The sequence below is a fragment of the Streptomyces sp. NPDC092952 genome (genome assembly GCF_044754785.1).
Taxonomy (GTDB): domain Bacteria; phylum Actinomycetota; class Actinomycetes; order Streptomycetales; family Streptomycetaceae; genus Streptomyces.
On the sequence record NZ_JBIVPT010000028.1, the window covers coordinates 1 to 55,765 of the forward strand.

The following is a 55,765-nucleotide window of genomic DNA, read 5'->3' on the forward strand; positions in this document are numbered from 1 at the left end:
TCCGCCCGAGCCTTAGGCAACCGCAACCCGCGGGCCGCCCCGGCGCCCCCTCCAGCCGGGGGCCGTGTTCCCGCGCCCCCCCCGCCCCCCCCCCCGCCCCCCCGGGGGGGGGGGGGGGGGGCCCACCACCGGGCGGCCGGTGACTCCTCGGGGAGTCACCGGCCGCCCTTTCGCGTACCGCACGGATCCCTCTTCTCGTCCCCTTGACGATAAACAGCCCCTCCCATTATCGTCTTAATGACGAGAAAAGAGGGATCCCATGGCCGACATCACCAGGCGCCTGGGCTGGCGCCATCTGCGCTCCGCGCCCACCGCCCACATCCGCCACCACCGGCGCGGCCGGCTCGCCCACGACGGGCCGGGGCTGAGCTTCTGGTACCGCTCGCTGAGCGCCGCGCTGTCGGAGGTGCCGGTGAACGACCGGGAGCTGGCGATGGCGTTCCACGCCCGTACGTCCGACTTCCAGGACGTCACCGTCCAGGCCACCGTGACGTACCGGATCAGCGACCCGGCCGAGGCCGCCGCCCGGCTGGACTTCTCGATCGACCCGGACACCGGGGCCTGGCGCGGCGCGCCGCTGGAGCAGATCGCCACCCTGCTGACCGAGACCGCCCAGCAGCACACCCTCGACGTACTGGCCAGGACGGCGCTGGCCGAGGCGCTGGTCGACGGGGTCGCCGCGGTGCGCGACCGGGTCGCCTCGGGGCTCGCCGCCGAGCCCCGGCTGCCCGCCACCGGCATCGACGTGGTCGCGGTACGGGTGGTGGCGATCCGCCCCGAGGCGGAGGTCGAGCGCGCCCTGCGCACCCCCGCCCGCGAGCAGATCCAGCAGGAGGCCGACCGGGCCACCTACGAGCGCCGTGCCGTGGCCGTCGAGCGGGAGCGGGCCATCGCCGAGAACGAGCTCGCCAGCCAGATCGAGCTGGCCCGCCGGGAGGAGCAACTGGTCGAACAGCGCGGCACCAACACCCGCCGGGAGGCCGAGGAGCACGCGGCGGCCGACGGCGTACGCGCCGAGGCGGAGGCGGCCCGCACCGTGCGGCTGGCCCGCGCCGAGGCCGAGGCCGCCCGCGAGGTCGGCGCCGCGCGGGCCGAGTCCCAGGCGGCCTGGCTGCGGGTGCACGGCGAGGTGGACGCCGCGACCCTGCACGCCCTGGCGGCGACCCGGCTGGCGGAGAACCTGCCGCGCATCGACAGCCTCACCCTCTCCCCCGACGTACTCACCGGGCTGCTCAGCAAGCTCGGCGCGACCGGACCGGAGCACCGGGCGTGAGCCTCGCCCCGCGCGCCGTACTGGTCCACCGCACCACCGAGTACGAGGAGCTGCTGGCCCGGCACGGCACGCACGGGCAGGCCGCCTTCTTCCTCACCAGCCGGGGCCGGTCCATCGACGAGGTGGCGCTCCGGCACCGGCGGACCCGGCAGGCGCTCGACGACGTGGCGGCGGCCGTTCCGCTCCAGTGGCGCCGGTCGAGGGTGGAGCGCGCGGACCTCGACCGGTTCCTGTTCGGGCCGGAGGACGTGGTGGTCGTCGTCGGGCAGGACGGGCTGGTCGCCAACACCGCCAAGTACCTGGCGGGCCAGCCCGTCGTGGGCATCGACACCGACCCGGGGCGCAATCCGGGCGTGCTGGTCCGCCACCGGCCCGGGGACGCGGCCGCGCTGCTCCGGGCGGCCGTGACGCCCGGAGGCGCCGCGGAGGAACTCACCATGGTCGAGGCGGTGGCCGACGACACCCAGCGCCTGCTCGCGCTCAACGAGATCTACCTCGGCCCGCCCGGCCACCAGACCGCCCGCTACCGGATCGGCCCGGACGCCCCCGGCGCCGCCACCGAGGCGCAGGCGTCCTCCGGGGTCCTGGTCGGCACCGGAACCGGCGCCACCGGCTGGCTGCGCTCACTGTGGCAGGAGCGCCGCAGCGGGCTCCGCCTGCCGGCGCCCGCCGACGACCGGCTGCTCTGGTTCGTCCGCGAGGCCTGGCCGTCCCCGGCCACCGGCACCTCGCTGGTCGCGGGCGAACTGGGGCGCGGGCAGGGGCTGCGGCTCACCGTCGAGTCCGACCGGATGACGGTCTTCGGGGACGGGATGGAGACGGACGCGCTGGAACTGTCCTGGGGACAGACCGTGCGGCTCGGCATCTCGGCGACCTCGCTGCGACTGGCGGTCTGACCCGCCCCGCGAAAACCTTCATCGATTAATCATTTGCCTAGGGATCATAGGCACGGTTAATTTTCCTGTCATGAAAGCCGTGAGCGAGCAGGACATCCGTACATCGTTCATCAACTGCTCCAAGGGGGAGGCCAAGCGACTGCCGCTGCCCCGCGATCTCGACGAACTGCCCTGGGACGATCTCGACTTCCTGGGCTGGCGGGACCTCTCCGCCCCCGGGCGCAGCTACATCGTCACCGAGCGCGCGGGCGAGTGCATCGGTGTGACGCTCCGCTTCCCCTCTCAGCAGCGCGGATTCCTCCATCGGAGCATGTGCTCCCTGTGCCTCACCACCCATCCGGGCAACGGCGTCTCGCTGATGACCGCCCGCAAGACGGGCACCGCCGGGCGCGAGGGCAACTCCGTCGGCCTGTACATCTGCACCGACCTCGACTGCTCGCTGTACGTGCGGGGCCGGAAGGTCCCGGCGTCCGGGGGCCGTTTCAAGGAGTCCCTGACGGTGGAGGAGCAGGTGGAGCGTACGCGGTCCAACCTCGGCGCCTTCCTCGACAAGCTCTACGCCTGATCCCGCCCGCCCGCCGGGGCCGTGGCGGCGAAGGTGACCGGCAGCCGCCCGGGGCCGCGCAGCGTGCCCGGCCGCCGGCCCAGTTCCCCGGGCTCCACGGCGAGGGCGAGGCCGGGGAGCCGTCGCAGCGCCGTGCCGATGGCGACGCGCCCCTCCAGCCTGGCCAGCGGTGCCCCGAGGCAGTAGTGGATGCCGTGCCCGAACGCGAGGTGGGCGTTGTCCCGGCGGGTGATGTCGAGGCGGTCGGGGTCGGGGAACCGGTCCGGGTCGCGGTCGGCGACGGCGGAGCCGACGAGCACCGTCGCCCCGCGTGGCACGGAGACCCCGGCGATGACGAGGTCCTCGCGGGCGAACCGGGCGATCCCGGGGTCGACCGGGCCGTCGTGCCGCAGGAACTCCTCCACCGCCCCCGGCAGCAGCGCCGGATCGTCCCGCAGCCTTCGCAACTGGTCGGGGTGGGTGAGCAGCGCCGCGATCCCGCCGCCGATCAGGTTGACGGTGGTGATGTATCCGGCCACCAGCAGCAGGAAGGCCATCGCGGTCAGCTCGTCCTCGTCCAGACTGCCTTCCGTGTCCCGGGCGGTCACCAGGGCGCTGAGCAGATCGTCCCCGGGCCGGGCGCGTTTCGCCGCGACGAGTCCGGTCAGGTAGCCGCGCATGTGCCGCCACGCGGCGTCGGTGTGCGCCGGGTCCGGCTGCCCGGCTCCCCGGGGCATCAGGTCGTCGGTCCACCGCTGGAAGTCGTCGCGGTCGCCCACCGGTACGCCGAGCAGTTCGCGGATCACGGTGACCGGGAGCGGCAGCGCGTAGGCCGCGACCAGGTCGGCCCGGCCGTCCGGCGCGATCCTGTCGAGCAGCCCGTCGGCGATCTCCTGGACACGGGGCTCCAGACCGGCCACCCGGTGGGCGGTGAACTCCTTCGACACCAGGCGGCGCAACCGGGTGTGGTCGGGCGGATCGGCGCGGAGCATGTTGCGCAGGACGGACTCCCGCTCCGTGACGGGCAGCTGCTCCACGAGCCGGGGGTCGGAGGCGTCGCGCACATCGCTGCTCAGCCGGGGGTCGGACAGCGCGGCGAGGCCGTCCTCGTACCGGGTGACCAGCCACACCTCCAGGCCCCCGGCGATGACGGCACGCCGGACGGGCCCGCCCTCGCGCAGCTTCCGGTAGAAGGGGAAGGGGTCCGCGACGAAGGCGGGATCGTCGTAGGGCAGAGGAATCGGCTGCCGGTCCATCGCGCCTCCCGGGGCCACCGCTCCTCTCCACCCTAGGACTTTCCGGGCGTGCGGGTCAGACCGCCGGGAGGGCGTAGAGGTTCGCGGCGTGCAGTACGGCGAGCCGTTTGCCCGCGCCGGCCACGTACCAGCGCTGGATCTCTCCGGTCCTGTCGTTGTACGTCCAGCGCAGCTTGCCGGTCGCGGCGTCGAAGGCGTGGATGCCTCCCTTGTCGTCGAGGTCGCTCGCCCCGTACAGCGTGTTCCCGGCCTTCGTGAACTGCCAGGAGTAGGCGGCCTTCCCGAGCAGTTCCTGGTTGCGCCAGACGGTCTTGCCGGTTTCCGGTTCCACGGCCCACATGCCGTGCAGACGGTCGGAGACGTACAGGACGCCGTCGAGGACCTGCGGGCCGTTGAAGGAGGTGAAGTCGCCGGTGTCGAGCGTCCAGCGCTCCGCGCCGTCGGCGAGGGAGAGCGCGCGCAGCCGCCGCCCGTCCGCCACGATCACCAGGCCCTTGTGCACGGCGAACTGTTCCCAGTTGGCGTTCTTGATCTTCTTCGTCCATATCTGCCGCCCCGTGGCGGTGTCGCGGACGGTCACGTTCTTGCGGTAGTCCGTGTAGACGAGGCGTCCCTCGGCGACCTGGGCGGTGATGCCGTGCTCCTCGGTTCCCGCGTCGCGCCGTTCGCGCCAGACGACCTTGCCCGAGGTGGTGTCGATGGCCGCGATCACGTTGTCGGGCGTCGAGAAGTCCTTTTCGAGGATTCCGGCCAGGACGTAGACGTGCCGGTCGTCGGCCGCCATCGGGCGCGGCTGGGCGTACTCCTTGCCGATCCTGCTCCGCCAGGTCTCCTTGCCGGTCCGCGGGTCGAGACCGACCACGTCGCCGTCGTACTCCGCGCTGGCCAGGAACAGCGTGCCGCCGCCGATGAGGATGCGGGCACCGGGGGTGGTGACGCCCTTGCGGGACCATTTCTCCCGCCCGCTGACGATGTCGTACGCGACCAGGGGGTCGGCGGCCACCAGGGCGAGGCCGCCGCTGACCGCGAGAGCGCCCGTGCCGCTCAGGGAGTCGTTGGCGGTGGTGGCCTTCCACAGCGGCTTCGGCGCCCTGCCGGGCGGGGGCGTGGTGAAGGAGTCGCCGTCTCCCCCGGCGCCCGGCGTCGTGGCGGCGCCGCCCTGCTCCTCGTCCGGCGAGCACCCCCAGGCACCCGTGCCGAGCAGGGCCAGCCCCAGGCCGGTACCGGCCAGCCGGAGCGCCCCCCGGCGCGGGAGCGCCCGTGCGTCGTGTCCACCCATGTCCGTAACCCCGTTCCTTGTCCGCGCGAGAGTCCGCACGCCCCCGTGGGCGGCGTGGCCCGCTCACGTTAGCCAGTGCTTTTCAGCCAGCTACCTGGCGGTACGCAAACATGACAAAGCCGTGAAGGACCCGCGACAACGGCTTCCGGGAAGCGCTCATCGGGGTCGGGGCGGGAGTTCGTCGTCCTGCGCGGAGAGCGCGTCCTCGGCCCTTCGGCCGCTTCAGAAGGGCTCGGCGGCCTGCAGGATGTCCGCCGGCAGATAGCGGGACTCGACGCGGACGGCCCAGCCCCGGCGGCGGGCGTGGCAGGCGAGACCGAGGATGTCGAGGTCGACGGAGGCGTCCGGGTATTCGGCGCGGTCGGCGACCTGGTAATGGGCGCGGTGGGTCTCGAGCGCGTCGGCGAGGGCCAGGTTGAAGCTCTCCTCGTCGCCGTCCACGAGCTGGGACAGCAGTACCGTCGGCGGCATGGCGAACCCCCAGTCCTTCGCCTTCTCGGCCTGCTCCAGCGCCCGCTGCGCGGCCGGTTCGGCGTCGGTGCCCCTGAGGTAGGCGTAAAGGGCTTCCGGGTACGCGTCGAAGGCGGAGCCGTTCGGGCGGGCGAAGTCGGAGCCGGAGAGGACCAGCGGGGCGAGGTCCTCGCGTGCGCCGGTGATGAGGGCGAGGGAGACCGCCTGCTGCCAGGTGCCGGCGGACGCTTCTCTCCCCCGTTCGGCCGGGTAGCGCAGTGTGCGGCCCGCGATGGCCACCTCGGTCTCGGTGCCCGGCTCCGCGAGGGCGACGCGGAAGAGGGCCGCCCCCGCCCGGGACGCCAGCCTCAGGCCGGCGAGCTGGGCATCGGTCGTCCGGCCGGGGTCGTCCTCGCGCCATTGGAAGAGGCGTTCCTGGTCGCCCATGACATGGGCGAGCCACCAGGCCCTGAGCGGCTGCCCGTCGACAGGGGTGAACGCCTTCCGCATCGTTTCCCCATACATCTGCTCGATGTCCGAGACCTCTGTCTGGGGGCGGGCGGGCCGGTCGACCACCAGCGGACCCGCGGCGAGGGCGGCGACCGCGTCCGGCCGCCGGTCCCGGCCGAACCCCGCGACCCGGGGGCCCGGTGTCTCGAAGCCGGTGACCAGCACATGCGGGAGGTAGTCGGTGCGCACGGCCGGAGCCCAGCCCAGCGTCCGGTACGCGAACGCGGCCAGGGCTATGGGCAGGAGCGGGAGGAGGGACCGCGCGGGGGCCGAGGGGCCCTGCGTCGCGCCGTGACCGACGAGGAGTTCGACCAGCCCGGCGTCGAAGGCCTCCCGGTCCTCGGCGGCCAGGGCCCGCAGGGTGCGCAGCGCCACACTGTCCAGCCGTTCCCCCAGGGGTTCCCCGGTCTCCTGGGCGCGGACACGGACACGGTCCAGGGCCGCGTCGACGGCGGCGAGCCTGGCCCCGGCGCCCGGCGGGCGTTCCTCCTCGTCGTCGCCGGTGCCGCCGAGGACCACGGCCATCAGCCCGGTGGCGAGCTCGCCACCGGGCGTTCCCCGCTCCTTCACCGCGAACTTCTGCCGGGCGAAGTGGAAGGCCTCACCGTGCCACTCGGCCTTGTCCCTGAGGACCGCCAGGCACAGGGCGTCGGTCCACTCCCGGGGCGTGACGCTCTCCTCGGGGGCGTCGTCGCCCGGGTCGTAGCCCACGCCGAAGTTCACGTACTCCAGGAACACCCGGAAGCCGCAGTGCGGGTGGTAGGCGGCATACGCGACGGCGCCCGCCGCGGCCTCGGAGGCGTCCTTGAGGGCGGCCTCGGCCTCGGGGCCGGCGAGGCCGGGCGCCTCGGTGGAGAGGGCGCCGAGGTAGTCGAGGAAATCGTCGGCGATCATCTGCCAGTCGGAGGTGGTCATCCGGCCGGCCCTGGACATGGACCGCACCTGGCCCCCGATGCGGTTGGTGAAGTCCTCACGTGCCGCCGACACGACCGCTTCGGCCACCTGGTGACGCTCTATCAGCACTGCCCTGCTCCTTGATCGGTCTTTGCGGCAGCTTAGGCGCGGGGTCCGACAGGGGGCGGCGGCCGCCGCGGCTCACCGGCCGCCCAGCAGCCCGGCGTCGTGCGCCAGCACCGCCGCCTGGACGCGGTTGGCGCTGCCCGTGCGCGTCAGGATGCGGCTGATGTGCGCCTTGACCGTGCCGGTGCTGATGTACAGCTCGTCGGCGATCTCGGGGTTGGACAGTCCCTGGCCGAGCAGGCGCAGCACGTCGCTCTCGGCCGGGGTGAGTTCCTCGATCCGGCGCCGCGCGTTCTCGGCGTCGCGGCCGGACCTGACGTGGCGTTCGAGGAGTTGGCGGGTGATGCGGGGGGCCAGGACCGGCTCGCCCTTCGCCGCGAGGCGCACCGCGTGGATCAGGTCGTTGGGTCCGGTGTCCTTGAGGAGGTAGCCGCTCGCCCCGGCGCGCAGGGCGCGCGTGACGCTCGCCTCCTCGCCGAAGGCCGTCAGCATCACCACGTACGTACGTGGCGAGAGGCGGGTGATGTCCTGTGCGGCCGCGATCCCGTCCCTGCCCGGCATCCGGAGGTCGAGGAGGGCGACGTCGACCTCCTGGGACCGGCAGGCCGCCGCCGCTTCCCCGCCGTCGGCGGCCTCGGCCACGACGTCGATGTCCTCGGCGTTCTCCAGGATCAGCCGGATGCCCGTACGCATCAGCGCCTCGTCGTCGGCGACCAGAACTCGGATCACCCGGTCATCCTACGAGGTGCCCGGCGGGTGGGCGCGGGCGACCGCGCGGCCCCGTCCGTGAGCCCGTGTCAGACACCTCGCAGCACCGCCGTCACCAGCAGGACGACCAGGAAACCCGCCGTGGGCAGGACCACGGCCACCGCCGCGCAGCCGGCCCCCAGGATCCTCGGCCAGGTCAGCACCTCGGCCCGCACCGGGGCGTGCGCCCCTCCCCGGCTCCGTGACGCAGCCGGCGCCCCGGACACCGGGAGGCCGTACGCGTGGGCCCCCTCGGGGAGTCGGGCGTGTGCGGACGGGAGGGCGCCGTTCGCGTCGCGGAGGGGCAGCCGGGCCGTCAGCGCGAATCCCCCGTCCGGCCGGGGCCCAGCCGCGAAGGTGCCGCCCAGCATGGAGATCCGCTCGTGCAGACCGGCCAGGCCGCTGTGCGTGCCCCCGTACGAGCGGCCGCCCGTGCCCGGGGCCCCGTTCGCCACGCCGACCCGGAGCTCCGCGCCCACGGCCCGGACCTCCACCCGCACGGGCGCGCCGGACGCGTGCTTCAGCACGTTCGTCAAGCCCTCCCGGACCACCCGGTGGACCGCCTGCCGGGTACGGGGGTCGACCTCGGCCGCGGCGGGGAGCGTCCACTCCAGCTCGACCGGTCCGTCGCCCGCCTGCCGGGACTGCGTGACCAGGGCGGAGATGTCCTCGTACGTTCCCGGCGCACCGGTGTCCGGTTCCGGCCCCGCGTCAGCGAGGTCCGTGTGCCGCAGCACGCCGAGGATCTCGCGGAGCTCCTCCATCGCCGTACCGGCCGTCGTACGCAGCAGCTCCACCTGTCCCGCGAGGGCGGGGGCCTGCCGTCCGGCGGCCAGCTCCAGCGCCCCGGCGTGGACCGAGATCAGGCTCAGCCGGTGGCCCAGGAGGTCGTGCATCTCGCCGGCTATCCGGGTCCGTTCCTCCATCCGGGCCGCCGTGGCGGTCAGCGTGCGGGTCTGCTCCAGATAGGCGTTGCGTTCGCGGAGCAGGTCGACCAGGGGCCGGCGCGTGCCGAGCAGGGTCCCCGACAGGGCCGGGAGGACGAGCAGCAGCACCGCGGAGACCCCGTTGCCGACGAGCTCCGTCAGCAGCGGATCGCTGCCGGCCAGGGCGCGCACCACGGTCAGCGCCCCGGCCACCGCGCAGGCCGCCCCCACCACCCGCCACGCCCGCCGGGGCGGCGCGATCCGGCGGGTGGCGGACAGCACGATCAGCGGAATCGCCGCCAGCGTCCACACGTTGGCGCCCACCAGCAGCGGCGCGGTGCACACCACCGCCGCCACGGGCCTGCCGCGCCGCCCCACCACGAGCAGCGCCGCCCACACCGCCTCCAGCACCGCCGGTACCGGCCGCTCCGGATGCACCACCAGGAGCGGGATCAGGCCGAAGGCCAGCGCGAGGAGGCCCAGCACGGCATCGGCGGTGGCGCCACCACCTGCCGCCTCGGCACGTGCCCACCGGACCACGTCGCCCGGCCGGCGCCACACGGGCGGGCGGGCCCGGCCCGCGTCCTCGGGTACCTCGCTCATGGTCGTCTCCGCTTCCGGCGCGAGGAACGCGCCGGGGTGGACGGTAGCGCCGGACGGGGACGCCGTGTCCCGGCGGCCCCCGCTGTCACGCGCCCGGCCCGAGCGGCAGGTCGGCCCGGAGCGCGGCGACGTCCACGCCCTGGGCGGTCAGCAGTCCGGCGACCGTGGTGTCCGGGGCAGGGGCGTCGTCCGCGGACTCGTCGAGGAGGGCGGCCAGCAGGTGGACCGTTCCGACCGTGGCCGACCCGTGTTCGGCGGCCTTGAGCCGGGCGACGGCCGTGGCCCGCTCGGCGGTCCCGGAGCGCCGCACCTTCCCCCCGGCGGCGGCCTCCCCGGTGGTGCTCGCCGCCCGGCCCAGCCGGTCCGGCCGTACGCCGTGCCGACGCAGCAGCGCGGCGGCGGAGTTGGCGGCCGCCAGCTCCCCGGGCAGGGCCTTCCCGGCAACGGCCAGGGCCCGGTCCAGGGCGAGGATGCCCAGCAGGAGGTCCACGGGCTGGACCTCGCGGCGCCCGCCGCGTACCGCCTGCCGGTCCGTCTCGACCAGCACCGCGAACAGCACCGGGGACCCGTACTGGCCCGATCCGGAGAGCCACGACGTCAGGGCACGTGTCAGGGGGTTGCCGCTCCTGCCCAGCGTGCCGGCCCGGCGGAGCAGCAGGACACCGTGCGACTCGGGCCTCCCGGCCCCGTCCGGGTCGCCCGCGTCCCGGGCGTCCAGGGCGTCGAGCGCCCTCGTCGCGGCGGCCAGGTCCAGCCGCTCCACCGCCAGCGCCTCGCGGGCTCGGCTGTCCGGCAGTTCCAGGAGCGCGCGGGCCACATGCCGGCAGCGCACGGAGACGGACCCCTCGGCGCGGGCCGACTCCAGCGCCAGCAGCAGGCAGCGGCGCAGAGCCCCCGTCATGCCGGGCAGCGGCCGGTCGTCCTCGGCGGCCGGGCGGCGCGCGCCGAGCCCGAACCGCCAGTGCGCCTCGCGCCAGGCGGCGGTGACCTCGTGGGCGTCGGCCGCGTCCGCGCGGGACGCGGCCGTGTCCGCGTCGTCGGTACTCGCCCAGCCGCGTCCGCCCCGCCCCGCCACCAGTCCGCCGATCGCGCCGGGCTTCCGCATGCCCGGTGCGACCGCCGCGCCCGCGTCGCTGTCCCCCATCACCAGCGCGGCCAGCAGGTTCTCGGTCCCCACCGCCGTCGCCTCCAGCTTGACCGCGCCGCGCAGCGCCGCGACGAGCAGCGCCATGGCGTCGGTCTCGAACTCGGCCCCCGTACCGGCCCCGGCCGTGGCGTCCTCGTGCATGGTGGTCGTACCCCGCTGGTCTTCCGTGGTCCGTCGGTCCATCGGACGTCCCCTCCTCGTTCCGGTGTCCGTTCGGGCCCGACTCTAGGAAGGGCTGCCGCAACACCGCGTCGGCCGACCGGCCATACTCCCTGGCCGACCGGCCACCGGGTCCGGGCGGCCGCCTCACCGCAGCCCCGCCGTGCTCGCGGGGCGTACCGCGTCCGGACCGAAGCGGGCGCGGGCCCGGTCGGCCGCGGCCTCGATGCGGTGTGCCCTGTCGTCCTCGGGGCCGAAGGACAACTGCCGGGAGACCGAGCCCTCGTCGCACAGCCTCTCGGCCCGCAGGGTGAGGCAGCGGACCCGGGCCCGCTGGAGGCCGAGCGTCCCGTGCAGCGCGTGGGCGGCCTCGCGCAGCCGGGGGCTGTGGGCGGTGGCCTCGGGCAGGGTCCGGGTGCGGGTGGTCGTGGAACGGTCGGCGTACTGGACGGTCAGGGTCAGCGCGTGGCAGGCCCGCCGCTCGGTGCGGAGCCGGGAGCCGAGGCGTTCGGCGAGATGGGTCAGGGCGCCGCGCTGCCGGCCGGGGTCGAGTTCGTCGCGTACGAAACGGTGTTCGGCGCCGAACGTGGGGGGCGGGGAGCCCGGCACGACCCGGCTGTCGTCGAGGCCCGCTGCCCTCCGGTGGAGCTGGCGCCCGGCCGCCGTGCCCAGGATGCGCTGGAGCGTGAGCAGCGGGGTGGCGGCGATCCGGTCCGCGGTGACCAGGCCGTAGGAGGCCAGGGTGCGTGCCGTCGCCGGGCCGACCCCGGGCAGGGCGGCGGCGGGCAGGCCGGCCAGGAACGCGGCGATGGCCTCGGGGTCGTCGGGGACGGTACGGATCGTGCCGGGGGCGCCACGATGGGCGGCCAGTTGGGCGAGCAGGGGGTTGGGGCCGATGCCGACCGTCGTGTCGAGGTCGAACCGGGCGGCCACCCGCATCCGGATCAGTGCGGCGATCCCGGCGGCGTCGCGGTCGAAGTACCGCACGCTCCCGGACACGTCGGCGAGCGCCGCGTCCGGCGGGAGCGCCTGCCCGACTGGCGTGAACTCCCCTATTACATCGAGCAGTTGACGGTACGTCGGGTCGGGCTGCGGGTCCCCGAAGTGGAGGTAGAGAATCATCGCCGCTCACCCCGCGCTTCCGGGGCTCGCGTGATGGAAGACCCTTCCGTCGAGGGCGGTGTGGGCGGCCGGGGTGCCGGGCGGCTTGAGGTCGGCCCAGGGGTGCAGGGCGGAGCCGGTCGGCCGGGCGATGGTGCGGCGCGTTCCGGACCTGCGCCCGGCTGCGGCGGGGCGGGCGAGCCGGTCGGCGACGGCGGCCGGTCCTCCCTCGGCGTACAGCTCGATCAGCTCGGCCAGATCCCAGGCGGCCGTGCCGGTGATGCTGAAGGCGCGCGGCGGCCGTCGGGCCAGCGTCCCGCGTACGAGCAGCAGACCGCTGTGGAAGACCGTATGGGCGCAGCGCGCGTGGCTGTCCTCGAAGAACGCCAGGTCGGACAGGCCCGTCGGGTCGTCGAGGGTGGCGAAGACGACCCGTCTGCCCGACCGGATCGGCGGGGTCTGGGTGGCGACCTTGACACCCGCGACCAGCACGGTGGTGCCGGGCCGCAGTCCGGGCAGGGCGGCGGCGGGGGTCGCCCCGATGTCGGCGAGCAGGGACCGGTGCTCCTCCAGGACATGCCGCGAGATGTCCATGCCGAGTACGTCCAGTTCCGCGGCGAGCTGCTCGGAGCCGCTCATGACGGGGAGCCCGGTGGTCGAGGCGGTGTCGTGCGGTGCGGGCCCGGCATCGGCCTCCGCCATGGGGAGCTGCCCCGCGGAGGCGTCGTGGCCGCGTCCGGTCCGGTGCGACTCGGATATTTTCAGCAGGAGTTCGCGCCGGACGCCGAAGGCGTCCAGCGCACCGACCCGGGCCAGGCGTTCGGCCAGGGGGCGGCTGGGGCGGGCGCGCTGCCAGAAGTCCTCCAGCGAGGTGTACGGCTGCCCGTCCTCGATGCGCGCGTTCTCCGCCTCGGTGGCGCCGCGGACCTGCGACAACCCGATGCGCACCCCCCATTTACCAGACACCAGTTCGATTGTGTGTGCGGCATGGGAGCGGTTGATGTCCGGCAGCAGCAGCGGCACCCCGTGGCGCCGGGCGTCCGTGGCCAGGACGCGCTTGTGGTACATCCCGGGGTCGTGGGTGAGCAGCCCGGCGAGCAGGGCCGCCATCCGGTGCGCCTTCAGCCAGCTCGACTGGTACGCGGGCCGTGCGAAGGCCGCGGCGTGCGCCTTGGCGAATCCGAAGCTGCCGAAGCTCTCCAGGATGTCCCACACGTCCCGCACGGCCCGGACGGAATAGCCGCGGGCCCGTGACCGGTCGGCGAACCAGGCCCTGACCCGGCCCCGCCGCCCGGAGTCGGACAGGGCGCGGCGCGCCTCGTCGGCCATGCCCCGGTCGCAGCCGGTCATCGTCGCCACGATCGCGATGACCTGCTCGTGGAAGACGACCTGCCCCTCGGTCTCCCGCAGGATCGGCTCCAGGTCCGGGTGCGGGCAGCGGGTCCGCCGCCGGCCGTCCCGGGACTCGATCAGCGGTGTCACCATGTCGGCGGCGACCGGACCGGGCCGGAACAGGCTGATGTCCAGGGCCAGATCACCGAAGGAGCGGGGCCGCAGATTCCGTACGAGCTCGCGCTGGCCGGGACTCTCCAGCTGGAAGGTGCCCAGGGTGTCCCCGGACACGATCATGTCGTACGTGGCCGGGTCGTCCGGCGGCACCTGCGCCGGGTCGTCCAGGTCGAGGCGCTCGCCGGTGGCCCGCTCGATCTCGGCGACCGCGTGGGAGATCGCGGACAGCATGCGCACCCCGATGACGTCGATCTTCGGGTGCCCGGTGTCCTCGATGTCCTCCTTGTCGAACTGGGACATGGCGATGTCCTCGACGGTGGTCGGCGCCACCGGGGTGCGTTCGAGCAGCCCGGCGTTGGAGACGAGCAGGCCGCAGGGGTGCATCGCCGCCTCGTGCGGCAGCCCGTCGAGGGCCTCCACCAGCTCCCACAGCCGGCCGTGGTCCTCGGCCGCGACCCCGCGCAGCTCCGGCAGTTCGGCGAGCGCCGCCCGGACGTCCTTCGCCCGGATCTGCGGGAACTCCTTCGCGAGACGCGCCGCGTCCTCGGGGGCCATGCCCCGGGCACGCGCCACGTCCTCGATCGCGCCGCGCGCGCGGTACGTCTTGTACACCGCGAGCGTCGCCACCCGGCCGGCCCCGAACCGCTCCCGTACGGCCCGGTAGACCTCCAGGCGGCGCGCCGACTCCACGTCCAGGTCGATGTCGGGCAGCGCCGAGCGCCGCGGGGACAGGAACCGCTCCATCAGCAGCCCGTGCGCCACCGGGTCGACCGGGCTGATCCCCAGCAGGTGCGTGACCAGCGAACCCACGCCCGAACCGCGCGCCGCGACCCGGATGCCGAGCCGCCGGGCCTGCTCCGCCACCTCGGCGACGGTCAGGAAGTACCCCGCGAAACCGTGCCCGGCGATGATCCGCAGCTCGTCCTCGACCCGGTCCCACCGCCCCGCCTCACGGTGGTAGCCGCGGTTCATCATGCCCGCCGCGCACCGGTCGGCCAGCACCTTGTCCGCGGACCCGGCCGACGCGCCCACCAGCCCGGGTTCCGGAAGGTTCAGCCGTCCGAGCCCGAACGCCTCGCCCGGATCGACCACGCAGGCCGCCGCCGTCTCCTCGGTCGCCGCGAGCAGCCGCCGCGCGTCCGTTTCCCGGCCGCCCGCCGACTCGGCGATCCGCCCGGCGATCCGCTCCATCCCGCCCGCGTCCTTCAGCCACCGCTGCCCGCCGTCGAGCCGGGACGCGTCCCGGGTGTCGACGGGCACCAGGAGCCTCGCGGAGTCCAGGATGTCGGCGACCTCGCCCTGGTGCGGATCGGCGTAGCGCACGGCGTTGCCCACCACGGCTTCCACCCGCTGCTCGGCGGCGAAGCCCGCCATCCGCGCCGCGAGCCGCAGCGAACCGGGCCCGGTGCCGGACCGGCCGTGCCACGACACCTCCATGCGCAACGACCGGCCGAACCGCTCGCGCCACGGGCCGACCAGCACCGCGGCCCTGTCCGGCCGCCCCGCCGCCAGCGCCCGCCCGACCTCGGAGTCCGCACCGAGCAGCACGAACACGTCGTCCTCCGGGCAGGCCAGGTCCTCCCAGCCGATGCCCTGGTCCGACGCCGCCGACACGAGCCGGCACAGCGCGGCCCAGCCGCGCGGGTTCCGGGCGAGGAACACCGCGCGCAGCGGAGCCTCCGCCACGAACGCGCCGCCCCGGGCCGGGGTCCGCCGCTTGACCGGCGCCTCCCCCGACACCCCGGGGCTGCCGGGTACCGCCAGATCCACCCCGAACAGCGGCCTGACCCCGAACCGGGCACACGCCTTGGCGAAGCGCACCGAGCCCGCGAGCGAGTCCCGGTCGGTCAGCGCCAGGGCGTCCAGGCCCCGCTCGGCGGCCCGCTCCGCCAGGGTCTGCGGATGGCTGGCCCCGTACCGCAGCGAGTAACCGCTCGCCACATGGAGATGCGTGAACGACATACACACCTCCTGGTTCCCGATAGCCCCCTTCTTGTTCCTGTGTCTTGTGTCGTCCGCACCGTCTCGACCGCGCAAGCACCCCGACTCAATATTCGCACACTCATTCGAATACCGAGCGGGTGCCACCGTCCGCGTCAGAAAAGATCAAGGATTTCCGTGAGAGAGGTGAGGGAAGGCACCCCCGGGACGGCCGCGTCGCGGCAGAGCGCACGTCCCACGTAGCCGAGCCGGACAGCCGCGTCGACCAGGTCCGGGTCGTCGTCGACGAACAGGCACTGCCCGGGAGGAAGGCCCAGCGCGGCACTGGCGTGGTGGTACATGCGCGGGTCCGGCTTGTCGCAGCCGAGGACGGCGGAGATCGCGTACGCCTCGAAGAACCGGCCGATCCCGAGTCCGGCGTGGAGATCGGGCAGATTCGGCCAGGCGTCCGACACCACGGCCATCCGCACCCCTCGTCGGCTCAGCTCCTCCAGGACCTCCTCGACCTCCGGATACGTCTCCAGGAACATGCTCGGGGGCAGCTCGCGGCGGAGGTCGGCGAGAAGCCGCGAGGTCGGCTCCACGCCGAGGTGGTCGAGCATCACCCGGTGGTACTCGTCGTAGTCGGGCGTCGACGACGAGGCGTCGAAGAAGCGGTCGCCCGCTTCGATGGCCGCGGCGAACCGTTCCGGCGTGATCGACGGGGCGTGGGCGAGAACGGTCGGCTCGAAGTCCGCCCGCGGATTCCAGCGGCCGCCGATCGGCTGCATCAGCACGCCGCCCGAGTCGAAGAGAACGGCGCGGAGGGTGTCGGAAGGGGCTGGTGGTGTCGTCATCCGCCCAGCCTGGCGAAGGGACATCCGGCGGTCCACCCCGTTTCACGCCGGACAGCGGCACCGTTCCAGCCCCGGCCGGCGCCGACGAGGGCGCAGGTGGGCACGGTGTTCCGCCTCGTTCAGGCGGTGGCCGGGGCGGTGCGGTACTCCTCGTCGGTGACGGGGGCCAGCCAGTGCACGACGTCGTGGTCGTCGTCGCCCTCGTTGATGGCGAGGTGGACCATCAGCCGGTTCGGGGCGGCGCCGTGCCAGTGCTCCTCGTCGGCCTCGAACAGAACGCGGTCGCCGGGGCGGATGACCTCCACCGGTCCGCCCCGGCGCTGGCACAGGCCGATTCCCTCGGTGACGAAGACGGTCTGGCCCAGTGGGTGGCGGTGCCAGTGGGTGCGGGCGCCGGGCATGAAGTGGACCAGGTTCGCGGTGACGCGGGACGGGGCCGGGGCGGCGGCGACGGCGTCGATGTGGACGTCGCCGGTGAACCAGTCGGCCGGGCCCTTGACGGTGTCGATCGAGCTGCGGGTGATCTGCACGGTTGCTCCTTCGGGCGAGGGGGCGGGTCAGGGATTGAGGAGGGTCTTGACGGCCCGGCGCTCGTCCATCGCCCGGTAGCCCTCGGCGACCTGGTCCAGGGGCAGGGCGAGGTCGAAGACCTTGCCCGGGTCGATCCGGCGGGTGAGGACACGGTCGATCAGGTCGGGGAGGTAGCGGCGTACGGGGGCGGGGCCGCCGCGCAGGCCGACGTGGGAGAAGAACAGCTCCTGCCCGTCGATCGCGACCTCGTGCGGGACGCCGACGAAGCCGACGTTGCCACCGGGCCGCGCGGAGCGCAGGGCCTGCCGCATGGCCTGGGCGGTGCCGACGCACTCCAGCACGGAGTCGGCACCGATGCCACCGGTCAGTCCCATGATCCGCTCGACGCCCTCCTCGCCGCGCTCGGTGACGATGTCGGTGGCGCCGAATTCACGGGCGAGCTTCTGCCGGGGCGCGTGCCGGGACATGGCGATGATCCGCCCCGCCCCCATCTCCTTCGCGGCGATCACCCCGCACAGGCCGACCGCGCCGTCACCGACGACCACGACCGTCGAGCCGGGCTTCACCTCGGCGGCGTCGGCGGCCCACCAGCCGGTACCCATCACGTCGGACACGGCCAGCAGACCGGGCCAGAACTCCTCGTCCGGCACCTGGTCGGTGGCGACCAGAGTGCCCTGGGCGTTGGGGATGCGCACGTACTCGGCCTGGCAGGTCGACATGAACTCGCGGTGCAGGCAGTTCGACGGGAAGCCGTTGCGGCAGTTCGCGCAGGTGTTGTCCGAGGTCGCGAAGGAGCCGACGACGAACTGGCCCGGCTTGACCGAGGTGACCTCGGAGCCGGTCTCCTCCACGAAGCCGACGTACTCGTGGCCCATCGGGTGCGGATCGCCGATCGGCTCGGCGCCGCGGTAGGGCCACAGGTCCGAGCCGCACACACAGGTCACGGCCGTACGGATGACCGCGTCGGTCGGGTGAAGGATCTTCGGGTCGTCCAGGGTCTCGAAGCGAACGTCACCGGGGGCATGGATCACTGCGCCGCGCATGTCGGGTCTCCTTTTCGTACCGGGGCGTGCGGCACCGGGTGCGGGGCCGCCGCCAAGTGCAGGGCCGGGTGCCCGCCCGTCCTGAAAGCCGGGCGGAAAGCACCACACCATCCAGGTAACCCGCACTTCACGACCCCGGCGAGGCGCCAGCCATGGGTGTACTGCCAGTGCGCCCATGGGGCCCGGGCAGGACGTCCCGTCGAAGGCATGGACAACCAGGCAGAGGTCCGCGAATTCCTGACCTCGCGGCGCGCGAAGATCGACCCCTAGGGGGTGTCTGACAAATGCCTGCGGCGTCGCGGGGTCCGGCCTGCGCCGCAGCGAGGTCGCCGCGCTCGCCGACATGAGCGTGGAGTACTACGCCAGACTCGAACGCGGAAACCTCGCCGGGACCTCCCCGGCCGTGCTCGAAGCCGTCGCTTCCGCCATCCTGCCGTCGGCGATCTCACCCTCGCCTACGAGGGCCTGGAGATGACTGCCGCCCCCGGCCTCACCGTCACCGTCCACACCGCCGAACCCGGCTCGCCCTCCGACGAGGGCCTGCGCCTGCTCGCCTCCTGGGCCGCCACACACCGGGCCTCCGCACCCGCACCGCCCTCTCCCCGCGCCGGGCGCTCAGGAATCCGGCGGCCGTAGGGTGGCGGGACGAGGAGGGAGCGGGATGGTGCGTGGTGTGGGGCCGCTGGTGCATGTGTCCGACGGGCCGGGTGGGCTCGCGGTGTGGGGAGTGGCTGAGCCCGAGCGGTGGGCGGGGGTCGATGTGAACGTGATGGTGGAGGCGGGCGAGGACGTCGGGGCGGTGGATCTGCGACTGCTCGGGGAGGTGCTGGAGCACCTGGACGACGTGGTGGCGGAGGCACGGCGGTTCGTCTGTGCGCAGCTCGACGTGCCGGAGGAGCGGGCGGCGTTGGACGCTCCGGAGGTGAACGTCTACACCGACGGGTGGATGCTGCGGTTCGCGGAGGGGGATCCGCCGATCTGCGAGCCGTACGGGGTCGGGGTGGTGTTCGAGGGGCTGCGGCCGGTACGGCTGGAGGACCTGAGCGAGGCCGAACCGATCGAGGACTGACCGGCCGTCACCGCGAGTCGTCCCAACGCCGGAGCACCGACGGCACGGTCGTAAGGACGGCCGGGCCTGCCTCGCCGGACACACCGGGGAGCTGCCGTGGCCACGGCAGCTCCCCGGGTCCGTCTCAACTGCTGGCCGTTTCCGTCGGCTTCGCGTCGGCCACGGGCGGACTCGGGCACCCGGCATCCGCCTGCCGCGCCAGTCGGCCGGGCCACCAGACCACGGGGCCGATGTCCCTCACGAGCGCGGGCACCAGGAGCGAGCGCACGACGATGGTGTCCAGCAGCACGCCGAAGGCGACGATGAAGGCGATCTGCGCCAGAAAGGCGAGGGGGATGACGACGAGGGCCGCGAAGGTGGCGGCCAGGACCACCCCCGCGGATGTGATCACACCGCCGGTGGCGATGAGCCCGCGGAGCATTCCTTGCCTGGTTCCGAGCCGCAGCGTCTCCTCCCGGACGCGGGACATCAGGAAGATGTTGTAGTCGACGCCCAGGGCGACGAGGAAGACGAATCCGTACAGGGGCACGGAGGCGTCCGTGCCCGAGAAGCCGAATCCGTGCTCGAAGACCAGTCCGGCAACACCCAGCGTCGCCAGGTAGTTCAGGCCCACGGTGGCGACCAGCAGGACGGGCAGGAGCAACGAGCGGAGCAGAACGACGAGGATGGCGAGAATGATCGCGAGGACGACGGGGATGATGAGGTTCTTGTCGTGCTCGGCGGTGCGCTGCGTGTCGTACTGCTGAGCCGTGTAGCCGCCCACGAGAGAGTGCGCGTCCACGGCGTGGACCCGCTCGCGGAGATCGCGGACCGCTTCCTTGGCGGCGTCGCTGTCCGGGGCGTCGGTCAGCGTCGCGTTGATACGGACCAGGCCGTCGACGACCAGAGGGTTCCCGCCGGGTGCGCCGGTGACCACCTGCGCGTCGGCCACTCCCGGTGTCCGGCGGGCGGCTTCCCGCACCGCGGCCCGGTTGTCCGCGTCGGCGACGATGACCGCCGGCTGACCGGAACCGCCGGGGAAGTGCTTGCCCAGGGTCCGCTGCGCCGTGACGGACGGCGCGTCGTTGACGAACAGCTCGTCGAACGGGACCCCCTTCGACTGCAGCGCGGGGAAGAACGCGGCGCCGGCCAGCAGCAGTCCGGTGGTGATGATCCACAACTGCCGGGGACGGCGGTCCACCCGGCGGGCGACATGGCGCCAGATCCCGTGGCCCCCGGCCTCGGCGTCGGCCGGCTTCGGCCTGGTGGGCCAGAAGGCGGCCCTGCCCGTCAGCGCCAGGACCGCGGGAAGGAAGGTGAGGGTCGTGAGGACGGCGCAGACCACCCCGATCGCCCCGACCGGCCCGAGCGCCCTGTTGTTGGTCAGGTCGCTCAGGAGAAGGGCGAGCAGGCCGAGTGCGACGGTGGCGGCGCTGGCGGTGATGGCCCCGAACGAGCCACGGGTGGCGGCCAGGGCGGCTGCGACGCGGTCGCCGGTGGCGGCCAGTTCCTCGCGGAAGCGGGCCGTGAGCAGGAGGGCGTAATCGGTGGCCGCGCCGATCACGAGGATGGACAGGATGCCCTGCACCTGACCGTCGACGCGGACGACGCCGTTGTCGGCGAGCACATAGACGATCGCGCAGGCGACCCCGAGGGCGAAGACGGAGCTGATGATGATGAGGAACGGGAGGAGGACGCTGCGGTAGACGAACAGGAGAATGAGCAGGACAGCGGCGAGGGCCACCCCGAGCAGCACCCCGTCGATGCCGGCGAACGCCTCCTTCAGATCCCCCTGGGTCGCGGCGGGACCGGCGAGCTGGGCCCGGGTGTCCGGTACGGCGTCCGCCGCGGCCCGGATCACGTCCAGCGCCTCGCCGAGTCCGTCCCCGAGGTCCGGAGACAGCGGCACGACGCCCTGGAGGGCCTGGCCGTCCGCCGAAGGGAAGGCCGGGGAGGGAGTGCCCTCCACGCCCCGGGCGCCCTTCAGCGACTGCAGCGCGGCGGTCGCCGCCTTCTGCTGGGCCTGCGACATGTCGCCGCCCCCGGCGGATGTCCAGACGAGGATCGCGGGCAGGGCCTCCCGCTGGTCGAAGGCCTTCAGCCGCTCGATCACCTTCGTGGACTCGGCGTTCTGGGGCAGGAAGGCGGCCTGGTCGTTGGTGGACACCTCGCCGAGCTTGCCCGCGTAGGAGCCGAAAGCTCCCCCAAGGCCGATCCAGACCACGACGAGGACGAGGGGGACCAGCCAGCGGACTGGTCGGCGCACGCGGTTCATCGATTCCCCAGGGGACGAGTGAGTGAAGGTAACTCAAAGATAAACTATCTCAATGATTGAGTGAGACTATGATTGACGCATGCCGTCACGCTCACCGGACACGACCGACCAGGCCAGCGACCTGTCCGCCTACGCTGCCCTGCTGCGAACGCTGAACCGCGAGCTGAACCGGACCACCCTGGACTTCGCCCATCAGCACGGCCTGCACACGACGGACATCCACGCCCTCGCCGTGATCATGGATTCCTCGGCGTCCTCCGGCGGCCCGGTGACCCCCTCGCACCTCCGGGAGGAGCTGGGCCTGACCTCCGGAGCGATCACCGCCTGCCTCGACCGGCTGGAGCGCTCGGGGCACGTCAGCCGCGTCCGCGACACCGCGGACCGCAGGGTCGTCCACCTCGTCTACAACCCCGACGCCCGCGCGCTCGCGCGCGAGTACTTCAGCCCTCTCGCACGGGCCACCGAGACCGCGCGCAGCCGGTTCACCCCGGAACAGCTGACCACGATCGCGGACTTCCTCCGGGGGCTCAACGCCGAGCTGGCCGCGGCGCACGAACCGCAGGCGTGAGGGGTCCGCCTCCGCATCACACATGATCCGGATTCCGCGCCACGCACGAGGAGGGGGCGTCCGGCTCACTGCCGGACGCCCCCTCCTCAGGTGCTCTCGCCGCTACGGGTCACTTCTTGCCGCTGGTCAGCCACACTCCCAGCGCCGATCCGACCCAGACGACGCCGGTACCGACTCCGGCCAGGACCCTCGTGGTGCCGGTGTAGTGGGCGAAGGTGCTGACGTAGACCGCCGCCGCCGTGGAGACGATGAGCAGCAGCCAGAGCACGGGCTTCATCAGGGGTTCCTCCTGTTGTGCTCCCCCTACGGTCCGACGGGCGGCCGGGGGGTGGGATCTCTTACGTCGTCCACCTTCTCCCTCCGCCCCCGGTCGGCACATCGGACCGTTCCCCCGAACCGGAGGTGTAGCCCGCTACACCTCCGGGGTACGGGTCAGGCGTTCAGATAGGCGAGCACCGCGAGCACCCGGCGGTGGCCGCTGTCGCTCGGCGGCAGGTTCAGCTTGGCGAGGATGCTGCCGATGTGCTTGCTGACCGAGCGTTCGGTGATGAACAGGGTCGTGGCGATCGTGGGATTGTCCAGGCCCTGGGCCATCAGCCCGAGCACCTCTCGTTCCCGGGGGGACAGCGCGTCGAGCGGGTCCCGGCGGCTCATCAACTGGGAGACGACCTCGGGGTCCAGCGCCGTTCCGCCCGCGGCGACCCGTTCCAGCGCGTCCTGGAACTCCTCGATGTGTCCCACCCGGTCCTTGAGCAGGTAGCCGATCCCCGAGGCGCCCTGTCCGAGCAGTTCGGCGGCGTAGCTCTCCTCGACGTACTGGGAGAGCACCAGGAGCGGCAGGCCGGGAATGAGCTTCCGGGCCTCTATGGCGGCACGCAGCCCCTCGTCGCGGAACCCGGGCGGCAGCCGGACGTCCAGAACAGCCACGTCCGGCCGGTGTTCGAGCAGGGTGGGGACGATCTCGGGCCCGCTCCCCACGACGGCCACGATCTCGTGCCCGACATCCTCCAGGAGCAGAATCAGGCCTTCGCGGAGAAGGACGTTGTCCTCCGCGATCACAATCCGCACGGCAGCACCACCTCAATCGTCGTTCCGGAACCGACAGGGCTGTCGATCCTCGTCGTACCGTCCAGGGCGGCGACCCGTCGGCGTACCCCGGCGAGTCCGCTGCCCGAGGCGGAGCCGGACTCGGCCCCTCCGCGCCCGTCGTCCTGTACCAGGATGCGCAGCGTGGGGCCGTCGTACCGGAGCGACACCTGCGCACGGTCCGCACGGCTGTGCCGGGCGATGTTGGTCAGCGCCTCGGCGACGACGAAGTAGGCGGCCGCCTCGACGGCGGCCGGGGGGCGGCGGTCGGTCTCGGGCAGATCCAGGGTGGTGGGGATCGGCCGGCCCGCGGCCAGGGAGCGGATGGCCCCGTTCAGTCCCCGGTCGGAGAGGATCGGCGGGTGGATGCCGCGGATGACGGTGCGCAGCTGGACGAGTGCTTCGTCCACGGTGTCCCTGGCTTCGAGCACCATTCTCCGGGAGCTCTGGGGGTCCTTGTCGAACCGGCGGTCGGCCAGGGCCAGGCGCATGGCCACCGCCACGAGTTGGGCCTGGGTACCGTCGTGGAGGTCGCGTTCGATCCGCCGGAGTTCCGCCTCGTGGGCCTGGAGGGCTCCCGCGCGCGAGGTGGTCAGTTCCTCGATCCGCCGGCCGGCGCCGGTCCACGTGCCGAGCATGACCTCCGCGGTCCATGTCTCCAGCCTCATCGTGGCGGGGGCCAGCCAGAAGAAGAGGGCGGCGAAGAGCCAGACGCACACGGCGGACAGGACGATCGCCTGCATCCAGGTGGTGAGGGGGGCCGCGAGGAGGGTGAGGGTTCCGCCGGGGAGGGTCCACCACCACAGCGGGATGGAGATCGTCAGCAGCAGGCTGAGCAGCACGCCCAGGACGAGGACGGGAAGGACCAGCCCCACGATGCCGTGCACCAGCATCCACGCCACGTCCTTGCGGGTCCCCGGGGACCGCAGCAGTTGGAACGTCCGCTGGTAGGCGTTGCCCTCGGGCGTCGGGTAGGGCCGGCGCACGGGGCGGCCGAGAACGCGTTCGGCACGTCGGCGTTCGGCGTCGGCCAAGGCGCGCAACGGCCGCACCGCCCATGGCAGGACCGGCGCGAAGATCAGCGAGAAGCAGACGAGCGGCAACAGAACGTAGCCGGCCAGCGAAGGCAGAGCGGTAGCGAGCCCGCCCAGCAGATACCTCGTGGATCGTAGGCCGTGGAGTGCTCTTGCCTTCAGGTCCATGGAGCAAGACCGTACTTCACGGGCGTTCCCTTGTCATAAGTGCGCGCTCCACCTGGCAGGTGGAGCGCGCTACACCCCCGGTTCGGGAGCGGGACCGCTGCTGTCCGCCCGGCTCGCGCGATTACGTTCGGTACTCGTTCTGACCGATCGAGGAACCGAGGGACCCACCATGCAACCGATGACGACGACCCGGGCCACGCCGTTCGCCGTGTCCCTGGAGGAGGTCTCCCAGTCCTACGGCGAGGTGACCGCGCTGGACCGGGTCAACTGGGGGTTCCGCAAGGGCAGTCTCACCGCGATCATGGGCCCGTCCGGATCGGGCAAGAGCACCTTCCTGCACTGCGCCTCCGGCCTCGACCGGCCCAGCAGCGGAACGGTACGGCTCGGTGATCTGGACATGGGAGGGCTCAGTGAGACGGAGCTGACCCGGCTGCGCCGTGAACGGATCGGGTTCGTCTTCCAGGGCTACAACCTCATGCCCTCGATGGACGTCGAGCGCAACATCACCCTCCCGCTGTCCCTCGGCGGCCGCCGGGCGGACAGGCCCTGGCTGGACGAAGTGGTCCACCGCGTGGGGATGGCCGGCCACCTGGACCGGCTTCCGGCACGCCTGTCCGGCGGCCAGCAGCAGCGGGTGGCGGTCGCCCGGGCGCTCGTCACCCGCCCGGAGATCGTCTTCGCCGACGAGCCCACGGCCGCGCTCGATCCGAGGTCGGCCGAGCATGTCCTGAAACTGCTGCGCGACGCGGTCGACGAGATGGAGCAGACGGTCGTGCTGGTCACCCACGACCCGGTGGCGGCGGCCTGGGCCGACAGCGTCGTCTTCCTGAGCGAGGGCAGGATCGTCGACGAGCTCACGGCTCCCTCCGCCGCGACCGTCCTGGCCCACTGGGGGACGCTGTGAGGCGCGGGATCGCCGCCGGAGTGGCGGCGGCACTGTTGTGCGCGGCAGTGCTGACGGGCGCGTTCGGGGTCCTGCTGGAGTCCGCGCTGCGGGCGCACGGATCGGCCGACCGCTACGGGAACGCCGTGGCCGTCGTCGCCGCGAGCCAGCGCGTGGAGACCGTCCGGGACGACCAGACCGATGTCAGGCCGCTGGTGGAACGGGCCCGGGTACCGGTATCGGTGGCGGACCGGGTGCGCACGGTACCGGGGGTCACGGAGGTGGTCGCGGACGTCTCCCTGCCGGTGGTCACCGCCGACGGGACCGTGCGGACCGGCCGTGGCTGGGACGCGACCGCGCTCACCGCTGTCGAACTGCGCGCCGGCCGGGCTCCCCGGGCGGACCACGAAATCGCGGTGGACTCCCGCAGCGGCCGGGCCGTCGGGGACACCGTCCGCCTCCAGGCCGGCGGCGGGGCGCCGGAGCCCTACCGGGTCAGCGGCCTGGTGTCCGGCCGGGCCGCCGCGGGCGACGACGTCTGGTTCGGACAGCGCACGGCGCAGGCCCTCAGCGGCCGCCCCGGGCACGCGGACGCGCTGGTCGTGCTCGGTACGAAGGAGACGTCCGCCCCGTCGCTGCGGGCAGCCGCCCCCGGTCTCGTCGTCGCGACCGGTGCGGACCGCGGTGACGTCGAGAACCCGGAGGTGGCGGCGGCACGACTCGACCTGATCGGCGTGTGCGCGTCGATCGGCGGTGTCGCCCTCCTGGTGGTGCTGCTGGTCGTGACGGGTCTGCTGGACGTGTCCGTACGGGACCGGGCCCGCGAGCTCGCCGTCCTGCGCGCCATCGGCGCCACCCCCCGGCAGGTCCGCCGGGTGATCGTCCGCGAGACGCTCAAGGTCGCGGCACCGGCATCGCTCCTGGGCGGTCTGCTGTCGCTGGGGCTCGGCGCCCTTCTGCACCGCTTCATGGCCGAACAAGGTGTCCTGCCCCAGGGGCTGGGGCTCGTACTGGGGCCCTTCCCCGTCGTCGGTGCCCTGGCGCTCACGGTCCTCACCGCGGTCGGTTCCGCCTGGCTCGCGGCACGGCGCGTCTCCCTGATCCAGCCGGCCAAGGCCGTGAGCGAGACCTCCGCCGAGCCGACCCGGCTACCGCGCTGGCGCATGGTCACCGGCCTGGTGTTCCTGTTCATCGGTCTCGGTTCGGCCACCACCGCTTTCGCGTTCGGCGGGCAGGTGGCGAGCGCGGCCATGGGCGGACTCGTCCTCTCCCTCATCTGGGCCGCGGCGCTGCTGGGTCCCTCGATCGCCCGAGGGGGAATCACGGTCCTCAGTCCGGTCGCGCGTCTGCTGTTCCCGGTCCCGGGGCGGCTCGCCACCGATACGGCCACCGCCGCGGCCGTACGCCTCGCATCGGTCATCACACCGATCGCGCTCGCGCTCTCCTTCGGCGCCAGCCAGCTGTTCGTGCAGACCACCGCGGTCAACGCCACCCGGACGCAGGCGGTTGCCGGGCTGCGCGCGGACCACGTCCTCGTCTCGGACGGGCCGGGCGTGCCCCGGGCCATGCACCAGGCCGTGGAGAAGACGGCCGGGCCCGGGGCCGTGACCGCGGTGAAACGCACCACCGTGGTGATGAAGGTCGCCGACCAGCTCCAGTCCCTGCCCGCCCAAGGGCTGACGGGCGCGCTGTCGAACCTGGACCCGGGGGTGAAGGCGGGAGCGCTGAAGGACCTGCGCGGCAGGAACACGGTCGCGCTCAGTTCGAACGTGGGCAGCACGTCCGACGTCGGTTCGACCGTGTCTCTCTGGCTCGGCGACGGCACCGTGATCCGCCCCGAGGTGGTCGCCGTCTACGACCGGGGCCAGGGCTTCGGGGATGTCCTGCTGCCTCACGAGGTGGTCACCGCCCATGTCACCGACGCGGGCCACGACGACTACCTCCTGGTGAAGGGAGAGGCCGACCTGCGGCCGGTGCTCGACCGTTTCCCCGGGACCCGTGCCGCGTCCGCCGAGCAGTACAGTGCGGCTCTCACCGAGAAGGCCCGACAGGAAGCCCTGCCAGGGCTGTTCGCCGTCGCGGCGATCTCCCTGTTCACCCTGATCGGTGTGGTGACCACACTGGCCGTCGCCACCGCGTCCCGCCGTCGTGAGCTGGCTCTGCTCCGGCTCATCGGCGCGACCCGCGGCCAGGTCCTGGCGATGCTGCGGCTGGAGACCTGCCTCGTGCTCGGCACGGGGGCCGCCGTCGGCTCTCTGGTCGCGGCGGTGACGCTGCTGACCTTCGGCGGCGCGGTGACCGGTCTGTCCGCGCTGTCGGTCTCGCCCTCGGTCTGCGCGGCCGTACTCGGCACGGTGTTCCTGTCGGGCACGGCGGCTGTCATGCTGCCCGCCCGTCGACTGCTGCGCCGTGGGTCCCCCCGGGTCGCGTAACGGAACCGGGTCCGGCCTCTCTCGTGCTCCCCGTCCTCGGGCGGGGACACGGGAGGGGCCGTTGCTTCATGTGCCGTGCCCCGCACAGGACCAGCAGGCGCTCCCCGGTCGCTCCGACCGCGATGGCTCACTCGTAGAAGCAGGCAGCTCTCAGCATGTCGGCGATCACACTCCAGTCGGGCTGGTCGGGAACGGGCTTTCCCCGGTTGGCGAAGTAGCCGTCCACCCGCACACCGCGGGCGGGAGGGTGCCGTGGTCACCGGCGGACACGGCCGCCACATGTCGACCGGATGCCCGGATACCCGCTGGTCCGGGCAGCCGCAGCACGGGCGAAACAGGAGCCCGCCCTGCGCGAGGAACGCATGTGACACCGAATCAGCGGAAGGAAACCCTCCGTGGCAATCAGTGGTTACTGTCGGCAATATGACGCATATAAGGAAGATCCAGACGCGACGCATGGCAGTAACGCTGGCCGCTGTGGCAGCCGCGGTGGCACTCGGCGTGGGCGGGGCGATCGCAGCTGCCGGCCAGGACGGCGGTTCGCCCGGCCCGACTCCGGTGCCCGCGGAGACGTCCGACACGGGAAGCGGCGGGGACAGCGGCGGCGTCGACACCGGCGGCGGAGACAGCGGATCCGTCAGTGGTTCGGGCGGCACCGACGGCGGCGGCTCCAGTGGTACGAGTACGGGAGGCTCGGGTGGCACCGAGTCCCCGCCTCCCACGGCCGGTCCCACATCTCACCCCACGGATCCGGCAAGCCTGGACGACCTGGCAAAACGCATCGACGGCCTGGAGAAGAAGGTGGACGAGTTGCCCACCAAGAAGGAACTGGCCGATGCCCTCCGGGCCTTCGCGGACCGGTTGGAGCAGCAGGACTGAGACCAACGGATCCGCCGCGAGCTGCGGCTCTCGGGTCCGTGCGGGTCCGTGCGGGTCGTCCGTCCGCACGGACCCGTTCCCGTGAGCCGGAGGCCGCGGTCAACGGACAGCGGGTCCCGATCGCCGAGCTGCGCGAGAACGCTTCCACCGACGGCCGCGATGCCCACCCATTCGTTTGTGTCTGAAGGACTACGGGGCATTCGCGTGTGCCGAGTGCCCCACATAGCCGCATGCCGCTTGAAGCAGCGTTTTGCAGCAGGGGTGCTGTCTGAGGGGTGGATGGGACAGAGAGCCTGTCTGCTCCGGCCCCTGCGGCTGGAGGCCGGTGCTGTTTGATCCACGGGAGTTGTTGATGACTTCCGTCGGTTCGCACAGGCGGAGGCTCGGATGGCTGACTGTTGTTGCGAGTACCGCGGTACTCGCAACGGGCACGGGGGCGGCGGTCGCCTCGTCCGTCAGCGCGTCGCCGGTGTCGGCAGCGCCCGCCGCCGCGCCTCTCCAGGCCGCCTCCGCGGTCAGTGCCGTGACGGTGGTTGGACCGGTTGAGCGGCGCGTTGTGGCTGACGGCGAAGGGCCTGCACATCGGCGCCCCGGAGTCGTCGGAAGCTGACGGGCCGCATGTCACGCGGGTCGCGGACGTTCTTCCCTGGCAAGGTGTCCACGATCGCCCGTGGCGATGCCTCCGGTGCGCTCCGGGCGGGCATCTACCGTGGTCCGGTGACGGTGGCGACCACGGTAACCGTCAAGCTCGGAGACCGAACCCTCCAGGCCAAGGTCATCACCCTTGCCGACAAGCCCGGCTGGGCCGCCTACTACGTCTTCGACGCGAAGGACAGGGCGGACATGAAGCCGTCGATCACCGTCCAGGATGCCGACGGCACGGTCCTGGCGTCGCTGGCCAAGTCCGGCAGGGGCTGAACCGGCGCGCGATCGTCCGCGATGGCATGGGGCTCGGTCATCATCATGGTGGCTGCCGCGCCGAGCCCGAGCGGTTCGCGCCTGCCGTACCGGCCGTCGGCGCTACGACGGCCAGCCGACGACGCCATCACGCACAACCAGCGGCTCTGCCCGGCGCGACTCGTGGAACCGGGTCCACCCCAGATCCACACTGCCGTCGAGGCGTCGATGGCAGTCGCCGGCCTTGGCCGCAAGCCAACCGAGCAGCTCGCCCGTGAGATCGAACTGGTCGGGGTGAATCTCCTGCCGACTGGTCAGGGCCCATGCACCGCACCGGGTGTCTTTTCTGCGCAGAAGAACGGAGACGAGTGCGCCATCCACCTTGAACGCCTCGCCGTGGTGGGCCAGAAGAGGCTGGGGATGGTCCTCGCCGACGAGTACGCCGTCATCGTCCTCGTCCCAAAAAGGAAACTCGGTCACGATATGAAGGGTCTCCGGTTTGGGGCCGAGCCCGAGGTGCCATCGAAGCTCGACGAGCTCGTCCTCGGACAACTCGTCGCGCAGATCCAGCGTGAGCATGAGCTCAAAGATGTCAGCCATGCCCACACACGGTAGTGCCCACTTCTGACGGCCCCGCCCCTCGTCGCTGCGCTGAGTGTCTGCCGCTGCCACAAGGTCTGTCTCATCTGCGCCCAGGCCCCGAGGGCGAGGGACCCCGTGCTGAACGTCATGGGCCTGCCCGGCGACGGGCACGACTGCCCCGCCCGAACCAGTCGGCAAACGCTGTCGCTGAAGGCGAACGAAGCCAAGCCGCGGACGATGCGGACACTTCCCCGAGCCGGAGACGGCGGCCGACGGCCGGCGGGAGGAGGGAGGCGTTCGCCACCGATGGCGGGGAGCCGAAAAAGCAATAGGGCCGCGGCAGTCCGCGTGGCGCGGATAGCCTGCGCGGATGAACCGGATGCAGCGGGCCGCAGGCGTGATCGTCGGCTCGGCGGTGGGTGACGCGCTGGGCGGTCCCTTCGAGTTCGGCCCCCGGGGGGCCTTCTCCGCGCGGTTCCCCGCCCCCGGCTCGGGTGGCGAGATGTGCGGAGGCGGCGGCTGGGACCCCGGCGAGGCGACCGACGACACGCAGATGGCCGTTCTGGTCGCGGAGTCCCTGCTCGAACGGGGCGGGCTGGATCTGCCGGACGTCTTCGCCCGCTTCCAACGGTGGGCGGCTTCGGGCCCCAAGGACATCGGCCTGCAGACCGAGGACGTCCTGACCAGCGGCATGCCTTGGGACCTCGCCGCAGCGATCCATTTCCAGGTCAACCGGCGAGCAGCCGGAAACGGCTCCCTGATGCGGGCATCGACCGCCGCGGTCCGCTTCGCGACAGCCGGCCGGGAAGCCACCATCGACGCGGCCCGGCGCATCGCCGCCCTCACCCACGGCGACCGTGCGGCCTGGGAAGGCACCGCGATCTTCCACGAACTCATCCGCGTCACGCTCGAAGGCGCCGACCCCCTCGCCGCTCTCCCGGAGGTCCTGGCTCATGTCCACCCCGACCACCGCAGCCGTTACGCCACCGTCCTCGCGCCCGACTGGCACCCCGATCAGGCAACCGAGTTCAACGGCGCCGTCTGGCCCTGCCTGGGCTCCGCCGTCTGGGCACTACGGACCACCGCCGGCTTCGAGGACGCGATACGCGCGGCGATCGACCTCGGCGGCGACACGGACACCGTCGCCGCGGTGACCGGAGGGCTCGCGGGGGCGTACTACGGCCTGGACGCAGTCCCCGCCCGCTGGACCGATCCCCTCCACGTCCCCCTCCCCGGATTCGACGGACGGGTGCTACGCCTGGCAGATCTGCTCGACCTCGCGCACCGGCTCACCGTCGTCGTGTAGACAGAACTCAGGCTCTCCATGGGGCCAGGAGCGTGCGGATCCGGAGCTCGACCGGCGTCGCACGGTAGGGGTCAATGGAGTTGGCACTCCCAGGGCTCGATGTCCGGCTCCCCCGGGGGCAGTTTGCCCGTGCAGTACCGGTAGAGCCAGGCCGCGGCCCGGCGCTCCGCGTACTTCTCGTTGAGCGGTTCGCCCTGCTCGTCCAGTTCGAGGACGTTGGCGAAGATCGCGACGCAGATCTCCATCTGGGAGGGCGACTCGCGCAGTTCCTCCCAGTAATCGATCCCTTTCAGCATCGGATGGCCCACCGATCCCTGAGCGAGCCATCCGGCGAAGCGTCGCAGGGCTCCCGACGCGCCATGGCTGAGATGCGGAGACATGCGAAGAATCTAGCCCCGGCGTTCCCGGGCCGGTCCTTGGCCTCCCGCCTGCGTGACGGTCTCTACCCGACGTGAGCGGCCTGCGTGGCCTCGTTCTCGGCAACGGCCCGGCCGGGCCGGAGGTAGCGGGTCACCTCCTGACGGCTCGTGCGGTCGGGTCGTAGCCGGGACCGACGCCCTCGACCAGGACCACGTCACCGGCGACGTGGTCGGTGCGCAGCCGCAGGATGTCCTGGTAGGCGGGAGAGTCGTACCAGGCGCGGGCCTCGGCCAGGCCGGGGAACTCGATGAGCACCATCGCGCCGGGCCAGGTGCCCTCCAGTACCTCGGCCGGAGGGCCGTGGATGACGAAGCGGCCCGCGAACGGGTCGAGGGTGGCCTGGATGCGCTCCAGGTACGTACGGATGTCGGGGTGGGTGCTGGTGCTGTGGAGGTGGGCGAAACCGTAGGCGGCCATGGGCGGGTTCCTTCGCGACGAGGCGGGGGTGGGGTGCGTCATCAGGATGCGGGGCGGGGGTGGTGGCGGGCCATTACCTCTGAGGTAGTCGCCCTTCCCCGGACCGGACACCGGCCCGGCGGCGCCGTTCAGATATCCGGCCACCGACAGCGCCCCCGAGGCCCCGCTCCTCCTCCTTGGTGCGGCCTCATTCGGTCGTGGTCGTGGCCGGGTTTCCCCGGTTCGGCGGTTTCAGAGGGGGAGGGTGATCCAGATGCTCTTTCCCGTGCCGTCGACGTCGGGCCGGGTGACCGCGGTGCCGCCGAGCCGCAGGGTCAGTTCCATGACGGTGCCCAGCCCGCCCGTGCCCGGGTCGTGCAGCGGGGGCCGGTAGGGATGGTGGTCGTGGACGGCGAAGGCGAGCGTGTCCTTGCTTCCCGCGTAGACCACCGTGATGTTCGGTGAGCGGACGGCGGCGTGCCGGACGCTGTTGGTGACGAGTTCGCTCAGGATCAGGAGCGCCGGGCCGACGGTGGGGTGGCGCAGGCTCACCCCCCACTCGGTGAGGGCGAGCTCGGCGGTTTCGCGGGCCATGCGGACGGCCGGGCCCATGGCGGGCACCGTCAGCACATGCCGCCAGGGGAGTTTCTCGATCCGCGGAACCATCACACCCCCTGGTGGACGAGGCGGAACCCGGCGACCGTCTGCGGCTGGATGCGCAGGAGCGTGTCGTGCGGACCGTGGGTCCAGCCGAGGAGCGTCCTGCGGTAGTGCGCGGCCTCGTCCGGGTCGGTGACGACGTCGGCGGGACCGGTGGCGGTGACCATCCAGCCGGTGCCGCCGACCTCCTTGATCCGGTCGGCCTGATAGGTGAGGGCGGTGCGTCCGGCCAGGGCGGCGGCCTGTACCGGGGCCCGGACGATCAGACGGCCGTGGTCGAGGCGGTGCACCGCCGGACGGACGACCGGGACCTCCCGTCGGACGTACACCAGACGTCCCTGGTCGGCCCCTTCGAGCAGCCACAGGGCCTCGGAACCGGAGATCTCCATCAGGTGGCGGGGAACGGGGCTGGTCATCAGGTGGGCTCCTGAACGGTGGTACGCGAATGCGGGGAGGGAAGGGGCGACAGGAGCCCGGCGCCCTCCAGTCGGGCGCGGGCCCCGGCGATCGCCTCCGGCGTGGTGGCGTACGCACGGCCGTCCGGACGCAGCAGCGCGAGGGTGCCGGTCGAGTCGAGGACCTGGCGGTGCTCGGGCCGTATCCCGGAGGCCAGTACGGTGATGCCGCGCCGGTTCAGTTTCTGGACGGCGTCCTTGAGGACGAGGGCGCCGGTGGCGTCGATGGTCGACACCCGCGACATGCGCAGGATGACGACGCGGACGTCGGCGACCTCGGAGAGCTCCAGCAGGAAGCGGTGGGCCGCGGCGAAGAACAGCGGGCCGTCGAGGCGGTAGGCGACGATGTGCTCGGCGAGCAGCGCGTGTTCCTCGTCGTTGTGGTCGTCGTGGTCCAGGGGGATCTCGTCCATGCGGGCCTGCCGCGCGACGGAGCGGAGCGCCAGTGCCCCGGCGGCGACCAGGCCGATGATCACCGCGTGAACGAGGTCGAGGGCGAGGGTCGCGAGGGCGGTCAGGACGAGGATCAGCGCGTCCGCGCGGGTGGCCCTGGCCATCGCCCGCAGCGAGCCGACCTCGACCATGCGGACCGCGGTGGCCAGCAGCACGCCCGCGAGCGCGGCGAGGGGAATCCTGGAGACCAGTGGGGCGGCGGCGAAGACGATGACGGCGAGGACGGCGGCGTGGGTGAGCGCGGCGAGCCGGGAGGAGGCACCGGTGCGGACGTTGACCGCGGTGCGGGCGATGGCGCCGGTCGCGGGGACACCGCCGAACAGCGGGGCGGCGATGTTCGCCAGGCCCTGCCCGAACAGTTCCTTGTCCGGGTCGTGCTTCTGCCCCACCGTCATGCCGTCCGCGACCTGGGCCGAGAGGAGCGATTCCAGGGCGGCGAGGGCGGCCACCGCGACCGCCGGGGCCAGCAGCGAGCCGAGGGCTCCGGGGTGCAGGAAGGCGAGGGAGGGGGCGGGCAGGCCGGAGGGCAGGGTGCCGATCAATGCGGCCGTGTCGAGGTGCAGGACCTGCACGGCGGCCGTGGCGGCGATCACCGCGACGATCGAGAACGGGACCGTCGGCCGCCACCGCGCGCCGAGCAGCATCACCAGCATCACCCCGAGGGCGAGGGCGAGGGCGGTCCAGTCGGGGGCGCGGACGAACTCCTCGACCGCGCGCCAGGTGACCACCAGGACCTTGTCGCCGTCCGGCTCGGCGACCCCGAGCGCGTTCGGGACCTGCTGGAGCCCGACGACGCAGGCGATGCCGAGGGTGAAGCCCTCCACCACCGAGGCCGGGATGTAGGCCATGTACCGCCCGGCCCGCAGCAGTGCGAGCGCGATCAGCATCGCTCCGGCGATCAGCCCGACGGTGAGCACGCCACCGGGGCCGTACTGGGCGACGATCGGTACCAGGACCACAGTCATCGCGCCGGTCGGTCCGGACACCTGAAGGCTGGATCCGCCGAAGAACGCCGCCAGCGCACCGGCCACCACCGCGGTCGCGAGTCCGGCCTCGGCGCCGAGGCCGGACGAGACGCCGAAACCGAGCGCGAGCGGCAGCGCGACGATCGCCACGGTGAGTCCGGCCAGCAGATCCCTGCGCGGATCACGGCCCATCGCCACCAGGTCCGTACGGCTGGGCAGCAGGGAGAGCGCCGGACCCAGGGCCCGGCCGATCGAGGTGCTCACTTGACGGTGCCCTCGGCTTCCCGCAGCTCCTCCAGCAGTTGGTGCCGGCCCGCCAGCATCTCGGTCAGGATCCGGCGCGCGGCCCGCAGCAGTTCCGCGACGTCCCCGCCGGCGAGCCCGTACACCACCGTCGCCCCCTCCCGCCGGGAGGCCACGATGCCGGAGCGGCGCAACACCGCGAGCTGCTGGGACAGGGCCGATGGCTCCACCTCGATCCGCGCCAGCAGTTCCCGTACCGGCATCGGCCCGTCCTGCAGCAGCTCCAGTACCCGGATCCGCACCGGATGCCCCAGCATCCGGAAGAACTCGGCCTTGGCCTGGTACAGCGGAACCGACACGACCTCTGGGACCTCTCCTCGACACACGTGTGCGCTGTGCCCGCGGCTACCTACGGGCACAGCCACCACAGCATGTGATGAATTGCAAATTTTCGCAATTCCACTACTCGGAAATATACTGCGCCGGTGACCGAGAACCTTCCCGCATGCCCCCAGTGCTCCAGCGCCTACACCTACGAGATGGGCGCGCTCCTGGTCTGCCCGGAATGCGGGCACGAGTGGCCGCCCGCGTCCGGGGAACCGGCGGACGTCGCCGAGGGGCGGGTCGTCAGGGACGCCGTCGGCAACGTGCTGAACGACGGTGACGCCGTGATCGTCGTCAAGGCCCTCAAGGTCAAGGGCAGCCCGTCGGGCATCAAGGCCGGTACCAAGGTGCGCGGCATCCGGCTGATCGACGGCGTCGACGGCCACGACATCGACTGCCGGATCGACGGTTTCGGGGCCATGCAGCTCAAGTCCTCAGTCGTCAGGAAGGCCTGATCCCGACTCCGGCGCGGATGCCCCGGGGCGCCGTGGATGTCAGTGCCCTTTGGCAAGGTGGCCGCATGAGCAAAGTAGTCAACTACTCCATGGCGAACCGCGGGGAAATCATGCGGTTTCTGCCCGCCCTGGATCTGAGCGACGAGGAATCGCGGCTCCTGGGCAGGATGCGGGAGAGCGCGCGGACACGCCAGGAAGGTCTCGATGCCCAGGAAGTGGACTGGGGGCTGTCGGTTCCGGACGCGCTGGATGAGCTGATCACCGGTCGGGCCGATTCCGCTGAGGAGTACGCCGGCAGCGCCTACTACGCGGCCCTCCAGATCATCATCGACCACAACGCGTCCGACTCCACCACCCTGGCCAGTTACCGAAGCCCCTCCACCCTCTTCTCCGCTCTGGACGACGCGTTGAGCGCGGCCGGCGTCCAGCCGGACCTGCTGCCCTACCAGTACGTCTACAGCGGTCCGCCCTCGGAGACCGGGTTCCACGTCCCCAGCCCCCTGGAAGGCTCTCCGGAGATCGGATACTGGCCGCTGGCGAAGGCCGGACCCGCGGTGGAGTCCTACCGGGCGGTGCTGGACCGGATCGACGCCGACCTGCGGTACGACCTGGAGGAGCTGATCAAGGCCCTCGACAGCTGGTACTCGGAATGGGCCGAGGGCCAGGGCACCTGGTGGTGGGCCGAGGACGGATCGGTCTTCTTCTCCATCACCGGCTGAACCGGCCCCGGGCGGCTCTCCCCCTCGCCGGCCGCGCACCGGCCGGCGGGGCAGGGAGTCGCGCGATCGGCCGCCACCCGGCGGACGCGCGATCGGAGCGTGATGGGGCGGCGCGTGTTCTCCGTCGACCCGGCCCTTGTGCCCGCGGTGGTCCCGGAGTCATCACAGCGAGACGTTCCGGAATCCGGGGCGCGAGAGCCGCTCGGCCGACCGGCTCAGTAGGGTGGCTTCGCATGACCGGCACCGAGATCGACGTCACCGCGGACCTGGTTCGCGAGCTGCTGCGGGAGCAGCATCCAGACCTTGCGGGGCTGACCGTCCGGGAGGTGGCGGGCGGCTGGGGCAACCAGATGCGGCGTCTCGGGGATGAGCTGGCCGTGCGCATGCAGCGCATGGATCCCACTCCGGAACTGCAACTGAAGGAACGGCGGTGGCTACCGGTACTGGCCCCGCGCCTGCCGCTCCCGGTGCGGTTCGGTGCCCCGTCCGAGCGCTTCCCCAGGCACTGGACCGTCATGACGTGGGTTCCCGGCGAGCCGCTGGACCACGCCTCGATCAGCCAGGGCGCCCACGCTGCCGACACGCTGGCGGGCTTCCTCCGGGCGCTCCACGTGGAGGCGCCCGCCGAGGCCCCGGTCTCCACAAGCTCCGGCACCCCTCCCGGAAACTGCGCGGACGCCTTCGAGGACTTCTTCCGGACCGTCGTCCCCGACGACATCGCCGCCGACGTCCGCGCCGTCTGGGACGACGCCGTCGCGGCCGACGCGTGGCAGGGCCCGCCGGTATGGGTGCACGGCGACCTCCATCCCGCGAACGTCGTCGTCTCGGACGGAACGCTCTGCGGCATCGTCGACTTCGGTGCGGTGTCCGCCGGTGATCCGGCGTGGGACCTCGCCGCCGCCTGGGTGCTGCTGCCCGCGGGTACGGCCCAGCGGTTCTTCGACGCGTACGCCCGTGCGGACGGGGCGACGGTCCGGCGCGCCCGTGGGCTGGCCGCGATGAAGAGCCTCTTCCTGATGCTCATGGGGCGGAACGGGGATCGCGGGCTTCCCGGCGGCAAGCCGCACTGGGGGCCCGCGGGCCGGGCGGCTCTCGACCGTGTGCTGAATGGGGTCTGAGGCGCGCGCCTTCGGACCGAGGCGCTCGGGGGCCACGGGGCGCGAGCGAAAACCCCTGCTCACCAGGTGTTTCACCATCGTGTCCGAGGGGGTCGCCGGGCCGGGGCCCGTGACGTGTTCGCCGGTTCGGCGAGCCGGATGTCCGGCTCGCTCGGCCGGTGCGGGACCGGGTCCTCCCTCTCCTCGGGCGCGACGGCCTGCTGGCCGCGTAAGGACCGGGTCCCGTAGCGGACGGGGCCCCGAGCACGACACCGGGGGCCTTTCCCACGGGCCGCGCGTCCGCCTCGGGGACCTCTCCCCCACGTACCGCCGAGCACGCGGGCGCGGTATGGCGATCAGCTCCACAACTCTCCATTCGTCGGTGTTCTTCTTCTCCGCTCTCCTTCTTGCGGTGGGCGACGGTTTCGGTCAAACGCTCGCATCGGCATCCGTTCGGGGCCGACTGTGTGGTGATGCGGCAGCATGTCGGCCCTTGGCGTGATGATCGTCTGCGGCGCGGGGTGGCTCGGCCGATGAACCGGTGAAGCAGCGGAAGGGTGACACCCAGGGCCGGGGCGAGAGCGTCCTGACGACCGGCGACAAGTTCCAGCATGACCTGATCAGGGTGTCGTCGTTTGCCTGATGTGAGGTGAGCCCGGCTGTTCCGGGCCGTCGTTGCAGCAGGAACCAGGAGAGACACCGTGCCCGTTTCCCGTACCGTCCCCCTGCACCGGGTGGAGTTCCCGACACCCGGGCCGCCCCGGCACATCGAACTGCCGAACGGCGCGCCCGTCTGGCTCGTCACCCGGTACGACGACGTGCACCAGGTCCTCACCGATCCCCGTTTCGGGCGCTCACCGGTCCATGAGCCCGGCACACCGTCCGTCGTGGACAGCCCCAGCCTGCTGGACAGCCGCGAAGCCATCGGCCAGCAGGACGGCGACGCGCACCTGCGCCTGCGGCGTGCGGTGGGCCGGGCCTTCACCCCGCGCTCGGTCGAACACATGCGACCGTGGGTGGCCGAGGTCGTCGACCAACTGCTCGACGGACTCACCAAGCAGGGGCCGCCCGCCGACCTCGTCACCGACTTCGCACTGCCCCTGCCCTGCATGGTGATCCACCGGCTGCTGGCCGTGGAAGGCGTTCCCACCGAGCGCCTGCTCCACTGGGCCGAGTACGCCTTCGCCGGACCCGCCGTGACACAGGAAGCGGGCGACCGCGCCCGGGACGAACTGACCGGATTCGCCGCCGCGTTGATCACCGAACGGCGCGGCGCGCCCGGCGACGACGTGGTCAGCTGCGTCGTCCGGGCGGCCGACGGCGAGGGGGGCATCCCCGAGGCCGCGCTGGTCAATCTGATCGCCACCATGGTCGTCGGCGGTCACGACACCACCATGACCATGCTCAGCAACGCCCTGCTCTATCTGCTGACCGAACAGCCCGCGGCCTGGGCCCGGCTGGCCGTCGACGAGCAGTCCGCCGAGGTCCTGACCGAACGCCTGCTCCACCTGATTCCCCTCAACGACCACGAGGAACGCCCCGGCCGTCTCCTCGCCGCCACCGAGGACGTCCGGCTCGGCGACGTGACGATCCGCGCCGGTGACCTCGTCACGACCGACCGGATCGCCGCCAACCGCGACCCGGCGGCCTTTCCGAGCAGCCCACACGACGATCTGTTCACCCCCTTGCCGAAGCCCTCGCTCGTCTTCGGCGCGGGCCGGCACTACTGCCTGGGAACCTGGCTCGCCCGGGCCGAACTCCAGCTCGCCCTCCACCGCCTCGCCCACCGCCTCCCCGCCCTGCGCCTCGCCGTCACCACCGACGCCGTCGTGTGGCGGCGCGGCACCATCAGCCGCAGCCCTCTCCATCTGCCCGCGGTCTGGTGAGGACGGCCGCTCCCGGAGAACCCCGGGCCTTCGCGGCCTTCGTCCGCACCGGGCGGTGCCCCGGTGCGGACGAAGGCCGCGAAGGTCAGGGACGCCGATCGGTGCTCCTAGACTCCGACGGTGATCGAGATCCTCGAAGACCTGGACCTGCTGTACCGGCCCAGCCTCGACCTCTCCGACGTAGAGGTGAACGGCATCGCCCTCGGGGCTCCGGCCTCCGCTGTTCCACGGCGGCGCATTGCGGGCGGCGTGTCCTCCGTCGTCGTCCGATACCGCCGTGTGACCGATGCCGAGGCCGAGTACCACGCCGCCGATGAACGGAGGCTGACGCTGGACGAGGTCATCGACGACGTCGTCCGGTCGGACGGATTCCTCTACGGCACCGACCAGATCAACTACAAGGTGCGCGCCGGAGCGGTGGTCGGCTTCGCGATCAGCGGCCCGCACCTGGCCCACTTCGCGCACCTGACCTCGTACGAGGAATTCCTGACGGTGTTCGGCCGACCTGACCGCATGCACGAGAAGGAGGCGTACGGCGACCTCATGAGCTACGAGACGTACTACTGGGGCGCTCGGAAGCACGTGACGTGGGACGTCTGGGAGAACCGGGTGAGCTTTGTCAACCTGGGCGACTTCGAGGGGAACAGCGGGGACGTGGCCACGATCTGACGCACTGTCGGATCGCCCCGAAGGCGAAGGGGTCTCCGTCATCCGTTTCGGCCGACATCTGTGGAGCGGACGGAGAACCCGGAACGGGGCGACCGACCAGGGGCCGGGGTTTCCGCGTTCCCGGAGGGTGAGTTGTGTACGCACTCCATCCGGTCCGGGTCGCCCCACCTCCTCGTCCCCTCGGGCTACATGTCCGCGAACCAGGAGTGCCCCTGGGCCCAGTGGGTCGCCCATCCGGTGAAACCTGGTGTGCCCGGCATCGGGGACGCGCCTGGCCGGGTACCGAAAGGCATCGCGCCGTTCTCGTCGATCAGCCAGACATGACCGCGCTGGGGCCCCGTGACGATCAGGTGCCAGTACATGCCGCAGCCGTCTGTGCCCAGGAGCAGTGAGCCGTGGTCGAACACGGGGCCCATGCGGTCCTCCAACTCCCGCTCCGACACGTTCTCCTCGTCCTGCCCCTCCCACAGCCACGCCTCCGTGAGCGGAAACGGCTTGGCGAGCAGGCGCTCGGGGCGCTTCGAACCCCAGTCCGGTGGCGTCTGCGCGAGAGGGAGCAGACCGCAGTAAGGCGGTCCCGCGCGCAGTCCGTCGCAGATCTCGGCCGTGAACGTGCGGTACGGCTCCGGAAGCACGATGCCGTGCTCCCGCTCGAAGGACCGCACCGAATCCCAACCGGCCGGCGGTACCGCCTCGGGGCGGGACGCGAAAATCTCGCGGAGGGCGGCCGACTCGGCCGGATCGCAGGTTTCCGTGTTCATGTCGGCCATCATCCAAGATCCGAAGGAGACGGCCCGGTCCGGGTCGGTCCGATGCGGTCCTCCCGCGGCCGAACGGTGCTCGGCATCGGAGGTTCCCGCCGCCGCCCGGGCCGGTTTCCGTGGGCTGTCCGGAGCAATCCGGCCCGTGCCCGCTCGTGCCTGCCGCGACGGCACCCACCCCCGCTCGACCATGGGCCCGGTCGACGCGTAGTGACGTGTCCGAGCGGCTTCGAGGGGAAACCGGCCGATGAACAGAACCGGACGTCCGGAACGCAGATCGCTGCTTGCCGGCGGATTCGCGGGCGCCGTGGTCGCGCTCGCGGGGTGCTCCTCGACGAGGGCCGCCCCGTCTGCGGCCGGCGCTTCGCCGGAAGCGCGGCCCACCACGCCCGCCACGGCGTTCGCACGACTCATGGAAGGCAACAAACGCTGGGTCAGCGGAGACCTTCAGCACCCCGACCGGGATCCGGACCGGCGTCAGCTCGTGGCCCAGGAGCAGGAGCCCTTCGGATCGGTCCTCTCGTGCATCGACTCCCGGGTGCCGCCCGAACTCCTCTTCGACACCGGCCTGGGTGACCTCTACGTGATGCGCACCGGTGGGGAGGCGGTCGGCCCGGTGGTCACCGGCTCTGTCGAGTACGGGCCCATGACGAGCGGCACGCCTCTCATCGTGATCCTCGGGCACCAGCGCTGCGGCGCCGTCAAGGCTGCGTACGCGTCCCTTCGTGACGGCAAACCGCTGCCCGGCAATCTGCAGGCGATCGTGAAGGCCCTGCGGCCCGCGTACGAGCAGGCCGTCCGGGAGGGCGGCACCGATCCGGTCGAGACCATGGCCCGCGCCCAGGTCACGTTGACCGCGGCCGATCTGCGATCCAACCGGGACCTGGCCCCACTGGTGAAGAAGGGCGCCCTCGCCGTGGTGGGCGCCTACTACTCGCTCGACACCGGCAAGGTGGAGGTTCTGGCCGGCGCACCGGCCGGATGAGTCGAGCGGCCGACGCCGTCGGTTCACCCCGCCGCCGCAGAACCCTGGGCGGCGGGTCCTGCCGGTACCCGCCCCTATCGGTGCGGCCCGTCCTTCGTAAGCTGTCCGCGGGCGATCACGCGGCCCCGGGCACCGCCGCGCGGCCCGGAACAGGGAGGGCAGGCATGCGGAAAAGGCGGGGTCTCTGGCCGTTCGTCTACTTCCTGACGGGCTGTGCGTGCCTTCCGCTCGCCGTCGTGGTGGCGATGGGTGCGATCAGTTCGAGGAATGTGGCCGGTCTGCTCCCGGTCGTCGCCCTGGGCTTTCCGGGGGTGGTGCTGACGTTCCGGGCACCGGTGTTCGGCGTCCGGTACGGGCCGGCCGGACTGCGGTACTCCGGGCTGCTCAACGCGCGCTCCTACGCGTGGGCGGACATCCGGGAGATACGGGTGGCCGTCCTGTCGAGCACGGTCTACTCGTCCGACGTCCCGGAGCTGGTGCTGGCCTCCGGCGGGACGGACCAGCTGCACATGCTGTCGGGCCACAGCTTCGGGCAGGCCCGGAACAAGCGGGTCGTGCGGCTGGTCGCCGAGTTGGAGGCGGCACGCGCGGCCGCTCCCTGACTCCGGCGGAGCATCACCGGGTGTCTGGCCCGACCCGACCGCATGCGACCGCCCTGCGCTCACATCCCTCCGGCCGGGGACGGCGTCCGTGGCCGCCGCGCGGTCGGAACATGCCGCCCGAAGGCCGCCCTCCGCGGCAGCGACGAACGGCCGGCCCCAAACCGTCGCCGAGAAGGAACGCGCCATGCCCCCTCGCATCCCCACGGAACCGTTCGACGTGGAATCGCTGATACCGGAACTCGCCGGTCTCGGGCGGGAGACGACCCTGCTGTATCCGCGAAGCGGCGAACCCGGCATGTGTGCCAGCTCCATCGGCGGGCCGCTGCTGTGGCCGGCCGACGAGCCGTGGCCACTGTGCGCCGAGCCGGGGCACTGGAAGCCGCTGAGGTCCCCCACCGAGGTGGTCGGGCCCGAGCCGGTGGCGATGGTTCCGGTCGTGCAGCTCTACGCACGGGATGTGCCCGGGATCCCGTTCCTCCCGGGCACGGATGTGCTCCAGGTCGTGTGGTGCCCCTTGATCCACGACGACGAGGCGGGAACGGTGCTGCCGAAGGTGTACTGGCGCAGCGAGCAGGCAGTCGCGGGGGGACGGGTCCTTCCGGACCCGCCCGTGCCGTACGAGTACGACGAGGAGTTCGTGCCCCGGCCCTGCACGGTGACGCCGACACGCGTGGTGGAGTACCCGAACGGGGACCTGCCGGACAGCCTCGCCCGGACCTCGGACCAGTGGTTCGCCGCGATCGAGGAGGAGTTCGGCCTCTCGTACTACGAGATGGCCACGACCGTCCAGAGCAAGGCCGGAGGGTACCCGGGCTGGCTCCAGCAGCCCGACTGGCCGGACTGCCGGTGCGGTCGGCGCATGGACCACCTTCTCAGCATCACCGCCACGGAGCCGGTCGAAGGCCGCTGGTTCCGGTCCGTCGGGCAGGGGTCAAAGAGCCCGGAACCCGGCCGGTGGGCCACGACCGGCGGCCACCCGGGCGTCGACGCCGTCGGCCACGGGATGGACATGGGCGATCTCGGTGGCGTGTATCTCTTCGTCTGCCCCGAGTGCCCGGGCATGCCGTACGCACATCGTTACGACTGCTGAGCGCCTTCGGCGGCCCTTCCGCCACCGGTACCGCGACCGGTGGCCGGAGGGGTGCGGAGCCGTGGGCGTTCTCCCTGCGGACCGAACATGACCAGGTACTCGACCGGTCCGTCGGATCCGGCGTTCGCGACTCCGTGGGGGGTGCGGGTGTCGAACTCGACAACGTCCCCGGCCGTCAGGACGAGGTCCTGGCCGCCCAGTGCGAGCCACAGCCGCCCGTACAGGACGCACAGCCACTCGAAGCCCTCGTGGGACACCTGCCGGGGGCGTCCGGGCGGCTCCGCGGCGGCGGGCAGGACATGTTTGTGGGCGTGCAGGCCGCCGACGTACCGGGTCAGCGGCACCACCGCCTTCCCGTCGCCGGAGCCGTGCGGCGGTGTGCTGCGGGGCCCGGCCGCAGGGGCGGGGGCGGGCGCGGTGCCGGCCAGTTCGTCCAGGGCGGCTCCGTACTCCTCCGCGAGCAGGAGCACCACCTCCAGGGTGGGCTTGCGCCGACCGGTCTCGATCCGCGACAACGTGCTGGGCGAGATGCCCGTCGCGCGGCCGACATCGGCGAGGGTGACGCCACGGCGCTCGCGCACCGCCCTCAGCCGGGGCCCCATCTCCGCCAGTGTCCGGGACACGCTGTCGCCCGCCATCGCTCCACCGGTTCTTCCCGCCGTGCCCGTGCACCGCTCTGTCCTGCAAGCTTGCCAGAATGGCAACGCCGATCGCGTCGAGCGGCCGCCGCGTCGCATGATCGACGGGTACCTGCCGGACACCGGTGAACCGAGGAGATGTCCCATGAAGTCCGAGCCGACCACCCCACTTCGCCACCGCACCGTCGAGGCCCCCGCCGGGCGCCTGCATCTGGTTGAGCAGGGCACCGGCCCGCTGGTCCTGCTCGTGCACGGCTTCCCGGAGTCCTGGTACTCCTGGCGCCGCCAGCTCCCGGCCCTCGCCGCGGCCGGGTACCGGGCGGTGGCCATCGACGTACGCGGCTACGGCCGCTCCTCCAGGCCCGCCGCGACCGACGCCTACCGCATGGTCGACCTGGTCGAGGACAACGTCGCCGTCGTGCGCGCCCTCGGCGAGGAGAGCGCGGTGGTCGTCGGCCACGACTGGGGGGCCAATATCGCCGCCGCCTCCGCGCTGGTCCACCCCGGGGTCTTCCGTGCGGTCGGCCTGCTGAGCGTCCCGTACGCACCGCCCGGCGGCCCCCGCCCCTCCGACGTGTTCGGCCGGATCGGCGGCCCCGACCAGGAGTTCTACGTCTCCTACTTCCAGGAGCCCGGCCGCGCCGAGGCCGAGATCGAGCCCGATGTCCGGGGCTGGCTCGCGGGTTTCTACGCGGCCCTGTCCGGCGACACCATGCCGGCCGAGGGCGAGCCCGACCCGCACTTCGTCGCCACCGGCCGCCGGCTGCGCGACCGGTTCCCCGACGGCCCGCCGCCGGCCTGGCTGAGCGAGGCGGACCTCGACTTCTACGCCGGGGAGTTCGAGCGCACCGGCCTGACCGGCGCCCTCAACCGCTACCGCAACATGGACCGCGACTGGGAGGACCTCGCGCCGTACCGCGGGGCCCCGATCGAGCAGCCCGCCCTGTTCGTCGGCGGCGCGCTGGACGCCTCCACCGCCTGGATGGCCGACGCCATCGACGCCTACCCCACCACCCTCCCCGCCCTGTCCTCCTCCCATGTCCTGGACGGCTGCGGCCACTGGATCCAGCAGGAACGCCCAGACGAGGTCAACGGCCTGCTGACCGACTGGCTCGCCACGATGCGGGGCTGAACCGGACGGGCCCCCGCCCGGCGTGCCGGGCGGGGCGGGGGCTTGCGCGGTGTGCAGCCGTCAGGACCGCGGGGAGGGGTTCCGCGCGTCGCGGTGCTGGAGGGTGACCTCGGGCCGGGTCCTGCCGGGGTGGTCGAGGAGCGCCTGGTGCCTGCCGTGCAGATGCTGGTCGAAGAAGGCACCGACGTAGTCGCGGGTGATTTCCGCCGCGCGCTCGCCGGGCAGCCCCTCGGGGTCGTCCGCGCCCAGCTGTCCGGCCAGGGAGACCAGGTCGGTGAAGGACATGTGCTCGGCCCCGGTGAGCGTGGCCCAGCGCTTCCAGCCCTTGAGCTGCTTCCAGGCGGTGTCCCAGGTCGTGTCGACACCGGGGCTGTGGTCGTCCTTGGTGCCCAGCATCATGAAGGGGCGCCCCGAAAGGCCGGAGGTCTTCCCCGCGTTGATGAACGGGCCGTCCATGTTGACTCCGGCCCGCACACGTGAGTCCTTCTCCATCGTGGCGCCGGTACTGGCACCGCCCAGGGAGTGTCCGGCCATCCCGACCTTCCTCTTGTCGACCATGCCGGCGTGCTTCCAGGGCGAGGTGCGCGACAGGAGCCGGTCCAGGGTGTAGGACAGGTCCTTGGCCCGGCCCTCGGCGGCGGGCTGGAACGTGGTGGGCCCGACCTTTCCGCACGCCGCGCACGGCAGGATGCCCTTGCCGGGGAAGGAGACTCCGGCCGCCTCGTAGGCGTGGTCCACGACGGCGACGACGTTGCCCCGGCTGGTGAGGTCCTCGGCCAGCCCGGTGAGCGTGGCGCCCGGGGTCTTGAAGCCGGGCGAGAGTACGACCAGCGGGAATTTTCCTGTCGCGGGCCTGGCGCCGACGCGGGTGTGGGTCTTCGTGCCGGCGATCGTCTTCGCGGGGACCTCCAGTTCCATTTCGTCCAGGAAGGCCTGGGCTCCCTCGGTGCTCATGTACGGGGCCGTCCTTCCGGTTCCCTCGCGTGCCGGGTAATACATCGACACCATCAGTTCCCGGTTGCCCGCCTTGGGCACCCACGGGTCACGGCGGGTCTTGTCGACGAGGTGGAGCGAGTCGCGGCCCACGGCGTAGGGGCCCGTCGGGTCCGCCAGCGCGAGCCCGTCCGCCCGGTTCTCCGCCGTGCCGGCGGTCGCCGACGCGGCCAGGGTCGTGGCGGCGGAATCCTGCGATCCGCCGCCGCTCAGTGCGGCCGCTCCCGCTGCGACGGCTCCGGCCAGAAGCATCGAAACCGCTCCTCGGCTGCGTACGGACATTTACCTCACCTTTTCCCATGACGTCGATTCATGACCTCTGAGAAGAACGTAAGAAATTCGATCCGGAGAGGAATCACACCCCGGAGCCAATTCCTCCGGTAGCTCTGAAGAGCCAGACGGCGGAACCGGGGGCCCCGTGTTCCACCGTCGCGGGGCCCTTTTCCGCCCCGGAGAGAAGTCTCTCCGGGCCATCGCACGCGGGCGGGCGCGCCTGCCCTTCCCGGGACGCGCGGACCCGAAGGCCGGGGCAGCCGGTCCCGGCCCCCGGAAGGGCTGGGACCGGCTGCCCCGGCCCGAGGGCCGGTACCGGACGACGCGGTCAGCGCTCGTGGAGAAGGGCGACCGCCTCGGCGAAGTCGGCGTGCGCGGATTCGAAGGACCGTGCCGCGACGAGGAACATCGACCGGTCGGTGAGGGCGCGGGCGAGGCGTGCGGGATCGCCGGACAGGCGGCGGGCGAGCGTCACCCCCTCGTCGAAGTACGGCGTGAACCGCTCCTCGAACAGGTGGGGGTGCCCGCCTTCGCGGACGGCCGCGCGGATGGTGATCCTGCGCCGGACGTCGACCAGCCCGGGCAGCCGGTCGGCCTCGAGCAGTCCCGCCGCCTCCGCTTCCAGACCCGGCAGCATGCCGAGGAAGCCGTCCCGGGCATGGGGCGACCATCCGGTGTCCGTACCGAACGGCGGCATCGGGGACTCGGGGCTCGCGGCGGGTTCGGCCGCCCTCCCCGACAGGACGAAGAGCGTCTTCCACCAACCGAGGATGCAGCTCCAGTTCTCCGGCTCGCCCTTGGTCGCGAGCTCCTCCAGGACATCCAGGGCCTCGCGCCGGGCGGCCGCGGCCCCGGCGCCGTCCCGGGCTGCCTCCCGCATCCGGGAGAAGTGGACCAGCTCCCAGGTGAGTACCGCCAGAGCGGTGCGCTGTCGGGCCACCTCGCGCCGGGTCCCCTCAAGGAGCTCGCGGAAGACCGCCGACGCGGCGTCGTGCAGCCCGGCGCCCTCCAGATTCGCCGCCCACCGGACCATGTCCCAGAAGGAGGGCTCCAGCAGTCCGCTCCGGGCGGCCTTCTCGTCGAGCTCCGCGGCCTCCCTGAAGTGCCCCTCCTCGGCCAGAACGTTCGCCAGGGGCCCGCTCCGGCCGGCCTCGGCCAGTTCTTCGCAGACCGCGCGCCCTTCCGCCCTGCGCCCGAGGGCGAGCAAGGAGGCCCGGTGGGCATCCAGGGCCCAGCGCAACCGCTCCGCCCTTCTCGGCGCCGACGCCTCCATCCTGCGCGCGGCCCGGGAGGCCTCGGCGGCCAGCGCGAGGGCCACCTCAGGATCCCAGCCCTGGCGCCGCAGCGCGAGCAGGGCGTCGACCAGCTTCGGCAGGTACGCCTTCGGACTCACCTCGGCCAGAACCCGGTACGCACCGACCAGTTCGACCTCACTCGGCCGACCGGACCCCAGCAGCAGAACACGGGCCCGAAGTACCGCGTCGTGATCGATCGTCACCATTCCCCCTGTCTCCGGATGACGTACGAGGGAGATTCTGAGAGCTGGGGAACGGACCGGACAAGCCTCGCGAACTGTGCGTTCCGTCCTACGAAAAACGGCGCTGACCTGTCATGATGGACATGCTCCCGTCCTGAATCCACGAGCGGGACCCCATCCCCGAAGCACCCGCACCGCGCGTGGCGCCCGGCGTCGACCGCTCCAGCGGGCCCAAGTCCCGTACCGCGTCCTATCGTTGGCCGATGCATCCACACTCAGTTGACCGCCCGGCCGATCTCGACGTCGTACGTGATTCCTACGACCGGGTGGCCGACAACTACGCCGACATGGTCGTGACGACGGGGATCGGCGACATCCGCCGGCATCCCTGGCACAAGGCGTCGATCGACGCCTTCGCCGACACCGTGCGCGGGCTCGGGCCTGTCCTCGATGTCGGCTGCGGACCCGGAACGGTGACCGCCTACCTCGCCGGACGCGGACTCGACGTCTCCGGGGTGGACCTCTCTCCGCGCATGATCGAGAACGCGCGCCGGCTCCATCCGGAGTGCCGCTTCTCCGTCGCCTCCGCCACCGAGCTGGACCTCGACGAGGCGTCCCTGGGCGGCGTGCTCGGGTGGTGGTCGCTGTTCAACCTTCCCCGGGACGTCCTTCCCCAGGTCCTCGCCCTGTTCGCGCGTGCGCTGAAGCCCGGCGGGCACCTCATCGTCGCCACCCACGTCGGCGACGAGGACGCGGTGCGCACCGAGGCGTACGGGGGCGTACCCGTCCGTTGGACGACACACAAGTGGCGGCCGGACCAACTCGTCGGCCTTGTCGAACAGGCCGGTCTGGAACCGGTCGCCGAACTGCGGCTTCCCCCGGAGGAGTACAGCGGGCCGGGTCTGGTCGTGATGGCCAGGCGTCCCGGCTGACGACGCGCGGTCCGCCGCCGGACCGTTCGTCCGCGGGCGGTCCGGCGGGTGTCCGGCCCTCGTCGTCGGCCCGCACGCGGTGACGCGCGTGCCGCGCGGTCGAGGGCCGGGCATGCGCACGGAGCGGGCCCCCGGGCCTCGCCGTGACCGGTGTTCCCGTGGCCGGAACTCCTCCGTTTCCGGGAACAACGATCACCGGGTCCCCGCGTCCGTCTTCGGTGCGGCGCACCATCGGGGGCCCGGTTTTTCGTGCGGCGCGACCAGTCGGAGCCGGTACGGCGCTGCCTACTGTTCCCTCACTCGGCGGCGGAGTGCCGCTCCCTCGGAGGTGGACCATGGCCGGCACCGCAGGCGCGGAGACCAGGAACGGAAGGGCCCGCGGGAGCCGGGCGGCGGCGGCGGTGGTCACGGTGCTCGGCCTCGTCGGCACCGCGACCGCGTGCGGCGGCACGTCCGCAGGCGGCGGATCGGCGGTCACGGTGGCCGTCGCCGGTGATCCCGGCAGCCTCAGCCCCACCACGGCACTGGCCAGCACCGCTCTGGCGATGAACTCCTTCGCGTACGACACCCTCGTGCATCTGGACGCCAAGGGTTCGCCGGTGCCGGGAGTGGCCGAGAAGTGGTCCGCGACGACCACCTCGGCGACGTTCACCATCCGTCCCGGGGTCACCTGCGAGGACGGTTCGGCGCTCACCGCCGAGGACGTGGCCGCCGAGTACAACCACGTCGCGGACCCGAAGAACCGGTCGCCCCTGCTCGGCCTCTCCGTCCCCGTGACCGCCGTCGCCGAGGCGGACGCGGCGGCCCGGACGGTCACCGTCACCACCACGAAGCCCGCACCGTTCATCGTGGAGATGGCCCGGCTGCTGCCGCTGGTGTGCGAGGAGAGCCTGGCGAAGCCGGCCGCGCTGGCCCGGACCACCAACGCGAGCGGCCCCTACCGGCTCGCCGAAGCGGTCCCCGGCGACCACTACACCTACGTCAAGCGGGACGGGTACCGCTGGGGGCCCGGCGGCTCCACCGGTGCGGGCCTGCCCGGCAAGGTGGTGGTCAAGGTGGTGGCCAACGAGTCGACGGCGGCCAACCTCCTGATGGCGGGCCAGATCAATGTCGCCCTCGTCAACGGCGCCGACCAGGACCGGCTGGACGCGGCCAGAGTGAAGTACCGGAGCCTGGAGGCGCTGTTCGGGCAGCTGATGTTCAACCAGGCGGCCGGCCGCCCGACCGCCGACCCCGCGGTACGCGAGGCCCTGGTCTCCGTGCTGGACCTGAAGCAGCTGGGCTCCGTCGCCACCGGTGGGAAGGGCAGAACACCGACCCGCACGGGCGAGATCTCCCCCACCCCCTGCACCGGCGACACGGTCGGCGGCAACCTCCCCGCCCACGACCCGGCGAAGGCGGCCGCCGCGCTCACCGAGGCCGGCTGGACGAAGAGCGGCGGCACCTGGACCAAGGACGGCAGGCCGCTCACCATCGGGCTCGACTACGCAACCAACCTGGGTCCGCAGGTGGCCTCGGCGGTCGAGCTGGCCGTCCAGCGGTGGACGTCCTTCGGGGTGCGGGCGACGGCGAAACCCACGGGGTCCGGCAGCATCGTCGGCGTCCTCGGCGGCGGCGACTGGGACATCGCGTGGGCACCCGTCGGAGTCACGCTTCCGGACCAGCTCACCCAGTTCTACGACGGTCCGCCACCGCCGAAGGGCAACAACTTCGGTTCCGTCGCCAACCCCGACTACCGCCGGCTCGTCGCCGAGGCGGCCGCCAAACCCGGCGCCACCGGCTGCGCCCTGTGGGACGCCGCCGAGGCCGCCCTGGTCAAGCGGGTCGACATCGCGCCGATCGTCAGCAGGGCCAACCGGTACTACGCGAAGGGCGTCACCTTCGAGGTGGACGGCAACGGCATCGTCCCGAGCACCCTGCGCCGGAGCGCCGACTGATGGCGGCGATCACCCCCGACTCCCTGGCGACGAGAATCCGCACCCCGTGGGCCGGATTCGTCCTGCGGCGCACCTGGCGGCTGCTGGTCTCGCTCGCGGCGCTGGTCACAGCCGCGTTCGCGATGATCCATCTGATCCCGGGCGACCCGGTGCGGGCGGCTCTCGGCCCCACCGCCGACCCGGCCCTGGTCCAGGCCCGCAGGCAGGCGCTGGGCCTGGACCAGCCGCTGCTGAAGCAGTACGTCGACTTCGTCGGCAACCTCCTCCAGGGCCGGCTGGGCGAGTCGATCGGCGCCCAGATGCCGGTGTCCGAGATCATCTCCAGCCGGTCCCCGGCCACCTTGCAGATCGCCGTCCCCGCGTTCGTACTGATCCTGCTGATCGCCGTGCCCGTCGGCATGACCGCCGCGGTGCTGACCAGGGACGGCCGCCGGCGGCGCGGCGAACTCGCCTTCACCGGGGTCACCGGACTCCTGGGCGCGGTGCCGGAGTTCCTGCTGGCGGTGGGCCTGGTCGCGACGTTCGCGGTGGCCTGGCCGCTCTTCCCGGTCGCCTCGCGGGGCGGTCCGGACTCCTACGTACTGCCGGTGCTGGCCCTGACCGTCGTACCGGCGGCCTCGCTGTCGCGCATCGTCCGCGTGGAGACGCTGCGGGTGCTCGGCGAGGACTACATGCGGACCGCGCGGGCGAAGCGGCTCCCGGCCCGGCTGCGCTATCTGCGGCACGCGCTGCCCAACCTGCTGACCTCCTCGCTCACCCTGGGCGGTCTGCTCCTCAGCTCGCTGCTCGCCGGGACCGTTCTGGTCGAGAACGTCTTCGCCTGGCCCGGCCTCGGCACCACGATCGTCCAGGCGATCACCGAGAAGGACTATCCGCTGGTCCAGGGCGTGGTGCTGGTCTACGGGGCGGCCGCGCTGCTGATCACCTTCGTCGTCGACATGGCCGTGGCCGTCGCCGACCCCCAGTCCACCGTCCGCGGGAGTTGACGATGCCCCATCCCCACTACGACAGCTCACTGCGGCACCGGCTCGGGCGCACCCTGCGGACGCCGCTCGGCGTCACCGCGCTCACCGCCTGCCTGCTGGTCGCGCTGGTCGCCGTTCTCGGTCCCGCACTGCTCGGCGACCGGGCGGCGCAGATCGACACGGACGCGATCAACCAGGGCAGCAGCGCCGCTCATCTGCTGGGTACGGACCAGCTCGGCCGGGACATCGCCGCCCGCGTGGTGGTGGCGACCCGGCCGACCCTGCGGCTCACCCTGCTGGCCGCCGTGATCGGCGTCGGTGGCGGGCTGCTCCTCGGTGTCGCCCCGGCGGTCGTGGGACGGCGCCCCGGCCGGCTGATCACCGCGGTCGTCGGCGTGCTGGTGGCCTTTCCCGGCCTGCTGTTCCTGCTCTTCCTCGCCACGATCTTCGGGGTGGGCACCACCGGAGCGGTGTTCGCCGTGGGGCTGGCCATGGTCCCGCCCATGGCGCGGCTGGTACAGAACCTGACGGCGTCGGTCGCGGGCTCCGACTACGTGGCGGCGGCCCGGATCCTCGGTGTGGGCCGGTTCAGGATGGTGGTGCGTCATCTGCTGCCCAACATCGCCGAGCCGTCGGTGCTGTTCGCCACCCAGGCGACCGGGGGCATCCTGGTCGCCTTCTCGGGCCTGTCCTTCCTCGGGCTCGGTGTGCAGCCGCCGCAGTACGACTGGGGGCGGCTGCTCAACGAACAGCTGAACCGCGTCTTCGTGAACCCGGCGGCCGCTCTGGCGCCCGGCGCCGCCGTCGTCCTGACGGGGCTGATGTTCGGCCTGGTCGGCGAGGTGCTCGCACAGGCCGGTGGCCGACGGGCACCACGCGCGGCGGAACCGGGCCCGCCGCGGCCGTCACCGGCTGCCGGGGAAACCGCGGCCACCGACGACGGGGCCCTGGTCCGGGCGCGCGGTCTGCGCGTGACGTTCCCCGGCGGGCGGCAGGCCGTACGCGGGATCTCGCTGGACATCGACGCGGGCGAGGCCGTCGGCCTGGTCGGCGAGTCGGGATCCGGCAAGAGCCTGAGCGCGCTGGCGCTCGCGGACCTGGTTCCCCACCCGGGCCGGGTCTCGGCCGACACCCTCCGCTTCGACGGCGCCGACCTGCGGGCGGATCCGCGGCTCGGCACCGGACTGGCCATGGTCTTCCAGGACCCGATGGCCTCGCTGAACCCCGCCCTCCGGGTGGGCCGTCAGCTCGCCGAGGTCGCCGAGGTGCACCTGGGTGCGAGCCGCGCCCGGGCCGCCGCGCTCGCCGTCGACCGGCTCGGTGCCGTCCGCATCGCCGCGCCGGAACGCCGCGCCCGGCAGCGGCCGCACGAGTACTCCGGCGGGATGCGGCAGCGGGCCGTCATCGCGATGGGGCTGATGGGGAGGCCGAGGCTGATCATCGCCGACGAGCCCACCACGGCCCTCGACACGGTGGTCCAGAAGCAGGTCCTCGGCCTGCTCGCCGAGGTCCGCGAGGAGTCCGGCGCCGCGCTGCTGCTGATCTCCCACGACCTCGCCGTCGTCGCCCAGGTCTGCGAACGGGTCCTGGTGATGTACGCGGGCCTGATCGTGGAGGACCTCCCGGTCGGCGAACTGCTCGGCGGCGCCGCCCACCCGTACACCCGGGCCCTGGTCGGGACGGCGCCGACCATGACCACCGACCCGGGGAAGGAGCTGGCGACCATCCCCGGCCGGCCGCCGGAACCCGGGGAGACCGGCGCCGGATGCCCGTTCGCGCCGCGCTGCGACCGCGCCCGGAACCGCTGCCACGAGGACACCCCCCGACTGACGGACCTCGGTCCGGGGCGGCGGGTCGCCTGCTGGTACCCGGTCGGGCCGGCCGCGACCACGTCACGCACGGTGGAGGCAACGTCATGAGCTCACTCGAACTGCGCGGGATCACGGTCCGCTACGGCGGCTTCACCGCCGTCGACCACGTCGACCTGCTGATACCGGAGGGCACGGTGACCGGGCTGGTGGGCGGGTCCGGGTCGGGGAAGTCGACCCTCGGCAAGGCCGTCGTGGGGCTGGCCCCGCTGCGGTCGGGACGCGTGCTCGTCGACGGGAACGACGCCTCCCGCCGGCGCGGGCGCGGCCCCGTGCAGCTGGTGTTCCAGAACCCGTACGCCTCGCTCGACCCGCGCATGACCATCGGCGCGTCCGTGGCCGAGGCGCTGTCCGGCGGGGCGGACGGGATCCGGTCGTCCCGCCGCGAATGCCGCGCCGCACGCGATGCCGAGGTGGGGCGCTGCCTGGAGCTCGTCGGCCTCGACCCCTCCCGTGCCACGCTCACCCCGGACGCCCTCTCCGGCGGCCAGCGCCAGCGCGTGGCGCTGGCCCGGGCCCTGGCCGCCCGGCCCGCCGCGCTGATCGCGGACGAGATCACCTCGGCCCTGGACGTCTCCGTACAGGGCTCGGTGCTCAATCTGCTGCGCCGCCTCCAGCGCGAACTGGGCTTCGCCATGCTCTTCGTCTCCCACAACCTCGCGGTCGTCCGCCACCTCTGCGACCAGGTCGCCGTGATGGACGGCGGACGCCTCGTCGAGTGCGGTCCCGCCGAACGGGTGCTGGCCCGTCCGGAGCATCCGACGACCCGCGAACTCATCTCCTGCGTACCCGAACTCGCCCTCTCCGAGGAGGCGTCATGACCCGACCGCTGACGATCGACGACCTGTACCGGTTCGAGATCCCCGGTGACCCCGCGCTGTCCCCCGACGGCGAACGTGTCGCGTACACCCTGACCACGCAGGACGCCGGGAACGACCGCGCGGTCCGCTCGATCTGGGAGGTACGCGGCGGGGGCGGCCCGGCCCGGCGGCTCACCCACGGCCCGGCGGACACCGCGCCGCGCTGGTCCCCGGACGGAACGCGGCTGGCGTTCCTGCGCGCGGGGCAGCTCCATCTGCTGCCCGTCGACGGGGAGGAGGCCGTGCCGCTCACCACATCCGCCGACTGCCCGGCCGGGGCGGGCGTCCCGGTCTGGAGCCCGGACGGGTCGCGCATCGCCTTCGCCGCTCCCGAGGCGCGTCGCGCGGACGGCGCGCCGGTGGTCATCGACGCCCTCGGCTGGAAGGCGGACGGGGCGGGCCTGACCGGTTCGGTCCGGACCCAGCTGTTCGTGGTGGAAGTGGCATCGGGAGAGGTCGCACAGCTCACCCACGACGACCGGCACGTCGGCCTGCCGAGCTGGTCGCCCGACGGCACCCGGCTCGCCTACCCGGCACGGACCACCCCGGACGCGGCGTCCTTCGGCCCCTCGGCCGCCCATGTCGTGGGGGTCGGGGAGAACGCGTCCGCGCCCCGCCGGGTCGGGCCCGCCGACGGTCTGGCCGGTCCGGTCTGCTGGTTCCCCGACGGGTCCGCGCTCCTCGTCGTCGGCCGCGCCTCGTTCGGCGTCGGCCACGCGGAGCTGCTGCGGCAGCCGCTGGACGGCTCCGCGCCGGTGTCGCTCAGCGCCGCGCTGGACCGCAACGTCATGGGCGGCGGTCCCGGCTACCCGGGCGCGCTCCCGCAGTTCCACGGCGACGACATCGTGTTCTGCGCCCGCGACCGGGGCGCGACACGGCTGTACCGGGTGGGTGCGGACGGGATCAGCGCCTCTCCGCTGCCCGCGGGCACCGGGGTCGGCGGCTGCTCGGTCGTGGACGGGGCGGGGCGGGCGGCGGTCGTGGTCTGCGACGCGGAGCGCTTCGGCGAGATCGTGCTGCTCGACCTGGCCGCCTGGGCCGACGGCGCGCCGGGCGGGCCGGAGCGGCTCACCGACCACATGGCGCGGTCGCTGCCGGAGGTCGCCCTCCACCCGGTCACCGAACGCGAGTTCCGCATCGCGGACGGCACGGTCGTGCACGGCATGGTCACCCGGGCCACCGGCACTCCCCCGGGCGGCCCGCTCCTGGTCGATCTGCACGGCGGCCCGCACAACGCCTGGGCCCCGCACTCCGACCCGGTCCACCTCTACCACCAGGAACTGGCCTCACGCGGCTGGACGGTCCTCACCCTCAACGTCCGCGCCAGCGACGGCTACGGCGAGGCGCACTACACCGCCGCCGTGGGCGCCTGGGGCGAGACGGACGAGCAGGACGTCCTGCAACCGGTCGCCGCCCTGGTCGACGAGGGGCTCGTCGACCGGGACCGGATCGCCCTCACCGGCTACAGCTACGGCGGCTATCTGAGCTGCTGGCTCTCCGCCCGCACCGAGCTGTTCACCG

Annotated in this window: 51 protein-coding genes and 1 pseudogene (1 of these 52 cut by a window edge); 26 read left to right on the plus strand and 26 right to left on the minus strand. The window is 72.7% G+C overall.

Annotation, left to right across the window (positions count from 1 at the left end):
• Positions 1-259: 259 nt before the first annotated feature.
• The 3 genes from ACIQGQ_RS34205 to ACIQGQ_RS34215 all read left to right on the plus strand — a co-directional run bounded on the left by ACIQGQ_RS34205 (position 260) and on the right by ACIQGQ_RS34215 (position 2,734).
• A complete protein-coding gene (locus ACIQGQ_RS34205) occupies positions 260-1,273 on the plus strand; it encodes an SPFH domain-containing protein (RefSeq protein ID WP_366300337.1) in 1,014 nt (337 codons plus the stop codon).
• On the plus strand, positions 1,270-2,169 hold the full coding sequence (locus ACIQGQ_RS34210; protein WP_402403615.1) for a hypothetical protein: 900 nt from the start codon (positions 1,270-1,272) through the stop codon (positions 2,167-2,169). Before ACIQGQ_RS34205 ends, ACIQGQ_RS34210 begins: the two co-directional genes overlap by 4 nt.
• 70 nt (positions 2,170-2,239) lie before the next feature.
• Positions 2,240-2,734 carry an FBP domain-containing protein gene (locus ACIQGQ_RS34215; RefSeq protein ID WP_402403618.1) on the plus strand — a complete coding sequence of 165 codons (495 nt, stop codon included), beginning with the start codon at positions 2,240-2,242 and terminating at the stop codon, positions 2,732-2,734.
• On the opposite strand, the gene ACIQGQ_RS34220 is transcribed toward ACIQGQ_RS34215, so the two are convergent.
• The 11 genes from ACIQGQ_RS34220 to ACIQGQ_RS34270 all read right to left on the minus strand — a co-directional run bounded on the left by ACIQGQ_RS34220 (position 2,725) and on the right by ACIQGQ_RS34270 (position 17,771).
• Complete coding sequence (locus tag ACIQGQ_RS34220; RefSeq protein WP_402403621.1) at positions 2,725-3,969, minus strand: cytochrome P450; 1,245 nt, start codon at positions 3,967-3,969, stop codon at positions 2,725-2,727. The genes ACIQGQ_RS34215 and ACIQGQ_RS34220 overlap by 10 nt on opposite strands.
• A 55-nt stretch (positions 3,970-4,024) precedes the next feature.
• Positions 4,025-5,248: a PQQ-binding-like beta-propeller repeat protein gene (locus ACIQGQ_RS34225; RefSeq protein WP_402403624.1), complete on the minus strand. Its 1,224-nt coding sequence runs from the start codon at positions 5,246-5,248 to the stop codon at positions 4,025-4,027.
• 222 nt (positions 5,249-5,470) lie between these two features.
• Complete coding sequence (locus tag ACIQGQ_RS34230; RefSeq protein WP_402403627.1) at positions 5,471-7,231, minus strand: Imm49 family immunity protein; 1,761 nt, start codon at positions 7,229-7,231, stop codon at positions 5,471-5,473.
• Positions 7,232-7,303: 72 nt separating this feature from the next.
• The gene (locus ACIQGQ_RS34235; protein ID WP_402403630.1) at positions 7,304-7,957 is read right to left on the minus strand and encodes a response regulator; all 654 of its coding nucleotides are present in this window, start codon (positions 7,955-7,957) and stop codon (positions 7,304-7,306) included.
• Between the two features lie 68 nt (positions 7,958-8,025).
• Complete coding sequence (locus tag ACIQGQ_RS34240) at positions 8,026-9,504, minus strand: sensor histidine kinase (RefSeq protein ID WP_402403633.1); 1,479 nt, start codon at positions 9,502-9,504, stop codon at positions 8,026-8,028.
• An 85-nt stretch (positions 9,505-9,589) separates the two neighbouring features.
• Entirely contained in the window at positions 9,590-10,834 is a 1,245-nt protein-coding gene (locus tag ACIQGQ_RS34245) for a Clp protease N-terminal domain-containing protein (protein ID WP_402403636.1), read from the minus strand.
• Between the two features lie 123 nt (positions 10,835-10,957).
• Entirely contained in the window at positions 10,958-11,932 is a 975-nt protein-coding gene (locus tag ACIQGQ_RS34250) for a DNA polymerase thumb domain-containing protein (RefSeq protein ID WP_402403639.1), read from the minus strand.
• Between the two features lie 6 nt (positions 11,933-11,938).
• A complete protein-coding gene (gene dnaE / locus ACIQGQ_RS34255; RefSeq protein WP_402403642.1) occupies positions 11,939-15,382 on the minus strand; it encodes a DNA polymerase III subunit alpha in 3,444 nt (1,147 codons plus the stop codon).
• Between the two features lie 134 nt (positions 15,383-15,516).
• Positions 15,517-16,197, minus strand: a complete 681-nt coding sequence (locus ACIQGQ_RS34260) for an HAD family hydrolase (RefSeq protein WP_402403645.1) — start codon at positions 16,195-16,197, stop codon at positions 15,517-15,519.
• A gap of 119 nt (positions 16,198-16,316) precedes the next feature.
• On the minus strand, positions 16,317-16,727 hold the full coding sequence (locus ACIQGQ_RS34265; RefSeq protein WP_402403647.1) for a cupin domain-containing protein: 411 nt from the start codon (positions 16,725-16,727) through the stop codon (positions 16,317-16,319).
• A 27-nt stretch (positions 16,728-16,754) separates the two neighbouring features.
• Positions 16,755-17,771: a zinc-dependent alcohol dehydrogenase family protein gene (locus ACIQGQ_RS34270; RefSeq protein WP_402403650.1), complete on the minus strand. Its 1,017-nt coding sequence runs from the start codon at positions 17,769-17,771 to the stop codon at positions 16,755-16,757.
• Positions 17,772-17,978: 207 nt separating this feature from the next.
• Here ACIQGQ_RS34270 and ACIQGQ_RS34275 point away from each other — a divergent pair.
• Positions 17,979-18,407 (plus strand): annotated as a pseudogene (locus tag ACIQGQ_RS34275) (hypothetical protein).
• Positions 18,408-18,432: 25 nt separating this feature from the next.
• The gene (locus ACIQGQ_RS34280) at positions 18,433-18,840 is read left to right on the plus strand and encodes a hypothetical protein (RefSeq protein ID WP_402403653.1); all 408 of its coding nucleotides are present in this window, start codon (positions 18,433-18,435) and stop codon (positions 18,838-18,840) included.
• Between the two features lie 124 nt (positions 18,841-18,964).
• Here ACIQGQ_RS34280 and ACIQGQ_RS34285 read toward each other — a convergent pair whose 3' ends face one another.
• Positions 18,965-21,094, minus strand: coding sequence for an MMPL family transporter (locus ACIQGQ_RS34285; RefSeq protein WP_402403656.1), 2,130 nt, complete (start codon positions 21,092-21,094; stop codon positions 18,965-18,967).
• Between the two features lie 79 nt (positions 21,095-21,173).
• Between ACIQGQ_RS34285 and ACIQGQ_RS34290 the strand changes: the two genes are divergently transcribed.
• The gene (locus tag ACIQGQ_RS34290; RefSeq protein ID WP_402403659.1) at positions 21,174-21,662 is read left to right on the plus strand and encodes a MarR family winged helix-turn-helix transcriptional regulator; all 489 of its coding nucleotides are present in this window, start codon (positions 21,174-21,176) and stop codon (positions 21,660-21,662) included.
• Between the two features lie 109 nt (positions 21,663-21,771).
• Here the strand turns inward: ACIQGQ_RS34290 and ACIQGQ_RS34295 are convergent, their stop codons facing one another.
• The 3 genes from ACIQGQ_RS34295 to ACIQGQ_RS34305 form a co-directional block, all read right to left on the minus strand.
• A complete protein-coding gene (locus tag ACIQGQ_RS34295) occupies positions 21,772-21,939 on the minus strand; it encodes a hypothetical protein (protein ID WP_352274468.1) in 168 nt (55 codons plus the stop codon).
• A 155-nt stretch (positions 21,940-22,094) separates the two neighbouring features.
• On the minus strand, positions 22,095-22,730 hold the full coding sequence (locus ACIQGQ_RS34300; protein WP_259928450.1) for a response regulator transcription factor: 636 nt from the start codon (positions 22,728-22,730) through the stop codon (positions 22,095-22,097).
• On the minus strand, positions 22,718-23,950 hold the full coding sequence (locus ACIQGQ_RS34305; RefSeq protein ID WP_402403662.1) for a sensor histidine kinase: 1,233 nt from the start codon (positions 23,948-23,950) through the stop codon (positions 22,718-22,720). The genes ACIQGQ_RS34300 and ACIQGQ_RS34305 overlap by 13 nt, the downstream gene beginning before the upstream one ends.
• Before the next feature lie 169 nt (positions 23,951-24,119).
• On the opposite strand from ACIQGQ_RS34305, the gene ACIQGQ_RS34310 reads away from it, so the two are divergent.
• From ACIQGQ_RS34310 to ACIQGQ_RS34325, 4 genes are all read left to right on the plus strand, one after another.
• Positions 24,120-24,854: an ABC transporter ATP-binding protein gene (locus ACIQGQ_RS34310; RefSeq protein ID WP_402403665.1), complete on the plus strand. Its 735-nt coding sequence runs from the start codon at positions 24,120-24,122 to the stop codon at positions 24,852-24,854.
• A complete protein-coding gene (locus ACIQGQ_RS34315) occupies positions 24,851-27,265 on the plus strand; it encodes an FtsX-like permease family protein (protein ID WP_402403667.1) in 2,415 nt (804 codons plus the stop codon). The genes ACIQGQ_RS34310 and ACIQGQ_RS34315 overlap by 4 nt, the downstream gene beginning before the upstream one ends.
• A 477-nt stretch (positions 27,266-27,742) precedes the next feature.
• On the plus strand, positions 27,743-28,144 hold the full coding sequence (locus ACIQGQ_RS34320) for a hypothetical protein (RefSeq protein WP_402403670.1): 402 nt from the start codon (positions 27,743-27,745) through the stop codon (positions 28,142-28,144).
• A gap of 654 nt (positions 28,145-28,798) precedes the next feature.
• Positions 28,799-29,062 carry a hypothetical protein gene (locus tag ACIQGQ_RS34325; protein WP_402403673.1) on the plus strand — a complete coding sequence of 88 codons (264 nt, stop codon included), beginning with the start codon at positions 28,799-28,801 and terminating at the stop codon, positions 29,060-29,062.
• A 102-nt stretch (positions 29,063-29,164) separates the two neighbouring features.
• Here ACIQGQ_RS34325 and ACIQGQ_RS34330 read toward each other — a convergent pair whose 3' ends face one another.
• On the minus strand, positions 29,165-29,641 hold the full coding sequence (locus tag ACIQGQ_RS34330; RefSeq protein ID WP_402403676.1) for a hypothetical protein: 477 nt from the start codon (positions 29,639-29,641) through the stop codon (positions 29,165-29,167).
• Positions 29,642-29,993: 352 nt separating this feature from the next.
• Between ACIQGQ_RS34330 and ACIQGQ_RS34335 the strand changes: the two genes are divergently transcribed.
• Entirely contained in the window at positions 29,994-30,929 is a 936-nt protein-coding gene (locus ACIQGQ_RS34335; protein WP_402403679.1) for an ADP-ribosylglycohydrolase family protein, read from the plus strand.
• Positions 30,930-31,000: 71 nt separating this feature from the next.
• On the opposite strand, the gene ACIQGQ_RS34340 is transcribed toward ACIQGQ_RS34335, so the two are convergent.
• From ACIQGQ_RS34340 to ACIQGQ_RS34365, 6 genes are all read right to left on the minus strand, one after another.
• Complete coding sequence (locus ACIQGQ_RS34340; RefSeq protein ID WP_402403681.1) at positions 31,001-31,309, minus strand: hypothetical protein; 309 nt, start codon at positions 31,307-31,309, stop codon at positions 31,001-31,003.
• A 130-nt stretch (positions 31,310-31,439) separates the two neighbouring features.
• A complete protein-coding gene (locus ACIQGQ_RS34345) occupies positions 31,440-31,766 on the minus strand; it encodes a DUF1330 domain-containing protein (RefSeq protein WP_402403684.1) in 327 nt (108 codons plus the stop codon).
• A gap of 231 nt (positions 31,767-31,997) precedes the next feature.
• On the minus strand, positions 31,998-32,411 hold the full coding sequence (locus tag ACIQGQ_RS34350; RefSeq protein ID WP_402403686.1) for an ATP-binding protein: 414 nt from the start codon (positions 32,409-32,411) through the stop codon (positions 31,998-32,000).
• Positions 32,411-32,821: a pyridoxamine 5'-phosphate oxidase family protein gene (locus tag ACIQGQ_RS34355; RefSeq protein ID WP_402403689.1), complete on the minus strand. Its 411-nt coding sequence runs from the start codon at positions 32,819-32,821 to the stop codon at positions 32,411-32,413. The genes ACIQGQ_RS34350 and ACIQGQ_RS34355 overlap by 1 nt, the downstream gene beginning before the upstream one ends.
• Positions 32,821-34,470 carry a SulP family inorganic anion transporter gene (locus ACIQGQ_RS34360; RefSeq protein ID WP_402403766.1) on the minus strand — a complete coding sequence of 550 codons (1,650 nt, stop codon included), beginning with the start codon at positions 34,468-34,470 and terminating at the stop codon, positions 32,821-32,823. The genes ACIQGQ_RS34355 and ACIQGQ_RS34360 overlap by 1 nt, the downstream gene beginning before the upstream one ends.
• 68 nt (positions 34,471-34,538) lie before the next feature.
• Complete coding sequence (locus tag ACIQGQ_RS34365) at positions 34,539-34,880, minus strand: ArsR/SmtB family transcription factor (RefSeq protein WP_385213501.1); 342 nt, start codon at positions 34,878-34,880, stop codon at positions 34,539-34,541.
• Positions 34,881-35,006: 126 nt separating this feature from the next.
• Here ACIQGQ_RS34365 and ACIQGQ_RS34370 point away from each other — a divergent pair, with 126 nt between their 5' ends.
• The 5 genes from ACIQGQ_RS34370 (at position 35,007) to ACIQGQ_RS34390 (ending at position 39,731) form a co-directional block, all read left to right on the plus strand.
• The gene (locus ACIQGQ_RS34370; RefSeq protein WP_402403693.1) at positions 35,007-35,360 is read left to right on the plus strand and encodes a zinc ribbon domain-containing protein YjdM; all 354 of its coding nucleotides are present in this window, start codon (positions 35,007-35,009) and stop codon (positions 35,358-35,360) included.
• Positions 35,361-35,425: 65 nt separating this feature from the next.
• The gene (locus ACIQGQ_RS34375) at positions 35,426-36,079 is read left to right on the plus strand and encodes a hypothetical protein (protein ID WP_402403696.1); all 654 of its coding nucleotides are present in this window, start codon (positions 35,426-35,428) and stop codon (positions 36,077-36,079) included.
• A gap of 233 nt (positions 36,080-36,312) precedes the next feature.
• The gene (locus ACIQGQ_RS34380) at positions 36,313-37,197 is read left to right on the plus strand and encodes an aminoglycoside phosphotransferase family protein (protein ID WP_402403699.1); all 885 of its coding nucleotides are present in this window, start codon (positions 36,313-36,315) and stop codon (positions 37,195-37,197) included.
• Between the two features lie 680 nt (positions 37,198-37,877).
• The gene (locus ACIQGQ_RS34385) at positions 37,878-39,062 is read left to right on the plus strand and encodes a cytochrome P450 (protein ID WP_402403702.1); all 1,185 of its coding nucleotides are present in this window, start codon (positions 37,878-37,880) and stop codon (positions 39,060-39,062) included.
• A gap of 120 nt (positions 39,063-39,182) precedes the next feature.
• A complete protein-coding gene (locus tag ACIQGQ_RS34390; protein ID WP_402403705.1) occupies positions 39,183-39,731 on the plus strand; it encodes a hypothetical protein in 549 nt (182 codons plus the stop codon).
• Positions 39,732-39,916: 185 nt separating this feature from the next.
• On the opposite strand, the gene ACIQGQ_RS34395 is transcribed toward ACIQGQ_RS34390, so the two are convergent.
• Complete coding sequence (locus ACIQGQ_RS34395; RefSeq protein WP_402403708.1) at positions 39,917-40,504, minus strand: SMI1/KNR4 family protein; 588 nt, start codon at positions 40,502-40,504, stop codon at positions 39,917-39,919.
• A gap of 400 nt (positions 40,505-40,904) precedes the next feature.
• Here ACIQGQ_RS34395 and ACIQGQ_RS34400 point away from each other — a divergent pair, with 400 nt between their 5' ends.
• The 3 genes from ACIQGQ_RS34400 to ACIQGQ_RS34410 all read left to right on the plus strand — a co-directional run bounded on the left by ACIQGQ_RS34400 (position 40,905) and on the right by ACIQGQ_RS34410 (position 43,169).
• On the plus strand, positions 40,905-41,477 hold the full coding sequence (locus ACIQGQ_RS34400) for a carbonic anhydrase (protein WP_402403711.1): 573 nt from the start codon (positions 40,905-40,907) through the stop codon (positions 41,475-41,477).
• Between the two features lie 164 nt (positions 41,478-41,641).
• Entirely contained in the window at positions 41,642-42,079 is a 438-nt protein-coding gene (locus tag ACIQGQ_RS34405) for a hypothetical protein (RefSeq protein ID WP_402403714.1), read from the plus strand.
• Between the two features lie 184 nt (positions 42,080-42,263).
• Complete coding sequence (locus ACIQGQ_RS34410) at positions 42,264-43,169, plus strand: hypothetical protein (protein WP_402403716.1); 906 nt, start codon at positions 42,264-42,266, stop codon at positions 43,167-43,169.
• Here the strand turns inward: ACIQGQ_RS34410 and ACIQGQ_RS34415 are convergent.
• A complete protein-coding gene (locus ACIQGQ_RS34415; RefSeq protein WP_402403719.1) occupies positions 43,157-43,807 on the minus strand; it encodes a helix-turn-helix domain-containing protein in 651 nt (216 codons plus the stop codon). The genes ACIQGQ_RS34410 and ACIQGQ_RS34415 overlap by 13 nt on opposite strands.
• 145 nt (positions 43,808-43,952) lie before the next feature.
• Between ACIQGQ_RS34415 and ACIQGQ_RS34420 the strand changes: the two genes are divergently transcribed.
• A complete protein-coding gene (locus ACIQGQ_RS34420) occupies positions 43,953-44,939 on the plus strand; it encodes an alpha/beta fold hydrolase (protein ID WP_402403721.1) in 987 nt (328 codons plus the stop codon).
• A 60-nt stretch (positions 44,940-44,999) separates the two neighbouring features.
• Here ACIQGQ_RS34420 and ACIQGQ_RS34425 read toward each other — a convergent pair whose 3' ends face one another.
• Positions 45,000-46,184 carry an alpha/beta hydrolase family protein gene (locus ACIQGQ_RS34425; protein WP_402403724.1) on the minus strand — a complete coding sequence of 395 codons (1,185 nt, stop codon included), beginning with the start codon at positions 46,182-46,184 and terminating at the stop codon, positions 45,000-45,002.
• A 349-nt stretch (positions 46,185-46,533) separates the two neighbouring features.
• On the minus strand, positions 46,534-47,706 hold the full coding sequence (locus tag ACIQGQ_RS34430) for a hypothetical protein (RefSeq protein ID WP_402403727.1): 1,173 nt from the start codon (positions 47,704-47,706) through the stop codon (positions 46,534-46,536).
• 239 nt (positions 47,707-47,945) lie between these two features.
• Here ACIQGQ_RS34430 and ACIQGQ_RS34435 point away from each other — a divergent pair, with 239 nt between their 5' ends.
• The 6 genes from ACIQGQ_RS34435 to ACIQGQ_RS34460 form a co-directional block, all read left to right on the plus strand.
• On the plus strand, positions 47,946-48,614 hold the full coding sequence (locus tag ACIQGQ_RS34435) for a methyltransferase domain-containing protein (protein ID WP_402403730.1): 669 nt from the start codon (positions 47,946-47,948) through the stop codon (positions 48,612-48,614).
• A gap of 335 nt (positions 48,615-48,949) precedes the next feature.
• Positions 48,950-50,551, plus strand: coding sequence for an ABC transporter substrate-binding protein (locus tag ACIQGQ_RS34440; protein ID WP_402403733.1), 1,602 nt, complete (start codon positions 48,950-48,952; stop codon positions 50,549-50,551).
• Entirely contained in the window at positions 50,551-51,537 is a 987-nt protein-coding gene (locus ACIQGQ_RS34445) for an ABC transporter permease (protein ID WP_402403736.1), read from the plus strand. Before ACIQGQ_RS34440 ends, ACIQGQ_RS34445 begins: the two co-directional genes overlap by 1 nt.
• A 2-nt stretch (positions 51,538-51,539) precedes the next feature.
• Positions 51,540-53,435 carry a dipeptide/oligopeptide/nickel ABC transporter permease/ATP-binding protein gene (locus ACIQGQ_RS34450; RefSeq protein ID WP_402403738.1) on the plus strand — a complete coding sequence of 632 codons (1,896 nt, stop codon included), beginning with the start codon at positions 51,540-51,542 and terminating at the stop codon, positions 53,433-53,435.
• Positions 53,432-54,205 (plus strand): ABC transporter ATP-binding protein, encoded by a 774-nt coding sequence (locus tag ACIQGQ_RS34455; protein ID WP_402403741.1) that lies wholly within the window; start codon positions 53,432-53,434, stop codon positions 54,203-54,205. The genes ACIQGQ_RS34450 and ACIQGQ_RS34455 overlap by 4 nt, the downstream gene beginning before the upstream one ends.
• Positions 54,202-55,765: the 5' portion of a S9 family peptidase gene (locus tag ACIQGQ_RS34460; RefSeq protein ID WP_402403744.1), read on the plus strand. It continues 359 nt past the right edge of the window; the window shows 1,564 of its 1,923 coding nt (coding positions 1-1,564); the start codon lies at positions 54,202-54,204; the stop codon falls past the right edge of the window. Before ACIQGQ_RS34455 ends, ACIQGQ_RS34460 begins: the two co-directional genes overlap by 4 nt.

Excerpts from the sequence above, each read along its gene's own strand:
- ACIQGQ_RS34205 (WP_366300337.1), top strand. The coding sequence starts at position 260 with ATGGCCGACATCACCAGGCGCCTGGGCTGGCGCCATCTGCGCTCCGCG.
- ACIQGQ_RS34215 (WP_402403618.1), top strand. The coding sequence starts at position 2,240 with ATGAAAGCCGTGAGCGAGCAGGACATCCGTACATCGTTCATCAACTGC.
- ACIQGQ_RS34220 (WP_402403621.1), bottom strand. The coding sequence starts at position 3,969 with ATGGACCGGCAGCCGATTCCTCTGCCCTACGACGATCCCGCCTTCGTC.
- ACIQGQ_RS34225 (WP_402403624.1), bottom strand. The coding sequence starts at position 5,248 with ATGGGTGGACACGACGCACGGGCGCTCCCGCGCCGGGGGGCGCTCCGG.
- ACIQGQ_RS34240 (WP_402403633.1), bottom strand. The coding sequence starts at position 9,504 with ATGAGCGAGGTACCCGAGGACGCGGGCCGGGCCCGCCCGCCCGTGTGG.
- ACIQGQ_RS34245 (WP_402403636.1), bottom strand. The coding sequence starts at position 10,834 with ATGGACCGACGGACCACGGAAGACCAGCGGGGTACGACCACCATGCAC.
- ACIQGQ_RS34250 (WP_402403639.1), bottom strand. The coding sequence starts at position 11,932 with ATGATTCTCTACCTCCACTTCGGGGACCCGCAGCCCGACCCGACGTAC.
- dnaE (WP_402403642.1), bottom strand. The coding sequence starts at position 15,382 with ATGTCGTTCACGCATCTCCATGTGGCGAGCGGTTACTCGCTGCGGTAC.
- ACIQGQ_RS34260 (WP_402403645.1), bottom strand. The coding sequence starts at position 16,197 with ATGACGACACCACCAGCCCCTTCCGACACCCTCCGCGCCGTTCTCTTC.
- ACIQGQ_RS34270 (WP_402403650.1), bottom strand. The coding sequence starts at position 17,771 with ATGCGCGGCGCAGTGATCCATGCCCCCGGTGACGTTCGCTTCGAGACC.
- ACIQGQ_RS34280 (WP_402403653.1), top strand. The coding sequence starts at position 18,433 with ATGGTGCGTGGTGTGGGGCCGCTGGTGCATGTGTCCGACGGGCCGGGT.
- ACIQGQ_RS34285 (WP_402403656.1), bottom strand. The coding sequence starts at position 21,094 with ATGAACCGCGTGCGCCGACCAGTCCGCTGGCTGGTCCCCCTCGTCCTC.
- ACIQGQ_RS34290 (WP_402403659.1), top strand. The coding sequence starts at position 21,174 with ATGCCGTCACGCTCACCGGACACGACCGACCAGGCCAGCGACCTGTCC.
- ACIQGQ_RS34295 (WP_352274468.1), bottom strand. The coding sequence starts at position 21,939 with ATGAAGCCCGTGCTCTGGCTGCTGCTCATCGTCTCCACGGCGGCGGCG.
- ACIQGQ_RS34305 (WP_402403662.1), bottom strand. The coding sequence starts at position 23,950 with ATGGACCTGAAGGCAAGAGCACTCCACGGCCTACGATCCACGAGGTAT.
- ACIQGQ_RS34310 (WP_402403665.1), top strand. The coding sequence starts at position 24,120 with ATGCAACCGATGACGACGACCCGGGCCACGCCGTTCGCCGTGTCCCTG.
- ACIQGQ_RS34330 (WP_402403676.1), bottom strand. The coding sequence starts at position 29,641 with ATGGCTGACATCTTTGAGCTCATGCTCACGCTGGATCTGCGCGACGAG.
- ACIQGQ_RS34335 (WP_402403679.1), top strand. The coding sequence starts at position 29,994 with ATGAACCGGATGCAGCGGGCCGCAGGCGTGATCGTCGGCTCGGCGGTG.
- ACIQGQ_RS34340 (WP_402403681.1), bottom strand. The coding sequence starts at position 31,309 with ATGTCTCCGCATCTCAGCCATGGCGCGTCGGGAGCCCTGCGACGCTTC.
- ACIQGQ_RS34345 (WP_402403684.1), bottom strand. The coding sequence starts at position 31,766 with ATGGCCGCCTACGGTTTCGCCCACCTCCACAGCACCAGCACCCACCCC.
- ACIQGQ_RS34350 (WP_402403686.1), bottom strand. The coding sequence starts at position 32,411 with ATGGTTCCGCGGATCGAGAAACTCCCCTGGCGGCATGTGCTGACGGTG.
- ACIQGQ_RS34355 (WP_402403689.1), bottom strand. The coding sequence starts at position 32,821 with ATGACCAGCCCCGTTCCCCGCCACCTGATGGAGATCTCCGGTTCCGAG.
- ACIQGQ_RS34360 (WP_402403766.1), bottom strand. The coding sequence starts at position 34,470 with ATGGGCCGTGATCCGCGCAGGGATCTGCTGGCCGGACTCACCGTGGCG.
- ACIQGQ_RS34375 (WP_402403696.1), top strand. The coding sequence starts at position 35,426 with ATGAGCAAAGTAGTCAACTACTCCATGGCGAACCGCGGGGAAATCATG.
- ACIQGQ_RS34380 (WP_402403699.1), top strand. The coding sequence starts at position 36,313 with ATGACCGGCACCGAGATCGACGTCACCGCGGACCTGGTTCGCGAGCTG.
- ACIQGQ_RS34395 (WP_402403708.1), bottom strand. The coding sequence starts at position 40,504 with ATGATGGCCGACATGAACACGGAAACCTGCGATCCGGCCGAGTCGGCC.
- ACIQGQ_RS34400 (WP_402403711.1), top strand. The coding sequence starts at position 40,905 with ATGGAAGGCAACAAACGCTGGGTCAGCGGAGACCTTCAGCACCCCGAC.
- ACIQGQ_RS34405 (WP_402403714.1), top strand. The coding sequence starts at position 41,642 with ATGCGGAAAAGGCGGGGTCTCTGGCCGTTCGTCTACTTCCTGACGGGC.
- ACIQGQ_RS34410 (WP_402403716.1), top strand. The coding sequence starts at position 42,264 with ATGCCCCCTCGCATCCCCACGGAACCGTTCGACGTGGAATCGCTGATA.
- ACIQGQ_RS34415 (WP_402403719.1), bottom strand. The coding sequence starts at position 43,807 with ATGGCGGGCGACAGCGTGTCCCGGACACTGGCGGAGATGGGGCCCCGG.
- ACIQGQ_RS34420 (WP_402403721.1), top strand. The coding sequence starts at position 43,953 with ATGAAGTCCGAGCCGACCACCCCACTTCGCCACCGCACCGTCGAGGCC.
- ACIQGQ_RS34425 (WP_402403724.1), bottom strand. The coding sequence starts at position 46,184 with ATGCTTCTGGCCGGAGCCGTCGCAGCGGGAGCGGCCGCACTGAGCGGC.
- ACIQGQ_RS34430 (WP_402403727.1), bottom strand. The coding sequence starts at position 47,706 with ATGGTGACGATCGATCACGACGCGGTACTTCGGGCCCGTGTTCTGCTG.
- ACIQGQ_RS34435 (WP_402403730.1), top strand. The coding sequence starts at position 47,946 with ATGCATCCACACTCAGTTGACCGCCCGGCCGATCTCGACGTCGTACGT.
- ACIQGQ_RS34440 (WP_402403733.1), top strand. The coding sequence starts at position 48,950 with ATGGCCGGCACCGCAGGCGCGGAGACCAGGAACGGAAGGGCCCGCGGG.
- ACIQGQ_RS34445 (WP_402403736.1), top strand. The coding sequence starts at position 50,551 with ATGGCGGCGATCACCCCCGACTCCCTGGCGACGAGAATCCGCACCCCG.
- ACIQGQ_RS34450 (WP_402403738.1), top strand. The coding sequence starts at position 51,540 with ATGCCCCATCCCCACTACGACAGCTCACTGCGGCACCGGCTCGGGCGC.
- ACIQGQ_RS34455 (WP_402403741.1), top strand. The coding sequence starts at position 53,432 with ATGAGCTCACTCGAACTGCGCGGGATCACGGTCCGCTACGGCGGCTTC.